Here is a 57,671-nt window from a genome sequence, read left to right on the forward strand (position 1 = left end):
ACCGGATTCCCTCCATTTACAGAAAAGGGAATAGTATTCTTCGTTGCTTACGTTTTTCATCCTGCAACATTATACAGTCAGGAGGCCTTTAGCAATATGGGGTTGATCGGATGGATACAGTCTAACGAGTAAGTCAGATTATCAAGATTATCACTTTAAAGCAGAATTCAAGTGGGGGAAAAAGAAATGGGAACCACGATTGGGTATGCAAAGGGACAATGGTTTGCTTATTCATTGTACTGGTAGACAAGGAGCCTTTTGGAACGTCTGGATGCGAAGTTTAGAGTGCCAAATTCAGGAAAATGACTTTGGCGACTTTTTCGCATTAGCTGGGACAATAGCTAATTTACCAGTTCGAAAAGATCAAGATGACGGAAGCTTAATCTACGATCCGAACGGAGTAAAGGTGGCTGTTTCTTTCTTACCAGGATTTACTGCAGAACAAGTGGTTCGTTCTAAGAATTACGAAAAATCCTTTGGAGAATGGAACACCATTGAAATCATGTCGATCGGAGATAAAGCAGTTTTTATAATAAATGGTAATGTAGTATCGGCTTTGACAGAAGCTCGATATAAAGAAGATGGCCTCGAGATTCCATTACGAGGGGGAAAGATTCAAATCCAATCAGAAGGAGCAGAAGCTTACTACAAAAACATCCAGATTAAAGGTATCGATGAATTTCCAAGTGAAATAATGAAAGCAACTAACTGGAATAAATGAGAATAATTATGAAATCTTTCTTCTAACAAAATGAAAATAAGCCTAGTATTGTTTTTTGACTCGTAGTACTTTCCCTATTTTATTCGCTTTACTATTTCAAAGTGAGGTTACAAAGACCCAACAGGTTTTTCAATACAAAGAAGTGGGTAATACTCAACTATTCATGGAGGTTCTTTACCCTAAGCAAACCAATACTTCGATATCGTATCTAGCCCTAGTTTTCTTTTTTGGTAGCGGTTGGGCAAGAGGAACTAGAGCTCATTTTGAGCAGTAAGCACCCTACTTTGCAAAAAGAGGATTCGTATGATTCTTGGTAGATTATCGGACCAAAAATCAGAATGAAACTAGTCCTTTTGAATCTTTAAAAGACGCTAAATCTGCAATTCAATATGTACGGACAAATGCAGGTTAATTTCATGTTGAACTTGATCAGATTATCACAGACGGGGGGTCTGCAGGCGGACATTTAGCAACAGCTACTGCATTGATAGAAAATTTTATTGAAGACACCGATAATCTCAACATTAGCCCTATCCCGAATGCCTTAGTTCTTTTTAATCCGGTAATTGATAATGGACTTGAAGGATATGGGTTTGAACGAATTGAAAGTAGTATAAAGACTTTTCACCTTTGCACAATATCAAAGTTGGAATTCCCGCACCCTATTTTTATTGGGAACAAAGGATAATCTTGTCCCAACTATCACTGCTGAAAATTATCAAATGGCTTCAGAAAAAGTAGGCAGCAGATCCGATTTACTACTCTACGACGAGTCAGACTCATTCTTTTTTAATTATTCTAATTTTGAATATTATAAAAAGACTGTTCAGGCCACAGATAATTTTTTTAACAAACATTGGGCTATTTACAAAAAGAACCTTTGATGGGGATTGAATAAGGTATAAAGGGTTTTTTATTAGTTCGATTCTGTCAATTCAATCTTAAGATTAAATTTTTAATTCTTTTATAGGAAATGCTTTGGAAAATCTTCCCAAAAGGATGCATCAATTTTTTTTAATTGTAATTTATAAATACCTCAGATGAGTAGAGTCTCCACCTATAAATCTGGTCGCGATCTCCTTGTTTGCCTCTTTCTCAGCCAGCTATTTCGAGGAGCGAGAATTCCCAATCCTTCTCTCAAGCCTATCGTTTCAAATGAGATAAAATAGCTAGATTCATATACCTGAAGAATCATATTCCATTTGAATTTTAAGTGGTACAGCTAATCTTTCAATACTTATGACCAAAACCCTACTCCAAAAATAACGATCAACAATTACCACCTGAGGAACATTAGCTATGGGAAATTCCGATTTGGTTGGTTATCTTTTTGGTATCAATATGTAGAAAAATCCCACTTCCTTTTTGATACATTTGAGTGAGTTTTGAGGGGGATTAGCCCTCAGTCATAAGCTTTATTCCTTCCTTTAATTTGAAAACCTCATCCCCCAATATCCTCAGAAACATCACCAAAAGCTTTGTTGGTGTTATTTTCATTTTACTTAGTAATCCCACTTTTTCCCAAAAAAAGATCATAAATACATCACAGCAATGGATTCAGTCTTACAATGAGGCTAAACTCACTTGTCGATGGACAATAATGCTAGATGGGGGTATTCGCTGGAAAGAGGGATTCAGTCAAAAAACTTCCTTTATTGTCCGTGGCGGAATTGGATACTTAATTTCACCTAAGGTCATGGTAGCAGCTGGGTTTGCTCATGTAGGTATTTATAGTGAGGAGCTAGTCATCCTTCAGGAGTTTCGACCCTATCAAGAAATAAGCTATAAAACCAACCTTGGGAAAGTAGGTCTAAGTCAGCGGTTCAGACTGGAAGAACAATTTTTTAAGGATAAATCAAACCTAAGCCTTTTCTCGGATTTAGGATTCAATTATCGATTTCGTTATTCTGTAATGCTGGGCATTCCACTTTTTGGACTTTCAAGCAAAAACCATGATCGAAAACTTATTTTAAACGTGGGAGATGAGATTTTTCTGAAAGCAGGAAAACAGATCTCCAGTCGAGTTTTTGACAAAAACCGATTTATCATCAGCCCCACAGTGCAATGGAACAAAGAATTGAGTTTTGCATTTACTTACAACCTCCAATTTACTACCTCTATTATTCCTGAAGAATTTGTTTTAAGCCAAGTTGCTTGGCTTCAGGTTAAATACAGTCTAGATTTCACCTCCTCTAAAGCAAAACATTAAACTGTTCATCAAAAAAAAGCCTGATTTCTTTCAGAAATCAGGCTTTTTTAACTTTTTAATATAAAATCTATTTATCCTTCGGCTTATCCCGCTGCATTTCTATCATATCCACTGGAGGAGGCGTATTGTCACCTAGCAAGTGCTGCACGAAGTAATCTCCCATTTTCCAGAAGAAATATTCCACCATATCTCCATAGCCATGACGCTGACCTGGCATGATTACAAATTCAAATCGCTTTCCGGCTTTGATTAAAGCATTTGCCATTCGGATGGAATTTGCAGGATGCACATTGTTGTCCACATCACCATGCGAAAGCATCAGGTGACCTTTAAGATTTTTGGCCAAATCAGGGTTCTTTTCGATCTGATAGACAAAAGTAGTATCACCCTTTGGCGAAATCCGCTCTTCTACACCATGATGCTTCTCTGACCACCAGCGATTGTAAATGTTGTTTTCATGGTTACCGGCAGAAGAAACTGCAACCTTGAAGAAATCGGGATATACGAGCATCGCCGCAGTGGACATAAATCCTCCTCCAGAATGCCCATGGATCCCAACTTTAGACTTGTCAATAAAGTCATGGCGATCTGCCAATTGCTCCACAGCAGCTTTTTTATCCGCCAAGCCATAATCTCTAAGATCTCCGTAACCGTAGTTGTGATACCATTTGGAGCGAGCTGGGTGGCCTCCACGGTTGCCCAAAGTCACCACTACAAAACCAAACTGAGCTAAACGATCTGTACGGTCCATACTTCGACCAAATGATTTATTCACTGCTTCAGTCTGTGGGCCTGGGTACACATATTCGATAATTGGATACTTTCTCGTAGAGTCAAAATCAAAAGGCTTATACATCACGCCATACAAATCGGTGATTCCATCATCTGCTTTGAATTTAAAAGGTTCAGGGAATTGATAGCCCGAAGCAAAAAGCTGAGACAAATCCGCTTTCTCCAAATCCATAACTTTGGCACCAGATCGATCTCGAAGCTCTGACACAGGAATAGTGTTTACCCGAGAATAATTCGTTACAAAATAGCTCGCATTGTCATTCATTTCCATGTCAAAGTTGTAATCGCCTGCATTGAGCAAGGATATCGCTCCTCCATCAAGACCCACACTGTAGAGATGTTCATAGTAAGGATCCTCCCCTTTTTCTCTGCCATTGGCTGCAAAAAACAATCTTCGGTTTTTATCATCCACTCTTACAGCACCTGCCACGTGAAATGCGCCTGAAGTCAGTTGACGCTTCAACGAACCGTCTTTTCCATAAAGGTAAAAATGACCCCATCCGTCACGCTCCGACCACCAAATCAGCTCATTTCCTCCATTAACCAATTCGACTTTTTCGAAATCGATATACGTATTACTGCGCTCTTCGATGACTAATTCTCTTTCACCTTTGGCAATATTCCAACGATAGACATCCACTTTTTTCAGATCTCTCGAGGTGATCGCAAAATAAAACTCATTCAAATCCCCCAACCAAGTAGCCGGACGGAAGTCATCATCACGAGTATTTGCTTTTGGAGTAGTAGACCAAAGACTTACAGTCTGGTCCTTGAAAGTACTAATAGGTAGATTGCTAAGAGTTTCAGTTTCGAAAGAATAATGCATCAAATCAGTTCTTGGCTGCTCTTTTTCTCCTGGCATCGCATACTTATAAGTCTCAAGGGTAGGACGAGGATTTCTAGTATTGTGGATTACCCATAAGTCTTTCACGGCTCTAGCATCAGTACGAGTCAGAATAAATTGCTTGGAGTCTGTACTCCACAGTACACCTGCCCGCTTACGGTTATTCTTATTTTTCTCTTCCTCCACATTATCCTCACCTCTTCCGCCATATCCATATTCGTAGTCTTTTTCTCCATCAGTAGTCAACTGATACTCTACAATTGTAGAGTCTTTGTCATCTTTTACCGCTTTCAGGAAGTTGGCTTTATCCATCCAGTACAAGTTATGCTTTTTTGCAAATACTATTCTGGATGAATCTGGCGCAATATCTGCCCATGACATGCGCTTAGGATCTTTTGCAGCATCTTTGATTTCTGTCAAAGTCTGATTTCCAATCGAGTAATTAAACACAAAGGTCTTATTCTCCATGGAATCTTTGGCTGATTTATCCTTTGCCTTAATCTCCTCCCAATCGGATTTTAGCACTTTCTCCGTACCTTCTACTTTAAATCGGATGGCATTTTCATCTTCCAAAAATTTCACATCCTCGATTTTCAGATGTTGACCATCGTAAGGATCTTTTGTTATTTTGGTGATCTCCATTGCCAATTTGTCTCGGTCAAAAAGTGGGGATTTTGTCTTTCTGACAGGATCTACCAGGTACCAGTTTTTCCCGTCACTGGTTTCATATTCATACCAGAAACGATCTGATTTTTTCAACCAATGGGGATTAACACTGGTAGAAAAGATCATTTTTTTAAGCTGTCCAGGGGAGTAGCGTGCAGCAAGCTCATAGTTGCCTTTGTAAGTGGTTTCTTGGGCAAAAACTCCTGCAGAAAACAGGAACATCCCCAAAACGTATAAAATTCTTTTCATCTTTGATTTTTTGATTTGGCTTCGAATCTAAATCTAAAGGCAATAAAATCTTGACCATTGGTATAAAATCCCATTTTGAAGCTTGAAATACTACTCCAGAATCAAAAGAAACTCATCAGAACGCCCTTTTTAATTTTAAATTAATAGCTAGTTCATTTTTACCAAATATCATTTCGAATACATAGCGATTTAGTAACAACCTAAACATATTGGATTAATCTGGATGATATACATTTAGATCAAAACCAATACTGTGAAAACCCACTACAAAACTATCGTCATTTCTGACGTTCACTTGGGCACGAAAGGTTCAAAAGCCAAAGAAGTCGCCCGGTTTCTCAAACAGTTCACCTGCGAAAACCTCATCCTCAACGGGGATATCATTGACGGTTGGCAACTCAAAAAATCAGGATCCTGGAAAAGAAAGCATACGAGATTTTTCAACCGAATTCTGAAAATGATCGAACAAACGAATACCAAAGTTTACTATTTGCGAGGCAATCACGACGATTTTCTAGATCAGATTTTACCCCTCCAAATCGGAAATCTCTCCATTCAGACAGACATGATTTATGAGAGCAATGGTAAAAAATACTTTGTAACCCATGGCGATCTGTTTGACAGTATCACTACCAACTTACGATGGATCGCCTACCTCGGTGACATGGGTTACACCTTTCTGCTATGGTTAAATAGAGTGGTAAATCATTACCGCTACAAACGCGGATTGCCTTATTTTTCACTTTCGAAATATGTCAAAAACAAAGTGAAATCCGCAGTAGCTTATGTGGATCAATATGAAACTGAGCTCGCAAAAATGGCTCGATCAAAAAACTGCGACGGTATCATCTGTGGACACATCCACAAAGCAGAAAACCGAATTATCGAAGGAATCGAGTATTTAAACTCAGGTGATTGGGTCGAGACACTAAGTGCACTTTCGGAAGATCATGCCGGTAATTGGCAATTGATCTATTACAATGAGGTAGATTTCAAGCAAGTCAGTGCTCCGAAAATTGAAAGCTATTTTAAAGGCACTGAATCACCTGAAAGCTTTCCACTTCGAGAAGTTTCCTTCAATCGAAGTCATGAGGATATGAGTCCACCATCAATCCGATAATCAATGAAATTCCTATTTATTGTTCAGGGAGAAGGTCGCGGACATATGACCCAGGCAATTGCGTTTTCGAGCTTATTGGAAAAATCTGGTCATGAATTAGTAGCTGTTATCCTGGGGAAAAGTAAACGAAGAGCAGTTCCTGAGTTTTTTGAGAGGGAAATTAAAGCACCAATCCATTTGGTAGAGAGTCCAAACTTTGAAACGGATGGCAATCAAAAGAAGGTCTCGATCCTAAAAACGATCTTGAAAAATAGCGTCAAGCTAAAGACGTTTCATCAAAGCCTGACCAGCATTCAACAAATCGTGAAAGCTGAAAATCCAGACGTAATCTTAAATTTCTATGACCTCCTAGGTGGACTTTACAATTTCATTTTTCGTCCAAAAACGCTATTTTGGGTGATTGGGCATCAGTATTTGATAGAGCATCCATGCTTCAAATTTGTACCAAACCGACCGCTTGAAAAGTTTCTCTTCCAGTTTAATACTGCTTTAACCAGTCTTGGTGCAGACGAACGATTTGCATTGAGTTTTTTGCCTCAAATCCACTACGCCAACCAAAAAGTACGCGTTGTTCCGCCACTTCTTCGATCTGAAGTAAAAGTTTTTGAGCCAAAAACAGGGGATTTTTATTTGGCCTACATGGTCAATCCTGGCTATGCCGAGGAAGTCTTTAACTTTGCCAAAGCAAACCCACAACTGAAAGTGAAAGCTTATTGGGATCAAAAAGAAGCCGCTGAAACAGAGCTTCCACTTCCAAATCTGAGCTTCCACCGTGTGCATGATCGCAAGTTTTTGCAGGACATGGCCGATTGCAAAGGCTTGGTTTGTACGGCGGGATTTGAATCTGTGTGTGAGGCAAAATACCTCGGAAAGCCTGTTATGATGATTCCTGTAGCAGGCCAATACGAGCAAGCTTGTAATGCTTTGGATGCGGAGGTTTCAGGTGTGGGAATTGCCTCAGATAACTTTGATTTTGCAAAGCTGGAAAGTTTACAAAAAAAGGATTCCATGGAATCCTTTCAATACAAAAATTGGGTTGATTCTTGGCCGGTCATATTCAGAGCATTGACTTCGGAAGCTTTAATGCAAAAGCAGAAAAACCAAAGGACTATCCCTCAGGGATCTTTGCCTTCTTTAAGCTGAGGTCTACCTAGCATCCTAATGAATTCCGCTCTTCCGGAGTCAAGAATTCAAACTTTTTATACCTAATCTGACCATTCTTTTCAATTTTGGCGTAGGGAAAACTCACTCGCTGAACTTTTCTCCTTTCCTCCATAGGCAGATTAAAGTAGATTGACTCCAACGCCAGGAATTGCGTGCGGAGCGCTTCAATTTCCTGATTTGAAGGTTGGGTGAAAATGCCGGCATTAGTGATTTGAAGTTGAAATGCTATGGCTTGCTTATTGAAGGTACTACTGTTGGGTATATATGATTCAGATACCTGAGATATGGAGCTTACTGACATATTGTTTTCCGTACTCATACTTCCAAGAGTAATTGTGCCACCCAAAGGTTTCTTTCCGAAATCCGAATATTTGCCATACGTATTTTCAAAACCTGATAAGCTATAAATATTCACTTGATATTTCTGAGGAAAATGCTCCGAACGAGCATTAGAATGAACGAAACTCGAGGTGTAATGAGCAATTTCAGAGACCTCTAATTCTTCTAAAATTGAATTCGGAACTACCTTTCCATCAATCCAAAGCGCAAATTCATCGCCATTTTTCCAGCTTTCAAAAAGGTCTGCGCTTGGCTTATTTTTTTTGATTTCGCCCGGGGGATTTGGCAAATCATTTTTATAGTTATCTGATAATTCACCGTAGCTGAATTCTTCGATTGTTCCGTTTGATTGTTTAATCTGGAACTTTGTTTCGCTATAATATTGAGCTTTGGTGAGCATTTGGAACGGCAAACCAAAGGCGATAGTGTAGACATTATCACCTAGTTCTTCGACCTTATTATCTCCGTCTGGATCCATCCAGACCAATTTTTTAATTCCATGATCTCGAAAAACTGACTTAGCTTTTTCTACATCACCAAAGGTATTTCCTTCATGAATTACCACTTTGATATTGGGATTAGTCGGAGCATTTTGTTCTATTATTTCAAATAATTCATCCATTTCATAAATATTGGTGCTCCGTACATCATTAAGTATGAACCTACCATCCGACACCAAATAAACTGTCAGATCATAGACTTTTTCTGACTGCTCTGAATCCAAGGGATAAATATGAACCTCACTCATTTTTTTATCATCAGATTTTGGAGAAATCACTTTTTCGCTAAAAAAATATACCAAAGCTCCTAAAACCGGAAGCACCATTAGGATCTTGATCCAACTTTTGGAATTCATTGACTTACGCTTCATCATTTCAAATCGTTTTTTAGTTAAGGAAAAATTCAAACTACTGACTAGGTCATACCTCTGCTCAGAAATCATCATAGCAAGCAATTGGCTCTCGTATTTTTCCAAAGGAGTGCTTCGCAAAGCCACTTCATCAGCAATAAATTCATGATTGAGTTTGATCGCTAGCTTTGCCCAATGCAATCCCGGATGAAACCAAAAAATCACTAGCAAAGCCTCAATAAATAGATTATCCCAACTGTGCCTTTCAACCACATGGGTCCGCTCATGTTCAAATACAGCATCCGTGAATTTTCCGTTTTCTAGATCTGATTCTGACAAAAAAATATATTTGAGAAAGGAAAATGGAAGTGAATCCTCTTTGAGTAAAACCAACGTTTGACCACGATAATTGATCTTAACATTTCGCTGAATCTTATTGACTAGAATCGTGATATTCCTTACAAATCGATATAAAAACAGGAGGGAAATCAATGTATAAATTCCAAGAAGAAGGTATTCCCAATTAAACTGGGATTCTGGTATTGCAGCAGAAACCTGTTCTTGATTGAAGTCCTGACTTGTAGCTTCAAAATAAGTAGGCTCAGAAACTACTTCATCCGGTACCGCTGCTCTTTCTTGAGCTACTTCGATGGTATAAAGCGGAATAAGAAAGGATGCCACAACTGAAAACAACAGGAAAAACCGATTAAATCTATGCATGGTCTCTCGCTGAAGCAGCAGTCGATGCGCAAGTAACAAAACAAGCAAACAGACTATGGATTTGAATAAGTAAACCATCACTTTTTCTGATTTAACTGGTCTTCAATTATACTTTTTAAATCTAGCAACTCCTCTTCGGAGAGTTCGGTCTTCCTAGTGAAAAAAGAGGCGAATTGTCCGGGAGAATCATTAAAGAAGTTTTTGATCAGTCCGTTTATATGCTTACTGAAATAATTTTCCTTACTAACTAAAGGAAAATACTGTCTCATATTTCCCACCAAATCGTAGCCCACAAAATCTTTGTCCTGCATCCGCTTTAACAAAGTGGAAATGGTCGTTGCGGCTGGTTTTGGCTCAGGATAAACTTCTAACAAGTCTTTCATGAAAGCTTTTTTAAGCTCCCATAAATGATTCATTAGCTCCTCTTCAGTTTTCGATAATTTCATAGACTTCAAAAGTATTTCTACAAATGTAGAAGACTATTATTATTCTACAAGTGTAGAAGTAAAAAATATTAGATACTTGATTTATCTTTTTTAATTGCCATTGGGTGTAAAACTTTGAATTATCTCCTGATTCTGCTGGATTTGACAGATTTTCAATAAAAAATTCTTCAATAATGGTCAAATTCATAAATCATCTGAAAATTTTGCTTTCAACTTTTTAAGCTCATTTTTAAACTCACGGCACATAGTTGGGAGTTAAGGACAGGAAGTTTTAATTTCGGGCCTTGCTCAAGACCTAGAATACTACATGTCAGCTGAAAATATACGATTACAAGAAGACCGCCATTTCAAGAAACATTGGAAAAAATGGGGACCATACCTCACTGAAAGACAATGGGGTACTGTTCGAGAAGATTATAGTGCAGATGGCTCCGCTTGGGAGAATGTAACGCATGATGATGCTAGAAGTAAAGCCTACCGCTGGGGAGAAGAGGGGATAGCGGGTATCTCTGATCACAAGCAAAAGCTCTGCTTGGCATGGGCATTTTGGAATGGTAAAGACCCATTTATCAAAGAGCGACTTTTTGGTCTGACTGGTAATCAGGGCAATCATGGTGAGGACGTCAAAGAGATCTACTACTACCTTGACTCTACCCCTACCCACAGCTATATGAAGATGCTTTATAAGTATCCTCAGGCAGAGTTCCCTTACCAGTCTCTCCTCCAAGAAAACCTTCGTAGAGATAAAACCAAACCGGAATACGAGTTGATCGATACCGGGATTTTTGACGAGGATCGCTACTTCGACATATTTATTGAATATGCAAAGAAAGATATCGAAGATATTGTAGCAGTCGCCACCATACACAACAGAGGTCCTGAAGAGGCTACGATTTGGGTAATGCCTACGCTTTGGTTTCGCAAAACCTGGTACACAGGGCATGAGCCGTTCATGCCAAAACTCAGTAAGCGAACTGATAATTCAATTAAGGCTTTCAACCCCAAGTCAGGAAATTACAGCATCTCCTTTGATGGAAATCCAGAGCTGAAATTTTGCAATAACGAGACGAATCGGGAGCGGTTATATGGAATAGCCAATGAACGTAACTATCTAAAAGACGGGATCAATGATTATGTGATATCAGGAGATGATTCTCACGTTAATCCGGATGACTTTGGAACCAAGGCAGCAGCTATTTATAAAATAACCATTCCTGCTGGGGAAAGTCATCAAATAAAATTACGCTTGCAGCACCAATTTGAGGATGAGCCACTTGAGATTTGTAATGAATGCCTAGCCAACAGAATTATTGAAGCGGATGAATTTTACAACGAGCTTCAGGAAAGAGTTACTGATCCAGATCTTAAAAGGATTCAAAGACAGGCTTGGGCAGGAATGCTATGGTCCAAGCAGTTTTACTATTACGATGTCGAGCGCTGGCTGGAAGGAGATCCCGGAAGATACGTACCCCCTATAGCTAGAAAGAAGGGAAGGAATGCAAATTGGAAGCACCTCCAGAATTACGATATTATCTCAATGCCTGATAAATGGGAATACCCCTGGTATGCAGCTTGGGATTTAGCTTTTCATACCATTCCTTTGGCAAGGCTGGATCCTGAGTTCGCGAAGAATCAGCTCTTAATCCTGCTCAATGAATGGTATATGCATCCAAATGGGCAAATTCCTGCATACGAATGGAACTTCTCGGATGTCAATCCTCCAGTTCATGCGTATGCAGTACAACGAGTCTATCAGATCGATAAGAAAGCGAATAATGGTGTCGGAGATCAGGAATTCCTAGAGCGTGCACTACACAAACTCATGCTCAATTTCACTTGGTGGGTCAATCAAAAGGATTCAGATGGTCAAAATATTTTCGAAGGTGGGTTCTTGGGACTTGATAATATTTCGCTTTTCGATCGAAGTCATGCCAAATATTACAAAGGTAAGTTAGAGCAAGCCGACGGTACTTCTTGGATGGCGATGTTTTCCTTAAACATGCTTCGTATTTCCTTAGACCTTTGCGAGTTCAATACCGTCTACCAATTTACAGCCACAAAATTTCTAGAGCACTTTCTCTACATAGCGGGAGCAATGAATAATATCTCGAAAGAGGGAATTTCACTTTGGGACGATGAGGACAATTTCTTTTACGATGTATTTCATCTCGAAGGAAAAGAGCCCAATAAACTGAAAGTACGATCAATCGTGGGACTTATTCCTCTTTTTGCAGTTGAACCTATTCGAGAAGAACTTTTTGACAAGCTTCCTGAATTCAAAAAGCGATTAGATTTTTTTCTTAGAGAAAAACCAAAACTCGCTGCTTTAGTGTCCAGTTGGATTCAGCCCGGCTACCACAAAAGACGCTTATTCTCACTATTGAGAGGACATCGCATGAAGTCGGTTTTGCATAAAATGCTAGATTCTGAAGAATTCCTGAGTGAGTATGGAATCAGGTCTTTATCGAAATACCACGAAAAAAATCCGTATGCGATGAAAATCAACGGAGACAATCTTTCGATCAAATACACTCCAGGAGAATCAGACACAAGAATGTTTGGTGGAAACTCCAACTGGCGGGGACCAATCTGGTTTCCTATCAATTATCTAATCATTGAGTCTCTGAAAAAATTTGACTTCTATTACGGAGGTGACTTTTCAATCGAATACCCAACAGGCTCAGGGAATTTTCTGACAATGGATATCATTGCAAAAGAGCTTTCTATGCGCTGCATGAAAATCTTTATGCGAGATGAAAATGGAAATCGACCTGTCTTTGGCGCCAATGAAAAATTTCAAACTGACCCTCATTTCAAGGATTATATTCTCTTCTATGAGTATTTCCATGGTGACTCCGGCAAAGGCTTAGGGGCTTCCCATCAAACTGGCTGGACTGGCTTGGTGTCTGAGATGATCCATAAATATTACAAAGAAAGCGAACATTTACCCAATGCCTCTACTACCCTATTTAGAAGCTAATCGACTCGAAGCTGGTTGTGATGAAGTTGGCCGTGGCTGTCTTGCCGGGCCAGTAGTAGCAGCTGCAGTAATCCTGCCTTCTGACTATTCGAATCATTGGATCAATGACTCTAAAAAGCTTGGAAAAAAACAACGGGAAGACCTGATTTCAGAAATAAAGGAAATGGCTGTCGCTTGGGAAATCGCCGAAGCATCGGTTGCTGAGATTGACAAAATCAATATTTTAAATGCCTCATTTTTAGCAATGACCCGCGCGATTCAAAATCTCGGAAAAAAACCCGAACACTTGCTCATTGACGGAAACAGATTTAGGTCTCAATTGACTATTCCATACACCTGCGTAATCAAAGGAGATGGGAAATATGCAAGCATAGCGGCAGCTTCTATTTTGGCTAAAGTTTATAGAGACAATATGATGGAAAAGCTCGCTGAAGAATTCCCTTATTACGGTTGGGAAAGAAATGCAGGCTACCCGACTAAAGCACATCGAGAAGGAATCAAAAATCATGGAGATTGCATCTGGCACCGTAAGAGCTTTAAACTTTTGAGTGATGCACTTGAACTGAAATTCTAGCTCAAGTCTTGAAAGAGTTTATTTCCATCTTCGGAAGTGAATAAAAACGATGCATTTGAAAAATAAGTCACTAAGAAAAAATTTCTAAAAATATTCATAAAAAAAAGACCGCAAGCATCATTTGTTTGCGGTCTTTTTTTAAGAGATAGAACTTACTCTTTCTCTTTTTCAATAACTCTTTCAAAAATTAATTTGCCCCCACCATTTGGATTTGAGGAAACAGGTTCTAGCACCATTCTATCCGCATCAAGTTCCAAAATCTTGGCTTCACGCATTTCTTTGCCATCGAAGATCGTCAACACGTTATCTTTTTTCAGTTCTATTTTAGCCTTTTTCATCACGATTATACTGTTTTCATAATCGGTATAAAGCAGACTATCGCCCGGAATAAAATCATACACGGTATTTTCCAATCTCGACTTGATCTTGTATTCAATATTGGCTCGCATGGCCGAATCGGAGGATTGGTATTGAGGAGATTTTTTAACTCTTTCAATTCCATCAAAGTAAACAAGTTGCCATTTTCCAAGAAGTTGTTGCAATTGGATCTCAGCAGTACCAAGAGTTACTGCGAAAAGAAGCGAGAAGATAAAAGATAGATTCATATTTCTAATAAAGACAATTACTCTGCCAAAAAAACATAATTATTTGATATTCAAACAAAATCGAAATACGTAACAAATTCAAATAGATGAAATACAAAAAATTAATTACTGAACTACCTTACTATCTAAAAACGGTAGCCATTCCTCAGCTTGACGTTCTGCATATTCTGCTAAAAAATAGGACAAGGTAGGCTTAAATGGGACCGTTTTGAGATGAAGCCCAACCTGTTCGGGAGACTTATCTCCTTTAATCACATTACATCGGTGGCAAGCTGTGACTAAATTGACCCAATTGGATTTACCACCTTTTGACCTTGGGATAACATGGTCTAGCGTGAGTTGTTTTTTACTTCCACAATACTGGCATTCCCCTTTATCTCTTCGGAAAAGATTGTTTCTATTTAAAAGGACTCCACGAAAAGGGATGTTTTTATAATGATTCAAGCAAATTACCGCAGGATAATCGTAGCTTCTTGTCACTGTTCGAATCTTCAATAATTCGTAAACTGAAAGACAGCTCGCTTTCTCCAAAAGTAAAAGCACTATAGCTTTTTGTGGCGTGATGACAGCCACTGGGGAGTGATCTAGATTAAGTACCAATACCCGCTTTTCCATGCTAATCCAATATACTTCGAGATTCCAAAACGAGCTGTTTACCGGGAATGTTTTTCGCAAAAGATAGCCATTCATCAAAATCCGAAACCCGCATTCGATTGTCCATCCAAAGGACTTCCTCAGCTCCAAGGTAGATTGCAAAGCGTTGTTTTTCGATATTCGACTCAGTCAAAATCATAATATCACCCGGTAATACTTCCTCTGCAGCCACCATTTTACCCGGCAATTTCCCGGCTTTCCAAGCATAACCTGCTATCATAAAAATAAGCGGAAAAGCTTGCTCTTCGTCCAACCCAAAAATACTTCTTCCACCGGGTTGAAAAGGGGAGTTGATGTATTTTGTGGCAATTTCTATTAGCTGATCTCTGTCAGCACGAAAAGCATGACTACGAACTGAGCCTGTAAAGCCGATATGATCTCGCCAATTGAAAAGTTCTAGATCTGAAAAATGAAGACGGCTTCCGGGAAGTAAATAAAGGTTAGTACCTAGATATTCAATTGCAGCTATGGGGCTGGTAACAATCTGAAAATCATTCGTTAAATAGATCTGATAATCGTTGGCAGGAATTTCCTTGAGCAACTTAGAAGGAATATACCCGCTAAACCCTGTATCCTCATAGAGAATCTTGAACCATTGCTGATCATTACTCACAGTGATGACTCTGTAGCATTCCCCAAACAATAGCTGGGTCACCAATGCAGAATCAAATGTCGGTTGGCGGTAAATTGGAAGGATCGTTTGTCGGCAGATCCCAAAAACATCAGTTAAGGGCCATTCGCTGAATTTCTCTTTTTGCATCTTTTTCCTTCAAATCCTGTCGCTTGTCATGAGTTTTCTTTCCTCGACCCAGCGCAATTTCCATTTTTGCTAAGCCTCGGTCGTTGATAAATATACGAACTGGAATGATTGTAAGCCCTTTTTCCTGAGACTTAGTTTGGAGTTTTTCAAGTTCTCGCTTGCTCAGAAGTAGCTTTCGATCTCGAATCGCAACGTGATTGTAACTAGCAGCCATTGAATAGGGTGCGATATGCATCTGTCTCACGTAAAGTTCATCGTCAAGAAAAATGCAGAACGATTCTGTAAGCGAGACTTTCCCTTCCCGGATTGATTTGATTTCGGTACCCTTCAAGACCATTCCGGCCACATAGGTATCCACAAACTCAAACTGAAAGCTAGCTTTCTTATTCTTGATGTTAACGATTTTATCAAATTTGGAATCCTTGGCCATGGATCAGAGTTTCATTTTAGCAAGTGGAGTCACATCCAGTGATGAAAAGTCTCCCTTGAGATATTTGTAATGAGCGGCTATGGCTATCATCGCCGCATTGTCTGTACAGTATTCGAATTTTGGAATGAATAAGTTCCATCCCTTTTTTTGCGCTAGATCTGAAAGTGTATCTCTCAGGCCTGAATTCGCAGAAACTCCTCCCGCTATAGCAATTTCTTTTACTCCATACTCCTTTACCGCCGCCATCAATTTGATAAGCAACATTTCAATCAGAGAATACTGAATGCTTGCGCAAAGATCAGATAGATTTTCATCTATGAAGTTTGGATTCACTTTCAATTGATCACGTAGAAAATATAAAACTGCCGTTTTGATACCACTGAAAGAGTAATTCAATCCAGGCATTCTAGTGATCGGAAATGCAAATGCTTTTGGGTTTCCTTCCTTAGCATAGCGGTCGATCAAAGGACCTCCAGGATATGGCAAACCGAGTAATTTTGCGGTTTTATCAAATGCCTCTCCTACCGCATCATCCTGAGTTTCTCCGATTACAGTCATATCAAGATGATCTTTCACAAGTACTAATTGCGTATGCCCACCACTTACTGTCAAACAGATGAATGGGAATTGGGGTTTTGGTTCATCTATAAAATGAGCCAAAATATGCGCTTGCATGTGATTTACTTCTATCAAAGGAATCCCTCGGGCGTAAGCCAAGGCTTTCGCGAAACTAACTCCAACCAACAGCGAGCCCATCAAACCAGGCCCACGAGTAAAAGCGATCGCACTGAGTTCATCTTTACTAATTCCGGAGGAAAAAATCGCCTCCTGAACCACTGGGACAAGATTTTCCTGATGAGCACGTGATGCCAACTCGGGAACTACCCCTCCGTATTTTTCATGTACTGATTGTGTCGCGACAATATTATTAAGTACTTTGCCGTCTTTAATAATTGAGGCTGAAGTCTCATCACAAGAAGACTCGATTGCTAAAATAACGATATTGTTGGTACCCATTGGAAAAGAACTCGAAAGTTACGGATTTTTTGCATAAAGCATTTCGGGTGATCGCTTGGACGATCTTTTCTCTTGTTATGCTTTTGATTACTGTAGCCCTCTGCTTACAGATCACATCAGTGCAGAATTGGGCTATTGACCGAGTAACAAATTTCCTAAATAATAATTCTGAATTCCATACGGAGATTGGAAGAATCAAACTGAATTGGTGGGATTCTATTGAACTCAAGGCGGTGGAAATCACAGACCATCGTGATAGTACCATGATCTCAGCAGATGCGATTATTGCTGATTTTCAGATTTCATCTTTGCTTCCGCCTGGGTTCCCTGCATTAGATTTTGTAAGGATAGAAACTGCCAAAATACACCTATTGACTCATTCCGGAGATTCTTCGTTGAACATCAACAGATGGATTGATGAGCTCAATAATCGATTTGGGGGAGGTACGTCAGGAGGAGCTACGAGATTCGAAATAGGAGGAGTCGAATTAAGAAAATCTGAATTTTTCTTGGTCGATTACAATACTGAACCAATCACCGACGGTCTAGACTACAACAGACTTAGATTTAAAGAAATCACCGCTAATGCTCAAAATTTCAGGATAAACGGAGATGAAATTGGAGTCGATATCAAAATCCTGACAGGGATTGAAAGCAGTTCTGATTTTCAGATTCAAGAGCTCAAAACAAATTTTATTTTTGCTTCAGAGTATATGGAGTTTGATCAACTCAGCCTAAAAACTAAGAATAGTTACCTCAAAGATTATCTAAGATTTCAATACGCTTCTCCTGCTTCTTTATCTAACTTTATTGATGAAGTAGTCATTATAGCCAATCTGGAAGAATCAAAACTTGATTTGAGGGATCTCAAGCTATTTGCGCCAAGCCTTCCGGATATAAATGATGAGATTTTCCTTTCAGGAAAAATCACTGGACCGATTTCTGACATCAAATCCAACGAATTTTTAATTCGTTTCGGTGCAAAAACAGCAATATTTGGAACTTTTGAACTTGATGGTCTTCCTGATATTGAAAACACTTACATCAATCTTTCCTTAAAAAACTCGACAATTCTTGCGCGTGATCTTGCTCCCTACATACCGGAAAATATTGAGAAAGAGATCAACAAATTCAATAACATAAGAATCACTGCGGACTTTATTGGCTTTCTAAACAGGTTCACCACAAATGGAGAATTCAAAACCAGTATAGGGGATATTTCAGGAAGAATAAATTATGACCTGATAAATATGTTGCCCAGTATCGTATCAAAGATTTCTGTAGACAATCTGGACCTTGGGATCATATCTGAAGACCGCGAACTACTTCAAAAAATAAGTCTAAGCGGAAATGTAAATGCAAATGGAAACACTATAGAAAATCTCCTGCTCGATATCGATGCACAGATTTCGCAAATCGGGATCAAAAATTACAATTATACCAATATCAATACGGATGCGACCTATGGCCTGGACCTCTTCAAAGGCAACTTGAGTATTGCCGACCCCAATTTGAAGCTAACGGCCACCGGCGAGGCAAATTTGAAAGGAGCAAATGACTCTATCAGACTAAATCTCAATATTGATACAGCCTTAGTCAGTAATCTCAATCTTTCTTCAAAATTAAACTTCATCAGTGGAAACCTGAATATCGATAGTAGGGGAATTAAAATTGATGACATTCAAGGAATCGCCAAAGTCCAAGACCTAAAAATCGGGTATGAGGACCGTTTTCTAGATATAGGAGATTTTTTCTTTCAATCCCTTTTTGCGGGTGGTACTCGAACACTCTCGCTTAACTCTGATTACATCGTCGCAGCTGCATCAGGTCAGTTTAATCTGGAGCAAATGGGAAGTGATCTCCAGATCTTATTTGACCAATATGCCTCAATTATTCTTAATGAGGAACAGCCTATTGCTGACCTGGAGAAAAATTTCTCAGAATCATATAATCTGGATCTGAATCTAAAACTGATCGATATGAACCCGATCATCCAGTTATTTCAGCCGGATTGGAGTCTATCCAAAAACACGATTCTGGAAGGTGCTTTCTATCAAACTCCTGAAAACACAATTTTCAACCTATTCACTAGTATTGACACCTTGAGCTATCATGGCAAAACAGCTTTTGCTACAAATATTGATTTCAATACCTCCAAACTGATTAACAGTGAGGACATCCTTGCTTCTTTCTATGTTTTTTCAAAAAAACAACAAATGAGCAAAACGCTGGAATTCACCGATCTCGGTTTTGAGGGGATATGGAATGAGAATCAAATGGAATTAGACTTTTCTTTAGATCAGGATTCTACCCAAAGTGCTGCGAGAATCAACGCTACTGCACAGTTTTCAACTGAAAATACCAAATTGACATTTGCTCCTTCTTCGCTAAAAGTATTAAATCAAGTATGGCAGTTTGATTCTGAAAACCTAATCACGGTGATCCCAGGACAATTAACCTTTGAGAATGTCAAAGTATTAAGCGAAGATCAATTCATAGCCTTGGAAGGTAAAATTGGAGAATCTCCTGATGATCAATTGAATCTAAGCATCCATAATGTAAATATTGATTTGCTCAACACACTTTTACCCCAAGAGTTTGAAGGTCAAGCAAATGGAATCGTCTCGTTTGAACAATTGTACGCCGATCCACTTATTTCTGGAAATTTGACTTTAGATGACCTTTCCATCAATCAATTTCCAATCGGAAATTTAGAAGCAGATCTAAATATGGGGCCAGAGCGAATTTTATTGTCTCTAACAAATACATTGGATGGAGCCAAATCAATCGACATAGATGGCTCAATAGGGTTGGCAGAACAAGATTTGGACATGAATGCTCAATTGACAGAAGCTAATCTGATCATTTTTGAACCCTTCCTGTCCAATTATATTTCAGAACTGGGAGGCACCGTCACTGGCAATATTAAAATTGGAGGAACCACCGCCATTCCCGAACTTGAAGGACGCGGTCGCATTAGTGATGGATTGGTCAAAGTAAACTATCTGAATACTTCCTATACCTTAAACGGAAACATACTATTCAAACCAACTCAAATCAGCTTACAAGAAGTAAGCTTACGCGATGAATTCGATAATATCGCAACTCTACAAGGAGGATTGAACCATAAAGGCTTCCGTAATATCGTACTTGATATAAGTTCCAGACTTACAGATTTTCACATTCTCAATACTACTGAGAAAAACTCTGACACATTCTATGGGTCAGCATTTGTGACAGGTACCGTGGATGTAAAAGGTACTACCTCCAATCTTGATATTAATGCAAATGCTGTAAGCAAGCCAAATACCCGTATTTATATTCCTTTGGGAAGTAGTTCTTCTCAAAGCCAGGAGGACTTTATTAACCTCATTAATATTCAAGACACAGTCCGAATTCAAAAAATCGCAGAAGATATCAATCGCTTAGACATTGATAATATTCGAATGAACTTTGTCTTGGATATTAATCCAGATGCTTATGCTGAGATCATAATTGATCCGAAAACAGGCGAAGGCATAAGCGGTAGAGGATCTGGAGTACTGACTATGAATATCGATACTCAGGGCAATTTCAGCCTAGTAGGCACTTATGAGATTTCAGAGGGAGAGTATAATTTCTCACTTTACAATGTGGTGAAGAAGAAATTCACAATCAGGCCTGGCGGTAGAATTACTTGGTATGGCGATCCTTATCAAGGCATTATGAATCTGACAGCAGAATATACTGAAAATGTCTCTATACAGCCACTGCTCGCCTCCTCATCTGCCACAGATAACGAAACCACCTCGAGTAGACGATATCCCGTCGATGTAATCATGAATTTGAATGGAGAATTACTTTCTCCTGATATCACCTTCGGGTTTGATTTCTCTGAGTTCCCTCCGAGCGGAGATGTGCAAACAACCATCTCTGCATTCCAAAATCGAATCGCTAATGATGAACAAGAAATGAATCGGCAGGTATTCTCAGTTATTATGACTCGTGGATTTTCTCCAGAGGGTCAGTTTAGCGGCACATCTACGATCACTTCCAGCTTGGGTCAATTGCTTTCTTCCCAACTGAATAACTTTCTTGGACAGGTGGACAAAAACTTGGAGGTGAATTTTGATCTTGCCTCTTTGGATCAAAGTACGCTAGAGACCTTCCAACTCAGTGTGGCTTACACATTTCTTGATGGGAGGCTACGCGTTTCTAGAGACGGTGGATTCACTGACAATAGGGGAAACGCTCAAGCAGCATCAATTATAGGCGACTGGCAAGCAGAATATCTTCTCACAGAAGATGGTGTTTACCGTATCAGGATTTTCAACCGGAACAATTTCAATACCTTCACCTCACTGTCACTTTCTAAAAATGTTGCCACATATGGGGTTTCTTTGTCTCAGAATATTTCTTTCAACTCTTTTTCAGAGCTGTTCAAAAAAATCACCCAAGGAAAACAAGAGCGACTACGAATCAATGACACGGATGATTTCTTGAGATATAATTATGAAAATGGGGAAAAATGGAATCCAATCGATTTGGAACCGGTAGAAAATAGAATAGATTCGCTTAATAGGATTCCTCCACCCCCTATTGCGGAACCTGACACTTTACCGAGAAAGAAGAATTTAAAACAATTCTGAAGTTTTTATCTTTTTTTATAAAAAAATCAATGGAAAAAATCACACTGTTCTGGTTTAGACGTGACTTGAGACTGGAAGACAATACTGGCCTTTTTTACGCCCTTCAGCAGGAAAAAAATGTTCTGCCACTTTTTATTTTCGACAAAAATATCCTGGACAAACTGGAGGACAAAGCAGATGCAAGGGTAGAGTTTATCCATGATCAAATCAAAAATCTTAGTGAGAAGCTGAAATCGAAAGGCAGTTCCATTCTGGTGAAGTATGGTGATCCGGAAGAGGTTTATAAATCTTTGAGCAAAGAATACGAGCTTCAAGCTGTCTACACAAATAGAGATTATGAACCCTATGCCAAAGAACGAGACCAAGCAGTAGATAAACTATTGGGTGAGAGAGGAATCCCATTCCTCACTTTCAAAGATCAAATGATCTATGAGCCAGGAGAGATCTTCAACGGTTCTGGAGAATTTTACAAAGTTTTCACTCCATTTAGCAGGGTTTGGCTCAGCAAATTCAAAGAGGATAAAATCGAGCCACTCCCTTCGCATAATTGGAAGAATCTGTACGAATGTGACCCGATGCCTATTATTTCTCTTGAAGAAATGGCTTTTGAAACTACAGATATTAAAATCCCATCAAATAGCGCAGATGAAGAGCTAATCAGACACTACGATCAAAATCGGAATTTCCCGGCAATAAACGGCACCTCTCGGCTTGGGATTCACCTGAGATTTGGAACTATTTCGATCCGAAAACTTGCACTAAAAGCTGCCCAACTCAATGATACTTATTTAAACGAATTGATCTGGCGCGAATTCTACATGATGATTCTGGCATTCAATCCACAGGTCGTAGATCAAGCTTTTAAGCCAGCTTATGATCAGATTCCATGGAGAAATAATGAAGAAGAATTTGAGGCTTGGTGTAAAGGTGAAACTGGTTACCCGATTGTCGACGCCGGGATGCGGGAATTAAATACCACTGGATTTATGCACAATCGGGTAAGAATGATCGTGGCTTCTTTTCTTACCAAGCATTTATTAATCGATTGGAGATGGGGAGAGGCCTACTTTGCAAAAAAATTATTGGATTACGAATTGGCCTCCAATAATGGAGGTTGGCAATGGGCTGCAGGTACTGGTACAGATGCTCAGCCCTATTTTCGAGTCTTCAACCCAGAGTCACAAACTGAGAAATTTGACAAAGAACTACGATATATCAAGCGATGGATTCCTGAATTGGGAAGCAATAAGTATCCAAAACCGATTGTAGATCATAAATTTGCCAGACAGCGCGCAATCGACACCTATAAATCAGCACTTAACTCATGAACATCGGCGACCGAGTACGACTTCTTCACGGAAATGAGGAAGGAGTCATCCGAAGAATTTCCTCCAGCGGAAGAATCGAAGTAGAGATAGAGGATGGATTTATTATCCCTGTTTTAAAATACGAGTTGGTTTTGGTCCATGAGACTGAAAAAAAGCACTTTGGATCAAAGCCATTGGAAGATCTGCCTGTGGAAACACCTGTTCCGATTTCGGCCCCGAAGGATCAAGGGCTATACCTCGCTTTTCTCCCAATAAACGACCAAAGTCTGAGTCTTTATCTTATCAATGATAGCCATCAAGCTTATCTCGCGCACGTATCGGAAGTATTTGGAAGCAATCACAGAACGCTTTTTGCAGACAAACTCCAAGCTGGCGATGCCAAAAAATTCGATGACCGACTCTTGAAAGAAATGGATGAATGGCCCGCATTTCTCCTTAGGTTTATTCCGATTCAATCCAAATTAGAAAAAGCTATACCAGCATTTGAGCGGCAAATGCGAATGAAACCGACACAGTTTTTCAAGCATCTCAGCAAAGCTCCACGCTTGGACAAAAACACTTACCTATTTGCACTGGAGCAGACTACAAAGGAATTAGACATTCGCGCATTGAATGCTGATTTAAAAGAAATTGGAACAAAACCTACTCCATTAGAAACCAAAAGACCTCCGAAAACTATAGACTTGCATATCGAACAATTGGTCCCAGATGCATCCAAAATGAGTAATTCTGAAATACTGAGAATACAGCTTGGCGTCTTTGAGAAAAACCTAGATCAGGCAATTGCCTCCGGAATGGACCAAATCACTTTTATTCACGGTGTCGGAAACGGAGTGCTTCGAAAAGAAATCCACAGCCGCCTAAGTCAAGTCCAAAATATTAAGTACTTTCAGGATACACAAAAAGATAATTGGGGCTACGGTGCCACTCTTGTACGAATCTCTTAATCCATGCGAGGAACTCTTTCTCCAGTTTTCCAGGTATTTGAGCAGCAGTTTTTTGAGGCGAAAGATCTATTTCTAATATTGAGTAAACAGATCAAATCAAAAAAAGCAATTGCTCTTTCCGGGAAAATGATTTTTTTGGAAATCTTTGCCGAGCTTCTAGCCAAGGTACATTATCAAAAGGAAGGGTTGGAGTTCGATATCTATTCTGACTTCAAAAAACTGAAAAAAAATCTTCAAAAAATTCACCATTTCAAACTGGTGGAAAAAAGGCTGAACGAACAAGAGCTCCGGTCTGGACTTACCTATGCCGGCTATCGGGAATTTCTTGATCAGCAAAAAAAACAGCTCTACATCCAAACATTTGATATGGTGGTGAGCAGTACGTTGAAATCTTGGGAAGATTTTTACCTGAAATCAGAAAAGGCTAGCCGAGGCATCAAGCCACTGATGATTAATACTGCTATCAATCAAATTATTCAAGAAGAACTGGAATATTTCACGATCGATGCTAAAGGAAAAATGGACAGCATGGTATTAAGGGATATTTTTGAAGGTCTGCGCAAGATTATCATTTTTGAAAATCTGCTAATTCACTTGGGTTTTAATCCCATTTTTATCTCCTCTATCCATTTTGAAATCGAGGAATTGAAAGACAACCTCAAACCTTGGTACTCTAATCACCTTACGTTGCAATCCTTGTCTGGCTTTTTGGCCGAAAAACAGGATGTCTCCAAAAAGTATCTCAAATGGGCCAAGGATCTAAGAGAGGAAAAGAAAATGCTATCAATACAAGCTGAGAACCAAGCTAAGTCTCTTTTCAGAAAAATCTTAAGCTGACGCAACAGTCGCATAGCCAATAAAAAACCGTTCGCAAATCACGAACGGTTTCCGTTTGATTTCAGGAAATTAGTTAGATTTTTCCCAAGGCGTTAGCCAAATCCCTTTTCAAATCTTCGGCATCTTCCACGCCTACACTCAGTCGGATTAAAGAGTCAACCAAACCTATTTTTTCTCGCTCTTCTCTCGGAATACTCGCATGAGTCATAGTAGCAGGATGTCCACAGAGTGATTCAACTCCCCCAAGTGATTCCGCCAATGCGAAGAGTTCAAAACTCTCCATTACCTTCTTGGCATCTTCCAGACGATTCCCTACCAAAGTAAAAGAAATCATTCCTCCAAAATCACGCATTTGCTTCTTTGCGATCTCGTGATTTGGATGATCTTCGAATCCAGGCCAGTAGACTTTAGCTACTTTAGGATGATTTTTCAGATAAGCCGCGATAGTTTTTCCATTTTGGGAGTGACGTTCCATTCTTAAGTGAAGGGTTTTGATCCCTCGAAGAACTAAGAAACAATCCTGAGGGCCCGGTACAGCACCACAAGCATTTTGAAGAAATACCAAACGGGAAGCAAGCTCATCATCATTCACAACCAATGCGCCCATTACCACATCTGAGTGACCTCCAAGATATTTTGTCACCGAATGCATCACAATATCAGCCCCAAGATCCAAAGGGTTTTGAAGATAAGGTGAAGCAAAAGTATTGTCCACTGCCAAAAGTAAGTTATGCGCTTTGCTGATTTTTGCCATTCCATTGAGGTCAATGATATTCATCATTGGATTGGTAGGCGTTTCCACCCAAATCATCTTCGTGTTAACATTGATATAAGGCTCTATTCCAGAAGGATCACTCATTGACACAAAGTGAAATTTAATTCCATACCGTTCAAAAACCTTTGTGAATAGCCGATAAGTCCCTCCGTAAAGGTCATTGGTAGAGATTATCTCGTCTCCGGGATTAAATAGTTTGACAACTGCATCAATTGCACCTAGGCCTGAAGAAAAGCAAATCCCATGTTTACCATTTTCAATTGCCGCCAGGCTATTTTGAAGAGCGGTTCGAGTAGGGTTATGAGTTCTTGAATATTCATATCCTAAGTTATTCCCCGGAGATTTCTGGACATACGTGGAAGTTTGAAAGATCGGAGTCATGATCGCACCAGTAGAGGCATCTGGCTCGACACCAGCATGAATGGCTTTAGTACCAAATTTCATTAAAATTGATTTTTAAGGTTATTTAAAGCTAGAGTTTTTGCTTTGGAGTATTAAGCGGGTGTTCAAAAGCAAGTTTACTCACCTATTAAGATCATAAGGATAAAAATCCTTTATGCTTCAAAGATGACAAAAAAGGGAAGGATATTCAAAGATTTTACAATGTTGGAAGTTAGCCATTCCAAAACATCTCTCAGAACAGTTGAGCGGATTAAAAAAAGTTGAATTCAAAATCCTCACACGCTTATCCTCACTGTTTTAAAGGTCCTTAAATCTTTCTTTCCTTACCTGAGCAAATACATCTTCCCGTATCCCTTCTTGAAAGCCTTATCACCAGCAGTCGGTCTATGCTCCATAAATTGACCATTTTTCCGAATAAGTACTCGATAGATATAAACACCATTTGCAAGTTGGTCTCCATATTCATCTCTTCCATCCCAAGCATATTCGGTGATATTATTTCCGATTCGGATTGGTCCAAGTTCGTTTTGAAGAATTTCTCGGACCACTTTTCCTGTCACCGTCATAATCTGAATCTTAATTTCGTCAGGCACTTCCATCCCAGTCACCGTAAATACAAATCTCACACTTGTACTGAATGGATTTGGATAGGGGTAGAAATTAGTGATTTGAGACTCATTGACAACTTCAAACTGGATCTCATAAGGCTGCTGAGAATCCTCATTTGTGATTCTTAAAGTATAAATTCCGTCTTCCAATGGTCCTGGAATCAGTGAAACTTTAAAATCAGAATCCTCTGATGCAGGAGTCCAAGTGAGATTAGGATTAGAAAAATTGATTTTGGAGAAGTTGCAACTTTCACAGTTTTGCTTCAGAAAAATCTCCATTCCAAGAGTATCCTTTTTATAAATTAGAGTTTGATCATTTTTTAACAATGCTGTGATCAGCACATTTGGAGAGACAATGTCTCCATCCATAATATAAATACCATCAAAATTCACATCCAAAAGTGAAGTCGAATTATCTCCCTCGACTAGGAAATATGCCCCCATATCCACCTGATTATTCCGGAAAGTCTGCTCCATCTGAATTCTAGGATTCGCAAAAATCTCCAATAGATTTTCACCAACCTTACCGATGGAATTGAACTCGATCGTAAAATCAAATGACTCTCCCGCTTTCAGAGCTGGGAATTTCTTTGAAAAGCTTTCTACCTTTCGGCTAGTCACATTTGTCAATTCCCAATCCACCTGAATTGAATCGAGGAAATTATATCTGGAGACATTTTTGAACTGCAATTCTACTCTTCCATTTTGCCCCTCTTTCAACGCTACTTGCTCCCGAGCAGACTTCAAGATCAAAGCACCTTCCGGAACTCCGTCAAAATTTACTTGCCATTTGTCTAATTGCGAAGGGGAAGTAGAATTGGGATCATCCATCGAATAGCGCAATCGCAAATACGGATACATATTAGGAGCGATAAAAGAAAGATCAACTTCTGAATCCAAAACTTGTGGAATCAAAACATCTTCTTCTCCATTCTCCTTGACACCAATAATATCAAACCGAGTGTTTTCTTCCTCATTGATCCAAGTTCTTGCGTTGACATTTTGGAAAAAACGTTCCCAGTTGGATGCAGGCCCCACTCTTGGTGTCAAAATAGTACCTGAAGTAAGATAACCAGTCAGATCGGTATTAAAGGAAAGTGTCTGCTGACGAGGCGGTGCTTCCAAATTTAAATTTCCCACGATCTCAATCGCCTCACCTGGTCGCATTCCTTTTCGACCATAAAGAATATACGGATCACCATTTTTCAGAGCTCTTAATGTAGTTTCTGTCGCACCAAATTCTTTTAACTTCTCAATTGCTAGGTCTGGCCAAGATTCGAAAGTGACGTTGCCCACAGAAAAAATTACCACATAATCTCCCTGTTTCACATTATTTACATAATCAATCAAAATTGTCTGACCCGGAGTGGTAATCCAGGAATTTTGAATGCTTTGAATCATCTGTGGAACACGACCGCAGGCTCTAGAATCAAGAATATCAAAACCTGGAACCGGAATCGCCAAGTATGGCAACAGGCTTTTCTGCTCAATCGCGACCAATCCTAAAGAACCATTTGGACAAAGTCTACTATTGGCATTGTTTACGTTATCCAAAATTTGAGGAATCTGATTTAGATAGAATTGAGTGTTTCTAAAAGAAAGAGAATCTACTCCAGCACCCACTGTAAAAACCTCAACTCCAATTTTTTCTTCCAAATATTCCCAAGATTTCTTTGCAGAATTGTATTCCAAATTTGTCAGCTGGCTTTTCTCCAATTGAGATACTGTCCGTTGAGTCCAACCATTTGGACCGTTTGGAATTAAAGAAAACGAAGAGTTTGTCCAGGCATCTGTTTCACCCGGATTTGCTTCTTGAAATCTGGATCTCCAGTAGATCGTCAAACTATCACTTGTGCCTGGGAGTGACACTAGCCATTCTGCAAGGCCTCTTGTTGTAATTCTAATCTCTTTTCGGAAAGCAGTATTAAAGGAAGCTGCACTATCCAACTGGAGAATAACCGTCCGATCTTCTATCGTTTTACCCGGAACTTGAGCCACTAAAGTCACCTCAGGTTGACTCACGATTCCGAAATCTGACGGAGCTAAATTTAGAGTACCGCTTAGAGGAATAAACTTTGTAAAGCTAACTGCATTGTTTGCAAATGTCATTTCATCCACTTCCTTTTCAGGATTGACTTCTAGAAAAAAGATGTTTTCTCCTGCCGAATTCAAACCATTGTTTGGAATGGTAAATTGAAGCGTATCTGCGCGGGAAACATATGGGATTTTAACATCAGCATATGAAATCGAGGTTCCGTCAGGAAGCTGGCGCCTGATTTTGTAGGATATGGAATCCAAATCCACTCGACCGATATTTCGAAGTATAAATGATAATTTCAAACTATCCGAAAGCACAGACAACGGATCATCATCAAAACTATCTACAAAAACTTCTGCAGAATTCAGGCTATAATCTGCTTTATCTGCCGGGAAAATCCGTAATCCTGGATCTCCAAACGTAATCATTTGCTCCATATGGGAGACATTCAATGCTCCAGTACCAAAACGATCGATAAATTCCTTCTCAGTTTCCTTCTTTACCTCTCCAAGAGTACGATAGATCAAGGTGCTATCTGCAAAAGCAGTCTGATAAAAAGTTTCAGAGTATCTTCTCAAATAAACATCTACCCCGATTGAAGAATTAGCAATAACTGCTGCCGCTCCCTTTTGTGGAGTGATCACCCAATCTTCACCTTGGGAATAAGCTGATCCAAAAGCACTTCCGTAGTCACAGCCGTTGAAAAGCATTACAGGATATTTACTTCGGTTTTGGTAATTCAGTGTTGGGTCTGAGGCAAAGCCAATCTCAATATCAATAATAGTCGGAGAGCCATGCCCAAAAAAAGTTACCATCGATCTACCTTCATTCAGATCACCGGTAATGTCAATCACCTCAATAGAAGAGTTAGACCGCTTTCGATAGGTTGTCACATTTGCACCAAAAAACGGGGCTTCTGCAATACTTTTAAACCCATTCAGCCAGTTGAAATATCGCTCTAGTTCAAACTCAGATACCCCTCCTCCTAAGTGAATCATTTCCTTTTGCCAAGGTTCAGAAACTCCTACAGCATCCTTTTCGATCGCTTTTTCCAAATAATCTGCAAGCTGTTGGGCATTTTTAGCAGGGATTCTCCCCACACCCATTGCAGGTGAATCCGGATAAGCAGGATCCAAACCGAGTGTATAAATATTATCAGAAAAAGGATATCCTCCAGGGGGAATCAGATCTTGAAAGCTAAAAGCCGAAGGATTATTTCGGTAAAAATAAGTTACCCCTCCTACTCTGCTAGTAGAATAAATAGCTAAAGATCGACCTGGTAAAAGCAAGTGTGTTGGCTTATGAATAGGATAATAAGATCTTAAAAATTCAAAAATCGCAACAGGTGAATTCTCTCCATAGGCAAATTGATTTACCAGATCCTCCATTCGCACAACCAAGGTGTCAAAACCTCCACCATCGGGAGACGCACGGTGAGCGGCATAGGAAAGAATTGGATTTGGATATTGAGTGCTCGGTTTTTCCAATTCGCGGTGACTGATAATAATATAATTGGAAGGCTGAGCAAGTACATTTCTAAACTGTACAGGTTCTACAGCTTCAACAGTCACAATTGATTCCTGATTTTGAACCCAGATTTTACTCGAATCATTTTGCACTGCTGCCCGAAAAGCCAGATTCTGTCCTGAAGCAGTGAATCCTACTCGCATTGGATTTTCGGGATCCGAAATCTCTAACCCAAAATAACTACCAGTCAAGCTATTCAATTGAATACGTTGATTCCCTGGAGGGAGAATAAATAATTCATTCGTGAAATTACCTGAGCGGATATTTTTTGGAAAAGTGATTTTGGCATATGCCACCGATACATTGTCCACATTTTCCTCACCTGAAGACTGAATCCCTATGACAATACTGCCATTTGGATTAAAATCTGAAATCGCAAGGTCTATACTTAATACAGGATAGCTATATCCTGAATAGGTAACCGAGGAAACCTGTCTTTGACTTATAGCAGTTCTCCCCGCAAGAATCCGAGTAGTATGAACATTAGCCGATCTACCAACCAGACCTATTTCCAGTTTCGCTGTCCCTGAGTTTGGAAAAGCTCCTAATCCCGAAAAAGTAACCTGTCTAGTCGATCCTTTGGTAATAATACTGCTTACCCAACCTTGTCCTTGGTCATATTTAGATAGCCTAAAATCAAAAGCATAACCTATTCCTAGAGAATATTGCTCCGAAAAAACTTGGAGCTTTTCAGTTCTATATTGATTTAAGAGCGGCAAGTTATTTTCTGGCGAAGCACGTTCTGCCATTCTTTTTCCATCCTGATCTGGAGTTACAGTTAGGAAAAAAGCTGTAGTGTCAGTATGTGTATTGAAATAGGGATTTGGTAAAGAATCAAAACTGGTGTAAAGCAACTTATCGAGGGTACCATCATTGCGGAGTCCATAAAAATCAATGTAATCTGCTGCATCAAATCTTCCGTCATTGCCTCCTTCGATATGGATCGCTACTTCTTTTCCCCTGTGGAAAAGCCGAAGTGAGTTTGGGTCTAACGTATTCAAATTCAACCCAGAGCTGGTCAACACCGAAGCAGGTATTCGATGTATCCCGTTTGTGGCAGTCGGAATCTTGTAGTAGGTTTGATCATAGCTATACCATGGGGTTTGCTGTGCAACTGAAACACCTATCAGGAAACTGAAAAACGACAGAAAGGAAAGTAGTTTTTTGCTCATTGATTTTCCCAACTTTTAAATTTCCGAAAGTCAGAAGCCAATCTCTCCAAACTTACTTTTACACTAAATACATGTGAATAGGGTGTTTCTGACACATTCCCAATATCAGATAAGGCATAATCAATCTGGAATCGCTCACTCAAGAAAACTCCAATTCCCATACTGGGCTGAAAATTCAAACTTTTTGTCCCATCAAAATCTTTGATGTATTGAAAATTTCCCACTCCAGCGCGGAGAAATGCGATATTCTGAAAACCAGCTTCTAATCCGAATTTGGGATCGATACTAACAAACTCAGAACTAATCAATGTATTACGATTACCGTCAAAAGTCATATCCAAGTCCAGGGCTGTAAGCAAGCTAAAATCTGAGCCCAACCTCCAATTATAAGAAACGCTTGAAATTCCTCTCGGCAAGGTGAGCTCCACCGAATTTACTGGAATCTCATTATTCGTCTGAGCATAGATATCTCGGACTAGCTCGGCATTATGAGACCAAGCATTGAATGTCGTCGTGATATCTCGTACCATTAAGCCAACTGTCAATTTCTTATGAACATATAATCCACCTAGATCGAGTCCAAACCCCCATGCTTGAGCAAATTTCCCAACATTTCGGTGAATCACTTTTACATTGGCCCCAACCTTGAAATGATCTGAAAGATCTCTTGCATAGCTCAATAGCAAAGCATAATCTGCAGCATTGAAAAATTGAATATTATTATAATTCAAAGCACCATTGGCGTCGTAAAGGAATCGCGTATCCGGAATATCATCTACTCCAAAACGAATCAGGGAGACAGCAACTTGACTTTCTCCTTTGATAGGGGTAGAAAATCCCAGGTAATCATATTGTGCAACTCCTGCAAAATACTCTGAGTGCATCAAACTGAATTCATACTTGTTTTGAATCCCCATAAGAGCGGCAGGATTCCAATAAGCAGCTGTTACATCTCTTACTGCTGAGACTTGCGCTCCACCCATTCCCAATGCCCTTGCTCCTACTCCTATCGCCAGAAATTCATTGGAATATTTTGGAGACAAATCTTGACCGAAAGCCGGATTCGCTCCATTCCAAAATACTGGAATGAGCAATATAAAAATAAGGAAACCAAGACTTCTGCTTTTCACAGTTCCAAAATAAACCAAAATCACTCAGCTAATTAAATGATGAATGAAAATCTTCTTAATTAATCAGATATCTGTACGCTACCGTACATAAAAATGTACGCATTTTAACAAGCAATTAATCTCAGGAGCTTTTAAAAAAATATTTCCAATTTATTTTTCAATAAATATCAAAATCAAAAAAGTGCCCTTAAGTCAAATAAACAAGGATTTTTTGCAACAAGGAATTCCAAAACCACTCTATATCGCAAGGAATTAGGTTATACAAGGTAGCTACAGAAAGATTGGTATCATTTTTCTTAAAGTTGGTGCATGGGAATACGAGATTCCTATCTATCAATAAATAATCACCTCACCATGAATGTTGCCAACACACAGATCCAAATGCGCAAAGGGCTACTTGAATTTTGCGTTTTGCATATTATCTCCCGAGGCGAGGTTTACACTTCAGATCTAATCGATGAATTGACACTTGCTCAAATGATCGTCGTCGAAGGAACACTGTATCCCTTACTCAACAGATTGAAGTCCGCTTCGCTAGTTGAATACCGATGGGTGGAATCTGAATCCGGTCCACCTCGAAAGTACTATTCTATCACGGAGGAAGGAAAAGATTTTCTCAGTACGCTTTCGGAGACCTGGAATTCGCTAGTCAATTCTACCCTAGCCATTACTGCAAAGAATTGAAATAAGAGATTCGATGATAGGGAATGAAAGAATAGCATACCAAACAGCTTAGTCAATCCACCCGAAGAAAAAAAAATGAAACTCACATGAAATCGAGCATGACTCACAAGTCACACATCGTAATGATTAACAACCATGCGAGATTCCATCTGACCATCAAAAAGCAAATTATAAACAGATGAAAAAGACGATAAGCATAAACATCAGTGGAATTCTCTTCCACATCGAAGAAGATGGATACGATCAGCTCCGAAAATATCTCGACGCGATCAACAACCATTTCTCTTCCTATTCTGATAATCAGGAGATTATTTCCGACATCGAAAATCGAATCGCCGAAATCTTCTTGAGTAATCTGAAAAACAACAAGCAAGTCATCTCTGCAGAAAATGTCGAAAAACTCATTGAGAAAATGGGAACAGTCGCGGATTTTGCAGCTATAGAAGATGAAAAGTCGGATGAGAAGATCAATCTTGATTCTGAAGAGAAAGACGAAGATTATTACAAATACGTCACTCCTCCAAATGCTGAAAAAGGCGGATACAAAAAACTAGTCCGACTTGAAAACAAAAAAATCCTTGGAGGTGTCTGTGCAGGTTTTGCGCATTATTTTGCAATAGACCCACTTTGGACTAGGCTTATTGCGATCCTTTTACTCTTTAGCGGTAATCTAAAGTTTAATTTTGGGCCACTCGATATTCTTCCTTTTGATGATTTTAGACTTAATCTAAGCTTTGGCGTATTTGCGGCAATCGCATACATCGTGCTTTGGATCATACTTCCAGTTTCTTACGAGATCAGTGAGGATAAAAACATCAAAAAACTCTATCGAAACCCAGATGATAAAGTACTGGGAGGAGTAGCCAGTGGACTTTCAGCCTATTTTAATTTTGAAGTAATCTACATCCGTTTGGCGTTTGTTCTTCTTATAGCAGCTGGAGGATCTGGGTTTCTGATCTATTTGATTTTATGGATTATTACTCCGGTTGCAAGCTCTATTACAGAGCGAATTAGGATGAAAGGTGGAGAAATCACTTTGGATAATATCGACTCAACCTTAAAAGAAAACCTGAATCCAGGCCCAATCATGCCCGAATCGAAGACCAAAACGGTGCTCTTGACACCTTTCCGAATAATCGGTCAAGTCATTGAAGCAATTGGTAGTGCTTTAGGTCCCCTAGGTAGATTTTTCTTGAATGTGGTTCGGGTGATCTTTGGACTCATTGTCTTCTTTGTAGGATTATCTGTGACGGTCGCTCCAATTATTGCTCTCATGGTCTACTTTGGATTGTTTACCAATGACAACTTTGTGGTCCTGATGGCTGAGTTTCCATTCGAGCTCTTCAACAATCTCATTCCGGTCTGGCTTGTAATCGGTGCATCATTTCTTTTGATTATCCCGGGCATCATTATCATCATGCTAGGTTTGAGTGTGCTTTCACAAAAAAACCTGATCGGAGGAAGATTTGGTTTAGTAGCTCTTGGGCTTTGGTTGCTTTGCGTAGGAATCTGTGCATTTCAAATCCCCGGAATAGTGGTTCAGTTTAAAGAAGAAAACTGGTATAAAACCGAAGAGATAATCCCCATAAAAGGTGAAACGATGATTCTACAGCTAAATCCTATTGGTGATGAAGCAAATTTCAATCAAATCAACCTTAGAATTGAAGGTTCTGCCGATAGTTCTGTTGTACTTCGAGAAGAGTTTTTCTCTAGAGGAAAAACCAAAGCTGAAGCAATGGAAAATGCAAAGTCTCTAACGTATCAATATACAGTTCTTGATTCATTGGTCACTTTTGATGAAGGTTTTGATCTAAATTCTATGACTACATTCCGTGATCAGCGAGTCAATCTAATCTTAGAGATTCCTTATGAAAAGCCATTTATCATGGAGCGCTCGCTATTAGAAATCCTTCGTAACACCATCTATAGAAATGGATACAGATCTTCCGATCTTTCAGAAACCACGATTTGGAAATTCAACGAAAAAGGATTGGTATGCCTGAATTGTGAAAGGGAAATTGAAGAAATAGAAGCAGAAAGTAAAAACATTGATTCTACAGCTTATTACAAAAAAAAGCTGGACAGCCTCAGTAAAGTCCCCTTTAAGGATTCAACTAACACAAATCAATAATTAAAAAGCGCTCAGAAGAGCGCTTTTTTTTTGTAACTTCTTGCCGAACTCAAAAAAATATATGGACGTATCTGTAAAGTTTTTAGGCGGGGCAAGTACTGTTACTGGATCTCGCTATTTAATTGACATTGGTAAGTTTGAATTTCTAGTAGACTGTGGTCTTTTCCAAGGTAGAAGGGAACTTCGGGAACGGAACTGGGACAAATTCCCCATGCCTCTCGGTGAAATGGAAGCTATAGTACTGACTCATGCACACTTAGATCATATTGGCAGCCTTCCAAGGATTGTGAAGCAAGGATTCAAAGGACCTATCTATTGCACAGAGGCTACTGCCGAGCTTGCTAAAATCCTTTTAATGGATTCGGGTAAACTACAGGAAGAAGAAGCTGAATATGCGAGAAAGAAAGGCTATTCCAGACATGATGATCCTCAGCCACTCTATACTCAGGAGGACGCCGAAGCGGTATTCCCGATGTTGGTTCCGAAGCCTTTCGAAAAACCTTTTTCAATTCATGATTCCATATTGGTTACCTTCTATCATGCAGGTCATATTCTTGGTGCCGCTTCAGTCAAAATAAAAATTAAGGGGGATTCTCAAACCAAAACTTTGGTGTTTTCAGGAGATCTGGGAAGATACCATGACCCGATTCTTTTCCCGCCCACTTTGATTCCAAAAGCTGATATCATTTGGATAGAGTCTACTTATGGGGATCGGAAACAACCTCCAGTAAAGCCTTCCGAGGAGCTAGCTGCTGCCATTTTAGACACATTTGACCGAGGTGGTCTAGTGATTATACCTGCATTTTCCGTGGGCAGGACCCAATTAGTACTGTATTATTTGTTTCACCTTATGCAGAAAGGAAGAATCCCGAAAGTTCCGATTTTTCTGGATTCTCCAATGGCGATTAATGCCACAAAGCTTTACCAGGATTTTCATCAAGACCATAAATTGAATGCCGTTTTGGAAGAAGAGGATCAACACCCTTTTAAGCATCCACAGCTTCATTATTACCAAAAGCAGGAGCAATCCAAATCTCTGAATGGATTCAGGGGAAATGCAATTATACTCTCCGCCAGTGGGATGGCAACAGGGGGAAGAGTTGTCCATCACTTATATAATCGGTTGCCCTATGAGCAAAATGGTGTGATTTTCGTGGGTTTTCAAGCAGAAGGAACTAGAGGAAGAAGATTAGTGGATGGAGAACCTCAAATTCAAATTTATGGGAATTCAGTTCAGGTGAAAGCCAAAATTTACAGTATCGATGGGCTCTCTGCCCATGCGGATCAAGACGAACTGATGGAATGGGCCGAAGGATTTGTAGAGAAGCCGAAAGTTGCCTTTGTAGTTCACGGAGAAGAGGAAGCTTCAGCCGTTTTAGCCAAAAAACTTCATGAAGAATTAGGTTGGAATACGGTCATTCCAAATTATCTGGAATCAGTTATTTTATTTAGTGGCATATGAAATCGAGCATACCGTAATCGACATACAGAGTGATGTCCCGATGGTTATCGGACAGAAATGCGAGATTCTCCCGATCCTGATATATATCGGGACGGGGCAGGCTATATGACCTATAAAAATCAAATTATAAACAGATGAAATCGAGCATGACCCAAAGCGACACACAGAGTTATGGTTATAATGCTTGCGAAGATTCCATGTGGCCATTAAAAATCAAATTATAAACAGATGAAAAATATAATAAACTCGATTTTCTCCTCTGGTATTTTTGTTATACTGATTGGCATAACCTTCAGCCAGTGTAAATCCCAAAAAAGCGAAAATCAGGGTATAATGGGAAAAGTCACTTGGTTGGAAGGGAATCAAATGCCTACCATAAAATCTGAAAAAGATTCTAGCATTACTTCTGTCAATCCGAAAGGAACTCCGGTAAAACGTACTTTAAAAATATATCCCCTTACCAATTTAATGGACGTCAAAGAACAAAATGGACTGTTTACTTCTATTGCCGGAGAAGCTATTGTAAGTATTGAGAGTGATGAAACAGGAAATTATTCGATCGAATTAAGTCCAGGAAAGTACTCCATTTTCACAGTCGAAGAGGGAGGCCTTTTTGCAAATAGTTTTGATGGTCAAGGCAATATTCAGCCAATTCAAATCAAAAAAGGAGAGTGGCTAAAGAAAGATATCGTAATCACCTACAAGGCGTATTTTTAAAAAAAGACCGAAAACGAAAAATAACAACTATTGCAACACAATAAAGAAAAGATATTTAAAAATCTATTTATCAATAGATTATATACACACCTTGAATTTAAAATCGTTTTTCCGGATTTTTTTTAACTTTTTTTCACGGTTCATGCAACCATTTAATCAAACCTGACATCTACCTCATTGAAAGCATAAACCAATGTTCAGCAGAACCAATTTTTCAACAGAGTCAGGATTAATTCAAGGTTGCCTAAAAGGCGATCGAAATGCCCAGCGGCATTTGTATGATACCTACTCAGGAAAATTTTTGGCGATCTGCATCCGATATCTAAAAGATCGGGAGCATGCGGAGGATGTGATGATCGAAGGCTTTATGAAAATCTTTGACAAACTCCCCCAATATCAAGGGACCGGAAGTTTTGAAGGTTGGATGAAGCGAATCATCGTCACCCAAGCATTGATGACACTGAGAAGTCATCGTCATCTGATGATGGAGGTCAACATGGAAAATGAAACTGATTATAAGGATCATTCCTACGAACTCAATCATCTCGAAGTGGCAGATTTGAGAGATATGGTCGGAAGTCTACCGGTAGGTTACCGGACTGTTTTCAACCTTTTTGCCATCGAGGGATATTCGCACCAAGAAATTGGAGATCTCCTCGGAATCACAGAAAGTACCTCCAAATCCCAACTCAATAGGGCTAGGAATACTTTGAAAGAAAAGATTGCCAGTCAAACTATTAATAAAAAGACAATCAATGGCTAGAGATAATACAAATCTGGATGAGTTTTTCAAGGAAAAGCTAATCCAGGACAGCATCAAACCAAGTAAACTAGCTTGGGATAGACTGGAAAGTCAGCTTCCTAAGCAAGAGAAAACCAAGACTCCTTTCATGTGGTGGGCAGTTGCTGCTGCGGTAGCAATCATGTTTTCAGTGAGTTATTTGACTTTGCGAGATGAGGTTACAGAGCAAAACCCGATTTTATTGGCGGAGGAGAACCAAGAATCCCAAGAGATTCCGGAGCAAAATTCCACAGAATCAATTCTTGAAAGCACTTTCGAAAACCAAAATGAGGAAGTCCCAACATCAGAAGAAAACGCAATTTCTGAACCATTAAAAGTTGAAAAGAAGAAAACAGTAGAAAAATCTAATTCTAATCCTCCTCAAAAGCTAATGGCACAAGCCGAAGTAATCTCAGAACCAAGTTCCAAAGTCGAATTGGACGGAAAAGAATTGATAGTAGAGCCGGTAGAAGTTCCTGCCTTGAAATTACCAGACCTTCAGGTGAATAAGACTGTCGCAGTAGTGGAGGAGACACCAATGGAAAAAGAGCCTACCTATCGAGTTAAGATCTATTCAGATGGACTTGAAGAAGAAAAAGACAAGAATTTAATCGCCGGAATCGGTAAAAAAGTAGAACAAGTCGAAGGATTATTCGGGAAAGTTGATCAGGGTTTTGCAGACCTGCAGGATGCAAAAAACAATCTCTTTACCTCATTACTAACCAAAAAAGAAAAAATCGCTGAAAAGCTTTAAAAAAACCAACGCACTTAATTTGATTTTATCATGAAAAAATACCTGCTATTATTTTGCCTGATGGCAATCGTAAAGATTGGATTTGCATCTAACGAAATGCCCACACTAGATCATAAAATTAACTCTGATTCTGTAATCGTAGAATTCGGAAAATCCGGGAAAGTAGTCATTATTGTCAATAACAAAGAGGATTTTGAGAAGCTGAAATCCATGAACATCAATGAAATCATCCGTGAGCTTGACTTGAAACAAAATGAAGAAAATGGTGAGTTGACCATCGTGCAGATTCAGAAAAAAGACGGAACCTCTAAGGATATAGTCAGAGTAAATGAAGATGGAATGGAAACTGAAGTTTACATCGGAGGAATTCGAGTATTTGTAGACGAAACTGGTGATAACACCAAAGTCAAAATTGAATCCGGTCTTAAGAAAAAATCAGACCCTCCATTTAGAACCTATTTCAATATAGACCTCGGGGTAAATAACTACTTAGATTCTAATGGCGATTTCCCTTCCTCAGACAACCCCTATGCGGTCAAAGGCTGGGGAAGCTGGAACGTGGGATTAAACTGGATGGCAGCACAACGGATCTCTAAAGGCTTCTACTGGGACTTCGGTATTGGATTCCAATTCTATAATTTCAAATTCGAGAATCGCGATTTCCAAGCTATAAGAGGTGATAATCAGATCGATTTCTTACAGCGAAACGATGTAGATGGATTTAAAAGCAAAATCTCCGCCTCTTATCTTACTGCGATGACGATGCTTGAACTGGATTTTGGAAAAATGAATGACAATGGCGGAAAAGGTCTTCGGATAGCAGTTGGTCCTTATGCAGGATATCGATTAGGTGGACAATCAAAGTATGTGTATCGAGAGCTTGAGGGATCTGGCCGTAAAAAGGACAAGCAAAATACGGGACTCTATCTTCAAAATTTCAGATATGGACTTAGAGGCGAAGTAGGTGTCGGCAGAGTGACTTTCTTCACGACTTACGATATGAATGAATTGTTCCAGGCTGGAAAAGGCTCAGAACTGAATCCAATCACTTTTGGAATTGTATTCTAAAAAACAGTTGAGGTGAGGCATACCCTCACCTCATTTTAAACTAAACCAAAAACATAATGAATCGACTATTACTCATCACTGCGGTATTTTTTATGAGCATTGGCTCATTGACCGCTCAGTCTGCTGATAGCAGCAATGTGAAAAAAAAGAAAGTTTACACCGTCTTTGGCAATACCTGGTATTATGAAAAATATAATAACGGAACGAGCTCTTGGCAATTCGAGACAGAAGATTACAATAACTACTTGTCAAACAACAAGCCTGGGAAATTTAGCTCAGACCTCGAAGTAGACTTGGGTCTGAATCTTTGGTCACCAACCGACAATGCTCCTCAAGTAAAGCCTTGGGGTTCTTGGAATGTCAACTTGAATATGGTGGGCACTTATAAAGCCTCTAAAAATTTCCATTTGAAAACAGGAATCGGAGCGAGTTTCTACAATTTCAAATTGGAAGACACGGACTTAATCGCTGTAAAAACTCCTTCTGGAATCTCTTTCGAAGAATTCACCGCAGGAACAGGAACCAAGTCTAAAATCTCTGCTTCTTACGCCAATATATCTCTAGTCCCTACGATTTTAACCAATGATGGAAAGCTTCGCTTCGGAATCGGAGGATATGCAGGAGTCAGGCTCGGTGGCAGAGGTAAATTCGTCTATGATGATGCCAGCGGAGAGCAACAAAAGATTTTTGAAAAATCAAATATGTATGCCTCAAATTTCAGATATGGAGGTCGAGCTGAAATAGGTGTAGGCGATTTCGACTTGTTTTTTAACTACGACTTCAATGAAGTATTCGAATCAGGAAAAGGACCTAAACTCAACGCGATCAGCTTTGGCGTGATCATTAATTAAAATCTATTATGAAAAATCTCTTCAAAATTTTTACCCTTAGTATCTCTCTACTTTTGGTAGCGGGAATTAGCTACGCTCAAAATGTACTTGTCGATGCCAATAAGTCTTACTCCAATATCAAGTCCATCGAAGTAAATGGGGGATGGCTGGATGTGACTTATGAAGGTGGATCTGGATCCGAAGTAAATGTAGAAGCCTATTTAGAATCCAATGAAACCAACCAAGATATTGTTTTTGTGACCTTGGGTGATGTGTTGAAAATCTCCTATGAGCGAAGCAAAAACAACTACTCTTGGAACAGCAAAAACAAAGGCTATATCAAAATCACTGGACCTAAAGAGATAGCTCTTCAACTTCGAAATAGCTCAGGCTCTATGATGGTTAACAATGTTTCGAATGACGAAACACTTTTGAAAGTTACTTCTGGAAAAATCAGTGCCTCAACTATAGCCGGAAATTTAGATATCCAAGCTACTTCAGGTTCATTAAAAATCGATGGGGTTAAAGGAGATGTAATTGCAGGACTCACCAGCGGAAATGCAGATATTTATAATGTAAGCGGTAATGTACAATACAAATCAACCAGCGGATCATTGGATGCGGAAAACATCAATGGAGAGATAAACATCTCTTTAACTTCAGGAAATGCCCGATTAAATAATATTGGATCTTTGGGAACTTTAAAATTCACTTCCGGAAACATTAAGGCAGAGAATGCAGGATTAGGAGATCACACGTCCTTCGAGGGTTCTTCAGGAAATTTCAAAGTACAGACTCCTTCAAATTTGAAGGCATTCAATTTTTCACTCAAAGCCTCATCGGGAAATGTAAAAGTAGGAGGCATCAGCTCAGGAAAGTCTCTGGAAATGGATAACGGTTCAGATGCATGGGTAAAAGGAAGCATTACTTCAGGAAATATTACTATAGAAAACTAAACCAACCAGCACTAAAAAGCAAAATGCCAATCTGATTCAGATTGGCATTTTTTTTAGTCAGGTCTTGAGGCAAGACGAATCAGCTCTTTTTGTTCTTTATCAAGTTTGAGCAACTTTCCTATTCGGTCTGGAGTAGGTTTTCCTACAGAAAAAAAGATCAAAGTCACTGCAAAAATCACGATGAAAATTGCATTTTCAAAAAAGAGTAATCCAACAGAACTGATCAATGAAATCAAAAACAAAAGGAAATATCGCTCCCTAGTTGCATTCATATAAGCTTTAAGTTTTAGGATCAATTCTTCTGTTAAAAAGCTAGAATTGATTCTTTTTCTAAATAAAAGAAACTGTACCAGCAACAGCCCAATCCCGAAACCCATTAAAATCTGTTCCACAATTGCTGGAATTACTGGTAGATCCCAATTGAGGTTCCCAGAATTATGGTAGAGATAAATCATCCCGAAAACAGGAAGCACTACTGCCATCAAAATCAGAATCAATTGCTCTGTTCCTTTATAAATTCTACGTAATTCTTTTCCTTCCAATTTTTTAATTACTAAAATGAAATCAACTCGTTAAACTCAGCTCGCAGTCTCCATACCTTTCTACCTACTAATTGTTAGCGAAACCTTCGAGTTAAAATAACCTCAAAGGTTACACACTTCACATTGCGAACTGCTTCCTGAAATCTACTCAATTCTCACTTTTACATCCGAAGTTATCGGTCGAGACACACAGCAAAGAATGTAACCAGCCGCTATTTCTTTTTCACTCAAGCCGGCATCTTCATCCATTTTCACCTCTCCTGTGATCAATTTACCCCGGCAAGCAGTACAAAGACCACTTTGACAGCTGTAAGGCATATTCAAATCCTGAGCAAGTCCTGATTCTAAAATAGTTTTATCGGGAGAAACTGTGATCAAATGCTCCTCTCCTTCCAATTCAACTGTCACTTCGCGAGTGAGACCTCCGAGACTTCCACTTACGGCAGCTTCATGAGCCTTTTCAGCAGCAGCTGAATAGAAACTTTCTCTATGAATTTGATCTTTCGAAACTCCGAATTGATCTAGAACTTCAAGAGTGGTATCCATGATACCATCAGGTCCACAAATGAAATATTCTTTGGAAAAATCAGATTCACTCTCTGCTTTTTGAACCAAGACCTGCACCCTGTCTTTAGTCAATCTTCCACGAAGACCAGTCCATGAATCAGTAGGTTGGCTCAAATTATGGATCACTTGAAGCCTTTCTGGATTTGCTGATTCTAGCTTTTCTAATTCTTTCTTGAAAATGATTTGCGCTTCATTACGGCTACAGTATAGCAATGTGACTTTTGATTTTGGTTCATTCACCAAAACAGATTTCAGAATCCCCATGATTGGAGTGATTCCACTTCCACCAGCTACCAGGAAAAAATGACGTTGATTTTTGGAATGAAAATCAGCTGTAAAATGCCCCATTGGAGGAAGCATATTGATGGTCTTTCCAGGAAAGATTTTTTCATTCAGAAAATTGGAAAATAAACCTCCATCAACTCTTTTTACAGAAATCCCAGGATAGGGATCTACAAAAGGAGAAGTGCAAAGACTGTAAGATCTGCGCTGCTCTTTCCCTTCAAAATCAAGAATCACAGTCAAAAACTGACCTGGCTTATACTCTAAAAACGGCTCTGGCTGTTCAAAATACAGTGTGACAGTATCTGCTGTTTCCTTGACTACCTCCCTCACTTTCAATGGTAAATACGAGTTCGTTTTTACCTCCTCTTTCTTTTTCTTGAATAAATTAAACATTCGGAATCTAAGCTTTATCTTTTTTTGGATCGGTTGCAAAATTAACCCCACGCTTGGAATAATAGGCTATAGAGTTAATTATTTGATAAGGATAACTTCTAGAAGACTAAGGTGGTTCGGATTATTTCCTTTTAAAATCGGGATTTAGTGAATTTTCATCCAAGTTTTGCCTCCAAAAAATTAACTTTGAAATCCTGAAACCAATAGAACGAATCAAATGGAATTAAATGCACTGACAGCAGTCACTTCAGTAGATGGTAGATACGCTGGCAAAACTACCCCACTTCGAGCTTATTTTTCTGAGTTTGCCCTGATCAAATATCGGGTACATGTAGAAGTGGAATACTTCATTGCGCTATGTGAACTTCCTCTGCCTCAACTGAAAGCTTTTGATCATAGTTTATTTCCGACACTCCGATCTTGGGTTACTGACTTTTCATTGGAAGATGCCCAGAAAATCAAGGACACCGAGAAAGTCACTAATCACGATGTGAAAGCGGTGGAATATTTTCTGAAAGAGAAATTTGATTCCCTTGGCTTAGATGCATTTAAGGAGTTTATCCATTTTGGACTGACCTCTCAAGACATCAATAATACCGCTACTCCACTTATGCTGAAAACAGGGCTCCATGAGGAGATTTTCCCTGTCATCGAAGAAGTGATGGAAATCCTACATGATCTTGCTGAGGACTGGAAAGAGATTCCAATGTTAGCCAAAACCCATGGGCAGCCCGCCTCTCCTACTCGTCTTGGTAAAGAAATCAACGTATTCGTAGCTCGCTTAAAAGGTCAAATGGAATTATTGGAACAAGTGCCGTTTTCCGCGAAATTTGGCGGAGCTACTGGGAATATGAACGCACATCATGTGGCTTATCCAAACATTGATTGGAATGGATTCGCTTTCAATTTTGTGGACAAGTACCTTGGTTTGGAGCGAAGCTACCCAACTACCCAGATCGAGCACTATGATAATCTGGCTGCAATTTTTGATGGATTAAAACGAATCAACACCATCTTTCTGGACTTGTCCAAAGACGTTTGGCAGTACGTAGCAATGAATTATTTCAAGCAAAAAATCAAGGAAGGGGAAATTGGATCTTCAGCGATGCCACATAAAGTCAACCCAATTGACTTCGAAAATGCAGAGGGAAATCTTGGAATTGCCAATGCCTTATTGGAGCATTTGGCAGCCAAACTTCCGATCTCAAGACTTCAACGGGATCTGACAGATAGCACCGTACTTCGAATCATTGGTGTACCGCTTGGTCATATGCTGATTTCATTGGAGTCCTTGAAAAAAGGGCTGGGAAAATTAGAACTGAATGAAGCTGCAATCCATGCAGATTTGGAGGATAACTGGGCAGTAGTTGCGGAAGCAATCCAAACGATATTACGAAGAGAGGCTTTTCCAAAACCGTATGAAGCCTTAAAAGACCTCACTCGAACTAACACCAAAATTACTGCAGAATCCATTTCTACTTTCATTTCAGGATTAGCGGTATCGGATGCGATCAAAGAGGAGCTCCGTAAAATTACACCTTGGAATTATACCGGGATTTGATTTAAAAAAACTTATTTCTTTTGTAGGGGCGAAAATCATTCGCCCTTTTTTTATTCTCCTTTCGGCAAGAAAATCTCAGCCATCATACATCTGGCGGAGCCTCCACCCAACTTCTCAATTGTAGGAATACTTGGACTGATGATCGTGGTATATTTTTCAATTAATTGAATCTGCCCAATATTCAGCGAATCTAAAGCTGTCTGAGACATTACGGTAAACTTTTCTCCACCATCATTACTGACTTCGAGCATATTCCCGGCAAAGTTGAATTTCTGCTTAGCCAAAATGGGTACAATTTTCTTCCCCGATTCAGCTAATTTCTTTTGGACTTTCAATTTCTCAGAAGCCTTTGGAATACTATCCAGACAAATCACTGCTAAATCTGTCCCGACATGCATCATTACATTGGTGTGGTAGATTGGAGTCACCTGACCATCGATTTCCTGAACTGCATTAAATCCGACTACCTCGTAGCCTAAAAGTTTACTTACATAATCCAAAGGAAGTTTATGGGTTCGCTCGGAGTACCCTGCATATATCAACTTCGCTTTATGATCCAGGACCATACTTCCGGTTCCTTCGAGAAACTGCCCATCTTTTTCAAAAAAGCTCAAATCAACAATCTCTCCTACTTTGAAATTGAGCCGCATCAATTCCTCAATCAAATCCATTCTACGCTCCAACCTTCGATTTGGAGAATACATAGGATACAAGATCAATTTCCCATCTGCATGCGTGCTAAACCAATTATTAGGAAATACTGCATCTGTCTTTACAGGAGAATTTGTATCCTCAATCACAATCACATTCACGCCCTGATCTCTCAAAAGCGCCACAAAATCATCAAACTCCTTTCGCGCCAATTCCCGAATCTCCGCAGCATTCCGCTCATCTTTTTGCTGATAGAAGTTATTCTCGGCTGTTTCGGGATTAAAACCAAAATTAGCCGGTCTAACCATCAAAATATGCTGGCTAGTCTGTTGATTAGTTTCTGGCTTCATAGCGATAAAGTGTAGGGTTGATATCAAATCGCTTCTCGCTTATGGTATAGTAAGCCTTTCCGTCAGGCTGGAAACCAATCGCCTCGCCTTGCGGTTCGGGATTATAGATCAGCATTAGAGGTTCTCTAGAAAGCGCTTGTTCGATGGACTCCCCTGGTTTCCGAGTCCAATAGTAAATATTCAAATAGCTTTTGATCAGAATTTGATTCCCATCAGCAGAGATATCCCCTGCTACCGAACTGGTAAAATTCAGCTCACCTACTTTTTCCAATTCAAATTCCTCGTCACTGAATCGATCAGCCGGAAGACAATAAATGTTATTTTTTTTATCACGCTTGGATATGATGTAAATATCCCCTGAAATCGGATCCACCATCAGCGTTTCCGCATCCCGAGCGCCTCCGGGGTAAGTCAATTTGATTCTTTCAGGCTTTTCCTCAGATTCTGGTTTCAACTTAGTTGGCTCAGGAATTCTATAAATAAACACCTCATCGTGAACTGCGGCATTATCCCCAATTTCTCCGATGTAGATATAGGATTTACCTCCAGGCCCTGGACCTACCGCGATATCTTCCCAATCCCTGTTTTCCACTTTGTCTAGTTTGATCTCACCTAATTCCTCACCATCGGAATTAAACATGTAAACCGAGGATTTCCCTCCACTATCTGTATGGCCATAGAAAATACCGGTATGAACTCGGCTAAAAGCAATGCCGCTTAACTCTTCAAACTTATCTGCCTTGATTTCTTTGATCGCTTTTGGGCCTAAAAAGGTAGAGTCAAAGTCTTGAGCTACTAATGAATTGGAAAAAAGAAAAAGAAATAAGATTGTTATAACTCGCATTTATGGGACTTTAAGATTTGAAATTACGGAAAAAGCAGGAAATGAATCGATAAATAACCTATTCGGCTTATTTTTAAAGACTAACTCCAACAAAACGGATCCCCTATTAAAGAAAATGACTTGGAAAGTAGGCTTGAATATTCAGGTCTGAAATTCACCTGAAAAGTTGGATGCTACTCTTCAATCCTGGATAAAAAGTGGCCTTATTGATTGTAGTAAAAACCCGGGTTTTCTATTGGGGTTTGTTAAAAGCAGTGAGGAACTCAATGAGATTTTAAAACAGATGTTAGCCTTTCTTTCTGATGATCAGCAACTCTGGATTGCTTATCCCAAAAAGACAAGCAAGAAGTACAAAGCTACCATCAATCGGGATTCAGGTTGGGGAGAATTGGAGGCCCATGATTTCGAAGGAGTAAGACAAATCGCTATTGACGAGGACTGGTCAGCACTTCGTTTTCGGAAAATAAAATACATCAAAACAATGAATCGGAAATTCAGCACAAAAGATCAGTAGGCTTTTCTAGGACTTGAAGTCTGCCTACTGATCACTATTTCTATCTAGATCTTGAAGGGTAATTCATAAATCCGATTTCCTGTTAATTTATAAACTGCATTAGCCAAAGCTGGAATATAGGGAGGTACAGGGGGCTCTCCTACACCCGTCGGTTTGATCATGCTCGGAACAATATGCACGTGAATCTTTCTTGGAGCTTGAGACATCCGTGTAATTTGATATGTATCAAAATTATGCTGTTGGACTTTTCCATCTTCAAAGGTGATGGCGGAAGTCGTGGCCAAAGAAGTGGCAAATTGTGCTCCTCCTTCAAATTGTGATCTGATTCGATCCGTATTTACTCCGATCCCACAATCCACCGCATAATGAACCTCCGGAATACTTAAATTCCCATTTGCATCTTTTTCTACCAAAACGACGCAGGCCACATAGGTCAAGAAACTCTTATGAGCTGCAAATCCAATGGCCTTTCCTGAATCTCGATGAGCCTTCCAGTTGGATTTTTGAGCTACTTCTTCGATGACTTTTTTCATTCTTCCGGTATTCCATGGAAAGTCCTCCAGCTTTTCCCCATAGTTCTCAAAATCACCTTCCATTTCACCTTCAAAAGTCAAATCCTTGTCTTCACCCAAAAGTTGTAAGGCATTTTCAATCGGATCCATCCCTCTGGCATCAGCGATTTCATCCATCATGGCATGGATCGCAAAAGCATGGTGAATATTGCTTACCGAGCGAAGCCAGCCAATTCGAGTATGTGCGGTTGATTCATGTGATTCGATTCGAATATTTGGCACATCATAGGGAAAATCCCGACATCCCAATTCCATTTCTCCATTCGAAGGGTGTAGTTCAGCAGCGTTAGCCGTGGCTCCAATTGCCGGGAAAACGGTATGATGATTCCATCCGGTCAATTGATTTGAGCTATCTAAAGTCGCTACGATCCGCTGTGCACTGTGGGAATGGTAATAATCGTGATGAATATCATCTTCTCGAGTCCACTGAACACGAATCGGAGTTTTTGCTGCCTTGGAAAGCAAAGCTGCTTCCACCACAAAATCAGGCTTGGATTTTCTTCCAAATCCTCCACCCAGCAAGGTGACATTCATTTTAACATTAGGCAATTCGATTCCTAATGCTCCTGCAACTGCTCCCCTAGCCCACTGCGGATGCTGTGTCGGCGCCCAAATCTCTACACTACCATCTGTCTTGTAGTCCGCGATCGCCGCCATAGGCTCCATAGTAGCATGCGCGTAATAGGGCGCCAGATAGGTTCGATCCAATACTTTTGTGGCAGAAGATTTTGCTGAATTAAAATCACCTCGAGCTCTTCGTGATTTCCCATTTTTTAGGGTGGACTGAGCCATGTCTTTCAATTGTGCCGCTGAACTATAAGTCTGATTTGGACCTAAATCCCACTCAATTACTAGCGCATCCCGACCTTTTTTAGCTGCCCAAGTATTTGAAGCAACTACTGCCAAGCCTTCCAATGGTTTGTCTAGTCCGGGAGGGATCCCAGCCCCTTCTATTTTGACGACTTGGCTCACACCAGGAACAGCCATAGCAGATTTATCGTCATAAGACACAATCTTAGCCCCAACCACAGGACTTCTAGCAATGACAGCTATTTGCATATTTGGCAGATCTATATCTGCACCAAATTTTGCCTGACCAGTTACGATCGCGCGAGCATCATAGATGGCCACATCAGTTCCAATGAGCTTATATTCAGAAAAATCCTTGAGTTTGATACTTTCGGGATCTGGCAATTCCATGGTTTGAAGTGCTTCGATCAGCTCTCCAAAATCGACTTTCTTCCCACTTTCTTTCAAAAGCACTTGAGAATTTTCAGTAATACATTCGGAAGGATCAACTCCCCACTTTGTAGCAGCGGCATTAATCAACATATGTCTGGCGGTAGCTCCTGCTTTTCGCATCGGTTCGTAAAACATCCGAACTGAAAAAGAGCCATCGGTATTTTGATTGCCGTACTTATCTTCATCTCCTTCTGCTTGCACGATTTTGATTTTGCTCCAATCAGCACCCAACTCATCCGCCATAATCATTGGCAGGGAAGTTCGGATTCCTGTTCCCATTTCAGATCGATGGGCAATCAGAGTTACTTCATTATCAGAGGTAAGCGAGATATAGACACTGGGTGCAAAAGTGATGGTTTCGCCTTTAGGTCCTGCGCATTGGAAATTGACTCCCAAAAGGAATCCACCGGCTGTTAAAGAGCTGAATTTTAGAAAATCTCTTCGGGAAGGAACAAAAATCTTTGACTGATCTTCCTTGTTTCTATTTTTTAAAAATGGAATAAAATTTTTCATAGCTGATAGGGATTACAGGGATTTGGAGGCAGTAAGGATGGCTTCTTTGATTCGGTTGTAAGTTCCGCACCTGCAAAGATTCCCTTGCATAGCGGTTTCTATTTCCGAATCAGATGGACTAGAGTTTACTGCCAACAAGGCGGCAGCAGTCATGATCTGCCCCCCTTGGCAATAGCCGCATTGAGGCACAACATGTTTTACCCAAGCATCCTGAAGTGGATGATCTCCTTTTTCCGACAGTCCCTCAATCGTGGTTATTTTCCCATCACCTACTTGAGAAATCGGCAAACTACAGGATCTGACGGCCTGACCATCCAGATGAACCGTGCAAGCCCCGCAAAGTGCCTGACCGCATCCAAACTTGGTTCCTTTCATTGAGAGTAGATCTCGTAAGACCCAAAGTAGGGGCATATCAGCTTCAGCTTGAACCGAAACTTTCTTTCCATTTATTGTAATCGCGTATTCCTCCATGTGTATTTCCTGATTAGTGGCAATAAAAGTTAAAAAAAATAGTCTAAATATCTAAGGAGATAAATCTGTTTTTATCTGCCAGATGAATCCATGTAGACGATTCGGTAAAAGAAAATTTATTAAGTTAAAAAAATAAGTGCCTGAAAGCGAAACAGAAGTGAGCTTGAACTTAAGGAATCTAATTTTTTTTCAAAAAGGGATTTGGATTAAATAACTTAGCCTCCTACATTTGCATCACCAATTCGGAAGAAGCTCCGAATGAAACACAAAATTCCTCCTTAGCTCAGTTGGTTAGAGCATCTGACTGTTAATCAGAGGGTCCAAGGTTCAAGTCCTTGAGGAGGAGCAAGACTGAATAGGCTGACATTTTTGTCAGCCTTTTTCATGTTATAGGATTGTAATTCACTGGAAATCAGAAATATTCGAGCAATAAAATCCTTATAGGGAATGGTTCGAACTTCATTATCAGAAAATTCAATTTTCCCAGAAAAGATTGAACCAACCAACTTTTGTTTGGTCAACCCATCAGCCTCTCTGTAGTACCTTACCAAATCTGGCAAAATCCTTAAACTATCATCAAATAGACTTTTAAAGGGAATGAACACAGATTTACAGTTTTCCTCTTCCAATTTTAAAACTTGAATTTCACTTTCTATTTCAATTTTAAGAGCAAGAAAATTTTGAGAATCTATTTCTTGATCAAAATATTGGTCTTTGAGGAATAAAAGTCTTGAAGACAACTTTTCCATTTTTATCTTTAATTCCTTCTTATCGAAAGCACCAGATTCTCTCCTTTTTTCGAGAGCATCTTCAAGTACCTCACTATAAAGACATACTATCTCATTTGGGAATTGTAGCTGTGAAAGGAATCCAATAAAAATTTCATCAATTTTTTTAATCGAAAAACGATGTTTGCAATTGCTGATATTGCAGTGATAATAGTGGTATATTTTTTTTGATCTACTAGTTGATCCACTACCTGTGAATGATCTATTATGATCAATACAATGAATGAAAGATTTAAGTGGATACATCTCAACATTTTGCAATACAGACCTCGGCTTTATTTTCTTACCCTCAAGAATATCTTGGACCCGATTGAAAGTTTCAACAGTAATTATAGGAGGATGAACACCCCTAACAATTCTTTTAGGCTCATTTTCAGTTGCATGAACCTCAATTTGTCCTGTAAAAACAATCCTCTTGAGGAGATAATGAAAGTTAGTTTTACTCATTCTATTCAATTCTAGGAAATACATCTTTCTTAATTCCCCAGCACTATATAAGCCTGAAGCCATTTTTTTAAAAATCTCTTGAACTACCAAAGATTGTTTGGGATGTGGGGACAGGATAGATTTCCCTGAATCATTTTTTATTTTCATGTAACCGAAAGGAGCATTATACATCCAGTATCCTTCAATCATCCCTCTTCTCATACCCTCTTTAGTTCGTTGAGAAATCTTTTTACTTTCCATCTGAGCCATATGCATATGGATAGAATTAAGAAAATCACCTTCAATACTCTTGGGGTCTGCGTAAGATTCTGTCATGAAAATCTCAATACCCTTCTTTTTAAATTCTCTTAATTTACTTGATGCTTCAGGTTCATTTCTGGAAAACCTATCCCATCGAAGACAAAGAATACCTTGAATTTTGCCTTTATTGTTTTTTACAAATTTTTCAATTTTTAACCATTGAGGACGGTTGAAGTCTTTAAACCCTGTAAAATCCTCTTTATATACATCAATCAGATTATAACCGTTTTGATCGCAATATCTTTTCAATGCTTCTTCTTGGTACCCTAAGGAAAACCCCTTTTCTGCTTGCTCGTCAGTTGATACCCTACAATAAGCTATTATATTCATTCCTTTATGCTGCATATTTTTGTTTATTAATATTTATACTTTTTGATTCAGTTAATTGATTTTCAAGTATTTCAATCTCTATGAAAACCAATTCTTCGATCCAACTCTTTAATTGAATCACTTGCTCTCTGGAATACTTTCCTGGGCACCCAGTATTTAATACGTTGTTATATTTTTCTAATGTTATCATTATTTGAATTTCTTTAAGAAATTTTAGACAAAGCCTACCCAGCATGCATTTCGAGAAGAAATGCAGGTATTTATAAACCAGATATTTATGATTATTTGTTGAGCTTAGTGCTCGTGCTGGTAAAGACCTCTTTTATGCTGAAATAGGCCTCATCTAAAAGTCATTATGCTACTTGATCGAAATCCGAATTGCGTACAATAAATTTCCCTTCCTCCAAAATGAAATCGTGTCCTCTTAGCCAATTCAGGAAGTAATCCTCAAATCCACAATAGTTAAATATTGGAAATGAATTTTCGTAATATGCGTCTGTTTCGAGTATATGACCATCGTTTCGAAAATGCCTTTGGAGTTCAGAAATTTGAATGCGTAAAAAGCCTTTTTTTGCTTTTAATCTTTGAATCCAAGACTCTTCCAGAGAAAATTGTCTTCTATAAGGATTTTCAGGGTAAGCCAAAAGATATTCATCTTGATCATCAAATTGATAAATCCCTGCACCCATTGCGAATATTTCATCAGGAAGAAATCCGTCATTAAAGACCAATCCCAAAATTTCCTCAATATTATTCTCAATGAGCAAGCAAGGATAAAACCCCTCGATTAGCTTATCTTTTTCCATCAAGGACTTGATATGGGCACATAGCAGTAGAGAGAATGTCACCTCTACTCCATCCAGTAGGATGGTTTTTACTTTCCCTTCATAAATCGAATCATCTAGCTGAAGCATTTTCTTCGGTGATAATTCATCAACATTGTTGATTCTCAGTACTTTTTCTGATTTTTTCATTTTTCTTATTGTTTAAATTATTTAATTATTAGTTTGTTTTAATTATGATACTATTCGGTATACTGGGAGTATTGAAGATTTATCATTGTTCTTACTATCCATCGATTTGTACTTTGCAGGGTACCATTTGAACATGGTGGCGTGGTAATACATGACTTCTGAATGTTCTAATTCAGGCGTAAAGGTCATTTCAATACCAGATTTCCATTTTCCATCATTAAAATTACCCTGCCATTTAATCGTACATTTTATTCCCATAGCTCCAAGGGTTTCTAATACTTTCTGGATAACTAAATCCCGTTGACTGAAAGGGAAGAATAATGCATCATGAATAGGACTACTGATTACATCATTCATAATTTCTTCGTAGCATCTCATCATCACCCTAGATTCTTCCCTTTGCAAAAGGTGACTCATTACTCTATGATCTTTCTTTTTGATTTCATCAACCACTTCCATTATTTGAGGTATTTTTTCAAAAACCTTTGAATAAATAGCGTATGTATGAGATTTAGAAGATTTGTCCATCAGAAGACTCCAGAATGCAGATTTAAATGCTTCTCTCGTTTGACTAAACTTGAAATTTTCCTTTCCATTCAGAAATTCAAATGCCTTACCCAATTCAGCCCATGTTTTAAACTCACTTGTGGTTTCAGTAAGTACTTTATTCTTTGCTATTAGTCTATCAATTACTATTTTACATAAGAAAATTGCTTGAGCATTCGCAATATCCAAGTCTCCTAAGTACTCACCATTAATCAAAACATCCTTTCTAATTGTCTTAGGTAAATTTGTGAAACTGTTGTAAATTCTTCCTGTACCAGCAAGAACCTGAAATTTAGACTCTTCAAAGAGAAGTAGATATTCAAAATGATTTCTGGATAACTTAAAGGTTTTCACTCTTGAAAAATCTAAACTTTGCATCCAAATAGTCATTTTTTCAGCAATATCAGAATCAAGGTGAAACTTAGTTTTTTGATAATCTTCAAGTTTTTCTAAGAATATTTGGTCATGTTGATTTAAATCCAAATCTTCTAAATCAAATAATTCGAATTGATGACCTGGAATTTCTAAGACCTTATACTCATAACTCAAATTCTTTTTTCTTGAGAATCTCTTTGACCTTTCAAGAAGACCTGCTTCTTCTAGTACCCTTGTAACCATCCTAGCCATGGTCATCTTAGATTTATCTTTAAGCTCATATGACCTATGATTAGTAATTTGAAACAAGGACTTATAATCTAAGTAATGGAAACCAGTCAATGATTTATTCCAATACCTATTAGCTCTTAGGATTCGATCAATTACATAGATGTACTTGATGAAATGATATCTCAAATGAGATTCAATTTTCACATCATCATCAAAATAGTTAGACAAGACAGATTTAATCTTTTGTCTAATCAACTCATAGGGACCATTCAAATAGAATTTCTTCTTTTTGAAGGTCAAAGAAGGAAAATTAAGCTTTTTTACCATGAGATTGATAGTTTTGATTGAATAGCAAAAGAGGGAAAATAATAAAATGCATAGGTACTCGCACCTATCATTGAAAAATCCCTTTTTTGAGCCTTTTGATATGTTTTTTTCAAGCTGAAATCACCTCTAAAACCATTGCTATACTCGCAAGCGTTTTTAGGTTTTTTACTAGCCACCATTAGAAATCGAAAGTCTATTTGCCTTTCTCTTTCTAGGGAATATTTCCCTTTTACTGCGGAGCCTAAACCATCTCGGCTTAGGGTCTCCAATCCCATTTTTTGTTTCATATATCAGTTATACATAAAAAGGGATAATTTGGTTTCACTCGGAAAAACAGAATATTATAATTCAATTAATATAAAAATATCATATTAATATGGTAAATATTTTCTTTTCCACTTATTCAAGAAAGTGCCATATTTAGCTAGAAACAGACTTTTAAAAAATTAGCTAATCACCTATTATTAAATTAATATCATTTTCTACCCTCTAAAAAAAATTAAAAAAACTTCAAATTATTTTACTCCTAAGACATTAATTGAGCTTGAAGGCACGGAATTCAACTCCAAAACTCTCTACAAAAAAATCTAGGTACCCCCAATCCTCAAGCTCAATAAAATTGGATTCATTTCTTTTTTTGGAATGAAGTGCAAGAAAGAAATCGTTATCATTTCCGTACCACCAAATCTCTTTATCCACCATGTCGATCATTGTAATTAATTCAGCACTTCTTCTAACCAATTGATCACATTGGAAATTCTTTCCTTCAACAAGGAAAAATTCTTCTCTTGATTCAAGTTCAATTTTGAAAGCTGATTTTTCCATATCTTTAAAATTTCTATGGTTCAACGGATAGGTGAAGAAAATTGCTAAAATTTAATTTTTAAATCAAAAAAATATTTTGATCTAATCCATTGATATTCAATTAAAAAAGTTAAAAATGGTAATAGTGAAAATTTTCTAGAAAAATTTTTTTCAAAAAACCAATTCATGCATGCCTGCGTGGGTCTAGAAGACCTCCCCGAATCCCCCCCTAGGCAACGGGAAGATACGTACTGGGTAGGGAGTAGATATATTATACAATGTTTTTTAGTTCACAACCGATGCTTGACTACCCTCAATGTGCATACTACTTTTTGAAACCTCACCAAAATTTAGTCCTCTATTGGAATGTAAAATCTAAAAGTTTTACGGTGTACTGAGGTAAGGAAGGACTAAATATTAAATGATTCAACAAGGTCAAATCAATAGACATTCTTATGTATTCAATCCAAGCTTTTTAACTTTCGTGACAGTGTTAATGTGCACTCCAGCAAGTTTAGCCGCCTCTTTTGCTTTGTATCCCTTTTTCAAATAATCCAGAACCTGTTTGCTTTGTGGTTTGGACAAAAAGTCAAGAATTGTTTCTTTTGCACCCAGTTTACGACCTCTATATTTGCCTTTTAGCTTTGCAATCGCAATCCCAGCTTGTTGATTTTCCTTGGATTGCAATCTACCCATCTCTCCAACGGTACCCAAGATTGATATCATAAGCTTAGTTATACTGTTCTCCTTTCCATCAGCATCAATAGTTCGAATACCCTGATTGATGAAAAATATTGGTATTCGCTTCTCAGTGAAAAAGTGGATGGTATTTAGGATGTCTCTAAGATTTCGTCCAAGCCTATCAATTTCCCACACGTGCAATTCTTTAAGAACTCCATGATTTATATATTTTAGAATTTCACCTCCACCATTTCTGTCAAAAAATGGAATGGCTCCACTACATTTATCCTCCAGGACAAGGTCAAAGTTTGTATCTGTTTTCTGCCTGTCAAGATTTTGGTCAATGGACGAAACACGGGTGTAAAGGATTTTCATATTATCACAATTTTAAATTACATATACATATACTCTATTTTTGTGATAAATGTTTCATTTTTAGACAATTACCTCCCTGAAAAAGGGCTAAAAAAAATCACATCCAAGGGTATACTCTATTTTTAGAATAACTTTAAAAAATTGATTTTCGCCACCGAGAATTCTTTAGAAGGATTAACAACCCTTTCTTCACCACTAAACTCCTAGATTTCTTGGAGAAAAAACCTTTTGAAACTCATTTCCTATTTGATAGTAAAAAACCGTACCTCTATATTAAAATTAGTAAACCAATTTAATTCTAATAAATGACCAGAAACTACGACTCCTTTTCAATGGGACTCATTTTATGTTTTGAAGATGCTTTTCCAAATGAAAAAATGCTAGCAGCAGAAGAATACCTAGCTGAAATAAGCACAGAATTTTTGATCAAAGCATCTTCATTTTTATTGACTTACAATGTAAATCGGGAAAAATTAGAAGACCCAAAATCATTCCTTGATATTTTCTTTTCAGAAGAGAATAATGCATTCAAAGAAAATATTCTACAGCATATGATTGAAATGAGAAAAAGGGCTAGAAAACCTGTAGGTGTTTTTCATGAATACTCTGGACTAAGGGTAATAGAAATTGCATTAGGCGCTGTGAGAATTGAAGGTGCTTATGATAACGGCAAATTAGAGAGGGATTTATTTAAATCCTTATTAGTCCTGAATACAGAGTTTTCAAATAGACAGATGAAAGCAATTGAAACTACCAATGACATTGATCAGAAGATTAGAATTCAGATATTAACATTCACAGCACATTATGCGGTTTTTGATAAATCAAATTATAAACTTGAAAAAATCTGGATGGCTCAAGTTATAAAGGCTTTTCTATTTTTTGAATTTCTAGAGTCATACGAGAACACAAAACCATTACTGAATGAATTTTGCAAATACTATGAGGTAAAGGATTGGAGAGAATACCTAGAGAGCCTGTTACCGATAACTCAAAATGTAATAAATAGGGCAGTGGAAGGGAACACAGACCTAATTGTTTCTAAAGATGATTCCTATGACAAAAATGTAAAG

Annotated in this window: 44 protein-coding genes, 1 tRNA gene and 1 pseudogene (1 of these 46 running past the window's edge); 23 read left to right on the forward strand and 23 right to left on the reverse strand. The window is 38.8% G+C overall.

The features are described from left to right. Positions 1–127: 127 nt before the first annotated feature. Together P8O16_RS03295 and P8O16_RS03300 are read left to right on the forward strand one after the other, a co-directional pair. A pseudogene (locus P8O16_RS03295) lies at positions 128–721 on the forward strand (DUF1080 domain-containing protein); the annotation flags it as partial. A 1,432-nt stretch (positions 722–2,153) separates the two neighbouring features. Further along, positions 2,154–2,930 (forward strand): DUF2490 domain-containing protein, encoded by a 777-nt coding sequence (locus P8O16_RS03300; protein WP_300310833.1) that lies wholly within the window; start codon positions 2,154–2,156, stop codon positions 2,928–2,930. A 67-nt stretch (positions 2,931–2,997) separates the two neighbouring features. Here P8O16_RS03300 and P8O16_RS03305 read toward each other — a convergent pair whose 3' ends face one another. Next, positions 2,998–5,481, reverse strand: a complete 2,484-nt coding sequence (locus P8O16_RS03305) for a DPP IV N-terminal domain-containing protein (protein ID WP_300310835.1) — start codon at positions 5,479–5,481, stop codon at positions 2,998–3,000. Positions 5,482–5,734: 253 nt separating this feature from the next. On the opposite strand from P8O16_RS03305, the gene P8O16_RS03310 reads away from it, so the two are divergent. After that, positions 5,735–6,601 (forward strand): UDP-2,3-diacylglucosamine diphosphatase, encoded by an 867-nt coding sequence (locus P8O16_RS03310; protein WP_300310837.1) that lies wholly within the window; start codon positions 5,735–5,737, stop codon positions 6,599–6,601. 3 nt (positions 6,602–6,604) lie between these two features. Then, positions 6,605–7,744, forward strand: a complete 1,140-nt coding sequence (locus P8O16_RS03315; protein ID WP_300310840.1) for a glycosyltransferase family protein — start codon at positions 6,605–6,607, stop codon at positions 7,742–7,744. A 7-nt stretch (positions 7,745–7,751) separates the two neighbouring features. Here P8O16_RS03315 and P8O16_RS03320 read toward each other — a convergent pair whose 3' ends face one another. Further along, on the reverse strand, positions 7,752–9,752 hold the full coding sequence (locus P8O16_RS03320; RefSeq protein WP_300310843.1) for a M56 family metallopeptidase: 2,001 nt from the start codon (positions 9,750–9,752) through the stop codon (positions 7,752–7,754). Further along, the gene (locus P8O16_RS03325) at positions 9,752–10,120 is read right to left on the reverse strand and encodes a BlaI/MecI/CopY family transcriptional regulator (protein WP_300310846.1); all 369 of its coding nucleotides are present in this window, start codon (positions 10,118–10,120) and stop codon (positions 9,752–9,754) included. The genes P8O16_RS03320 and P8O16_RS03325 overlap by 1 nt, the downstream gene beginning before the upstream one ends. Positions 10,121–10,427: 307 nt before the next feature. On the opposite strand from P8O16_RS03325, the gene P8O16_RS03330 reads away from it, so the two are divergent. Both P8O16_RS03330 and P8O16_RS03335 read left to right on the forward strand, forming a co-directional pair. After that, a complete protein-coding gene (locus tag P8O16_RS03330) occupies positions 10,428–13,100 on the forward strand; it encodes a glucosidase (RefSeq protein ID WP_300310850.1) in 2,673 nt (890 codons plus the stop codon). Further along, positions 13,072–13,674 (forward strand): ribonuclease HII, encoded by a 603-nt coding sequence (locus tag P8O16_RS03335; RefSeq protein WP_300310852.1) that lies wholly within the window; start codon positions 13,072–13,074, stop codon positions 13,672–13,674. Before P8O16_RS03330 ends, P8O16_RS03335 begins: the two co-directional genes overlap by 29 nt. A 152-nt stretch (positions 13,675–13,826) precedes the next feature. Here the strand turns inward: P8O16_RS03335 and P8O16_RS03340 are convergent, their stop codons facing one another. From P8O16_RS03340 to tsaD, 5 genes are all read right to left on the reverse strand, one after another. Continuing rightward, entirely contained in the window at positions 13,827–14,279 is a 453-nt protein-coding gene (locus P8O16_RS03340) for a hypothetical protein (protein ID WP_300310855.1), read from the reverse strand. Positions 14,280–14,384: 105 nt separating this feature from the next. Next, positions 14,385–14,894 carry an HNH endonuclease gene (locus P8O16_RS03345; RefSeq protein ID WP_300310858.1) on the reverse strand — a complete coding sequence of 170 codons (510 nt, stop codon included), beginning with the start codon at positions 14,892–14,894 and terminating at the stop codon, positions 14,385–14,387. 1 nt (position 14,895) lies between these two features. Continuing rightward, positions 14,896–15,693: a hypothetical protein gene (locus P8O16_RS03350; RefSeq protein ID WP_300310860.1), complete on the reverse strand. Its 798-nt coding sequence runs from the start codon at positions 15,691–15,693 to the stop codon at positions 14,896–14,898. Further along, positions 15,656–16,123, reverse strand: coding sequence for an SsrA-binding protein SmpB (gene smpB, locus P8O16_RS03355; RefSeq protein WP_075352472.1), 468 nt, complete (start codon positions 16,121–16,123; stop codon positions 15,656–15,658). The genes P8O16_RS03350 and smpB overlap by 38 nt, the downstream gene beginning before the upstream one ends. Before the next feature lie 3 nt (positions 16,124–16,126). Then, positions 16,127–17,140 (reverse strand): tRNA (adenosine(37)-N6)-threonylcarbamoyltransferase complex transferase subunit TsaD, encoded by a 1,014-nt coding sequence (tsaD, locus tag P8O16_RS03360; protein WP_300310865.1) that lies wholly within the window; start codon positions 17,138–17,140, stop codon positions 16,127–16,129. A gap of 29 nt (positions 17,141–17,169) precedes the next feature. Between tsaD and P8O16_RS03365 the strand changes: the two genes are divergently transcribed. From P8O16_RS03365 to P8O16_RS03380, 4 genes are read left to right on the forward strand one after another with little or no spacing between them, the layout of a single operon-like run. Further along, positions 17,170–21,768, forward strand: a complete 4,599-nt coding sequence (locus P8O16_RS03365; RefSeq protein ID WP_300310867.1) for a translocation/assembly module TamB domain-containing protein — start codon at positions 17,170–17,172, stop codon at positions 21,766–21,768. A 29-nt stretch (positions 21,769–21,797) separates the two neighbouring features. Then, positions 21,798–23,096, forward strand: a complete 1,299-nt coding sequence (locus tag P8O16_RS03370; protein ID WP_300310869.1) for a deoxyribodipyrimidine photo-lyase — start codon at positions 21,798–21,800, stop codon at positions 23,094–23,096. Next, positions 23,093–24,043, forward strand: coding sequence for a Smr/MutS family protein (locus P8O16_RS03375; RefSeq protein WP_300310871.1), 951 nt, complete (start codon positions 23,093–23,095; stop codon positions 24,041–24,043). The genes P8O16_RS03370 and P8O16_RS03375 overlap by 4 nt, the downstream gene beginning before the upstream one ends. A 3-nt stretch (positions 24,044–24,046) precedes the next feature. Next, the gene (locus tag P8O16_RS03380; RefSeq protein WP_300310873.1) at positions 24,047–24,880 is read left to right on the forward strand and encodes a hypothetical protein; all 834 of its coding nucleotides are present in this window, start codon (positions 24,047–24,049) and stop codon (positions 24,878–24,880) included. 73 nt (positions 24,881–24,953) lie between these two features. On the opposite strand, the gene P8O16_RS03385 is transcribed toward P8O16_RS03380, so the two are convergent. The 3 genes from P8O16_RS03385 to P8O16_RS03395 form a co-directional block, all read right to left on the reverse strand. Then, entirely contained in the window at positions 24,954–26,099 is a 1,146-nt protein-coding gene (locus tag P8O16_RS03385) for a cystathionine gamma-synthase (RefSeq protein ID WP_300310875.1), read from the reverse strand. A gap of 281 nt (positions 26,100–26,380) precedes the next feature. Next, positions 26,381–31,402: a C25 family cysteine peptidase gene (locus tag P8O16_RS03390; RefSeq protein WP_300310877.1), complete on the reverse strand. Its 5,022-nt coding sequence runs from the start codon at positions 31,400–31,402 to the stop codon at positions 26,381–26,383. Then, positions 31,399–32,499, reverse strand: coding sequence for a PorV/PorQ family protein (locus P8O16_RS03395; protein ID WP_300310923.1), 1,101 nt, complete (start codon positions 32,497–32,499; stop codon positions 31,399–31,401). The genes P8O16_RS03390 and P8O16_RS03395 overlap by 4 nt, the downstream gene beginning before the upstream one ends. Before the next feature lie 387 nt (positions 32,500–32,886). Between P8O16_RS03395 and P8O16_RS03400 the strand changes: the two genes are divergently transcribed. The 9 genes from P8O16_RS03400 (at position 32,887) to P8O16_RS03440 (ending at position 41,915) form a co-directional block, all read left to right on the forward strand. Next, on the forward strand, positions 32,887–33,216 hold the full coding sequence (locus P8O16_RS03400; RefSeq protein ID WP_300310879.1) for a PadR family transcriptional regulator: 330 nt from the start codon (positions 32,887–32,889) through the stop codon (positions 33,214–33,216). A gap of 178 nt (positions 33,217–33,394) precedes the next feature. Further along, a complete protein-coding gene (locus P8O16_RS03405) occupies positions 33,395–35,347 on the forward strand; it encodes a PspC domain-containing protein (protein WP_300310881.1) in 1,953 nt (650 codons plus the stop codon). 61 nt (positions 35,348–35,408) lie between these two features. Then, positions 35,409–36,809, forward strand: a complete 1,401-nt coding sequence (locus P8O16_RS03410) for an MBL fold metallo-hydrolase (RefSeq protein WP_300310882.1) — start codon at positions 35,409–35,411, stop codon at positions 36,807–36,809. 228 nt (positions 36,810–37,037) lie between these two features. After that, positions 37,038–37,526 (forward strand): carboxypeptidase regulatory-like domain-containing protein, encoded by a 489-nt coding sequence (locus tag P8O16_RS03415; protein ID WP_300310884.1) that lies wholly within the window; start codon positions 37,038–37,040, stop codon positions 37,524–37,526. Between the two features lie 193 nt (positions 37,527–37,719). After that, on the forward strand, positions 37,720–38,289 hold the full coding sequence (locus P8O16_RS03420; protein WP_300310886.1) for a sigma-70 family RNA polymerase sigma factor: 570 nt from the start codon (positions 37,720–37,722) through the stop codon (positions 38,287–38,289). Further along, positions 38,282–39,061 carry a hypothetical protein gene (locus tag P8O16_RS03425; RefSeq protein ID WP_300310888.1) on the forward strand — a complete coding sequence of 260 codons (780 nt, stop codon included), beginning with the start codon at positions 38,282–38,284 and terminating at the stop codon, positions 39,059–39,061. The genes P8O16_RS03420 and P8O16_RS03425 overlap by 8 nt, the downstream gene beginning before the upstream one ends. 30 nt (positions 39,062–39,091) lie before the next feature. Then, entirely contained in the window at positions 39,092–40,129 is a 1,038-nt protein-coding gene (locus tag P8O16_RS03430; protein ID WP_300310890.1) for an outer membrane beta-barrel protein, read from the forward strand. Positions 40,130–40,185: 56 nt separating this feature from the next. Continuing rightward, a complete protein-coding gene (locus tag P8O16_RS03435; protein ID WP_300310891.1) occupies positions 40,186–40,980 on the forward strand; it encodes a hypothetical protein in 795 nt (264 codons plus the stop codon). A gap of 8 nt (positions 40,981–40,988) precedes the next feature. After that, positions 40,989–41,915, forward strand: coding sequence for a DUF4097 family beta strand repeat-containing protein (locus tag P8O16_RS03440; RefSeq protein WP_300310892.1), 927 nt, complete (start codon positions 40,989–40,991; stop codon positions 41,913–41,915). A gap of 53 nt (positions 41,916–41,968) precedes the next feature. Here P8O16_RS03440 and P8O16_RS03445 read toward each other — a convergent pair whose 3' ends face one another. Then, the gene (locus tag P8O16_RS03445) at positions 41,969–42,457 is read right to left on the reverse strand and encodes a hypothetical protein (protein ID WP_300310894.1); all 489 of its coding nucleotides are present in this window, start codon (positions 42,455–42,457) and stop codon (positions 41,969–41,971) included. Between the two features lie 144 nt (positions 42,458–42,601). Beyond that, entirely contained in the window at positions 42,602–43,702 is a 1,101-nt protein-coding gene (locus P8O16_RS03450; protein ID WP_300310896.1) for a ferredoxin--NADP reductase, read from the reverse strand. Between the two features lie 217 nt (positions 43,703–43,919). On the opposite strand from P8O16_RS03450, the gene purB reads away from it, so the two are divergent. Further along, positions 43,920–45,263 carry an adenylosuccinate lyase gene (purB, locus tag P8O16_RS03455; protein WP_300310898.1) on the forward strand — a complete coding sequence of 448 codons (1,344 nt, stop codon included), beginning with the start codon at positions 43,920–43,922 and terminating at the stop codon, positions 45,261–45,263. Positions 45,264–45,313: 50 nt separating this feature from the next. Here the strand turns inward: purB and ctlX are convergent, their stop codons facing one another. Further along, the gene (gene ctlX, locus P8O16_RS03460) at positions 45,314–46,264 is read right to left on the reverse strand and encodes a citrulline utilization hydrolase CtlX (RefSeq protein ID WP_300310900.1); all 951 of its coding nucleotides are present in this window, start codon (positions 46,262–46,264) and stop codon (positions 45,314–45,316) included. Further along, entirely contained in the window at positions 46,248–47,108 is an 861-nt protein-coding gene (locus tag P8O16_RS03465) for a hypothetical protein (protein WP_300310901.1), read from the reverse strand. Before P8O16_RS03465 ends, ctlX begins: the two co-directional genes overlap by 17 nt. Positions 47,109–47,391: 283 nt before the next feature. Between P8O16_RS03465 and P8O16_RS03470 the strand changes: the two genes are divergently transcribed. Next, positions 47,392–47,622, forward strand: coding sequence for a hypothetical protein (locus P8O16_RS03470; protein WP_300310903.1), 231 nt, complete (start codon positions 47,392–47,394; stop codon positions 47,620–47,622). Positions 47,623–47,666: 44 nt separating this feature from the next. Here P8O16_RS03470 and P8O16_RS03475 read toward each other — a convergent pair whose 3' ends face one another. Continuing rightward, positions 47,667–49,949, reverse strand: coding sequence for a molybdopterin cofactor-binding domain-containing protein (locus P8O16_RS03475; RefSeq protein WP_300310905.1), 2,283 nt, complete (start codon positions 49,947–49,949; stop codon positions 47,667–47,669). 12 nt (positions 49,950–49,961) lie between these two features. Further along, positions 49,962–50,420, reverse strand: a complete 459-nt coding sequence (locus P8O16_RS03480) for a (2Fe-2S)-binding protein (protein WP_300310907.1) — start codon at positions 50,418–50,420, stop codon at positions 49,962–49,964. Between the two features lie 272 nt (positions 50,421–50,692). Between P8O16_RS03480 and P8O16_RS03485 the strand changes: the two genes are divergently transcribed. Then, a tRNA-Asn gene (locus P8O16_RS03485) sits at positions 50,693–50,766 on the forward strand. Here P8O16_RS03485 and P8O16_RS03490 read toward each other — a convergent pair. The 6 genes from P8O16_RS03490 to P8O16_RS03515 all read right to left on the reverse strand — a co-directional run bounded on the left by P8O16_RS03490 (position 50,732) and on the right by P8O16_RS03515 (position 56,598). Beyond that, positions 50,732–52,300, reverse strand: coding sequence for a recombinase family protein (locus P8O16_RS03490; protein ID WP_300310909.1), 1,569 nt, complete (start codon positions 52,298–52,300; stop codon positions 50,732–50,734). The genes P8O16_RS03485 and P8O16_RS03490 overlap by 35 nt on opposite strands. After that, complete coding sequence (locus P8O16_RS03495) at positions 52,290–52,475, reverse strand: hypothetical protein (RefSeq protein ID WP_300310911.1); 186 nt, start codon at positions 52,473–52,475, stop codon at positions 52,290–52,292. Before P8O16_RS03495 ends, P8O16_RS03490 begins: the two co-directional genes overlap by 11 nt. A 163-nt stretch (positions 52,476–52,638) precedes the next feature. Further along, positions 52,639–53,259: a hypothetical protein gene (locus P8O16_RS03500; protein ID WP_300310913.1), complete on the reverse strand. Its 621-nt coding sequence runs from the start codon at positions 53,257–53,259 to the stop codon at positions 52,639–52,641. A 42-nt stretch (positions 53,260–53,301) separates the two neighbouring features. Then, positions 53,302–54,738: a hypothetical protein gene (locus tag P8O16_RS03505; RefSeq protein ID WP_300310915.1), complete on the reverse strand. Its 1,437-nt coding sequence runs from the start codon at positions 54,736–54,738 to the stop codon at positions 53,302–53,304. 534 nt (positions 54,739–55,272) lie between these two features. Then, positions 55,273–55,563 (reverse strand): hypothetical protein, encoded by a 291-nt coding sequence (locus P8O16_RS03510; protein ID WP_300310917.1) that lies wholly within the window; start codon positions 55,561–55,563, stop codon positions 55,273–55,275. 432 nt (positions 55,564–55,995) lie between these two features. Beyond that, positions 55,996–56,598 (reverse strand): recombinase family protein, encoded by a 603-nt coding sequence (locus P8O16_RS03515; protein ID WP_300310919.1) that lies wholly within the window; start codon positions 56,596–56,598, stop codon positions 55,996–55,998. A 305-nt stretch (positions 56,599–56,903) separates the two neighbouring features. Between P8O16_RS03515 and P8O16_RS03520 the strand changes: the two genes are divergently transcribed. Then, positions 56,904–57,671: the beginning of a hypothetical protein gene (locus tag P8O16_RS03520; protein ID WP_300310921.1), read on the forward strand. 966 nt of this gene lie beyond the right edge of the window; 768 of the gene's 1,734 nt are visible here — the first part of the coding sequence; it begins with the start codon at positions 56,904–56,906; its stop codon lies off the right edge, out of view.

The sequence above is a fragment of the Algoriphagus sp. genome (assembly GCF_029254265.1).
In the GTDB taxonomy this organism is placed as follows: Bacteria; Bacteroidota; Bacteroidia; order Cytophagales; family Cyclobacteriaceae; genus Algoriphagus.

Excerpts from the sequence above, each read along its gene's own strand:
- P8O16_RS03305 (WP_300310835.1), bottom strand. The coding sequence starts at position 5,481 with ATGAAAAGAATTTTATACGTTTTGGGGATGTTCCTGTTTTCTGCAGGA.
- smpB (WP_075352472.1), bottom strand. The coding sequence starts at position 16,123 with ATGGCCAAGGATTCCAAATTTGATAAAATCGTTAACATCAAGAATAAG.
- P8O16_RS03415 (WP_300310884.1), top strand. The coding sequence starts at position 37,038 with ATGAAAAATATAATAAACTCGATTTTCTCCTCTGGTATTTTTGTTATA.
- P8O16_RS03430 (WP_300310890.1), top strand. The coding sequence starts at position 39,092 with ATGAAAAAATACCTGCTATTATTTTGCCTGATGGCAATCGTAAAGATT.
- ctlX (WP_300310900.1), bottom strand. The coding sequence starts at position 46,264 with ATGAAGCCAGAAACTAATCAACAGACTAGCCAGCATATTTTGATGGTT.
- P8O16_RS03370 (WP_300310869.1), top strand. The coding sequence starts at position 21,798 with ATGGAAAAAATCACACTGTTCTGGTTTAGACGTGACTTGAGACTGGAA.
- P8O16_RS03410 (WP_300310882.1), top strand. The coding sequence starts at position 35,409 with ATGGACGTATCTGTAAAGTTTTTAGGCGGGGCAAGTACTGTTACTGGA.
- P8O16_RS03335 (WP_300310852.1), top strand. The coding sequence starts at position 13,072 with ATGCCTCTACTACCCTATTTAGAAGCTAATCGACTCGAAGCTGGTTGT.
- P8O16_RS03490 (WP_300310909.1), bottom strand. The coding sequence starts at position 52,300 with ATGCAGCATAAAGGAATGAATATAATAGCTTATTGTAGGGTATCAACT.
- P8O16_RS03420 (WP_300310886.1), top strand. The coding sequence starts at position 37,720 with ATGTTCAGCAGAACCAATTTTTCAACAGAGTCAGGATTAATTCAAGGT.
- P8O16_RS03465 (WP_300310901.1), bottom strand. The coding sequence starts at position 47,108 with ATGCGAGTTATAACAATCTTATTTCTTTTTCTTTTTTCCAATTCATTA.
- P8O16_RS03400 (WP_300310879.1), top strand. The coding sequence starts at position 32,887 with ATGAATGTTGCCAACACACAGATCCAAATGCGCAAAGGGCTACTTGAA.
- P8O16_RS03350 (WP_300310860.1), bottom strand. The coding sequence starts at position 15,693 with ATGCAAAAAGAGAAATTCAGCGAATGGCCCTTAACTGATGTTTTTGGG.
- P8O16_RS03340 (WP_300310855.1), bottom strand. The coding sequence starts at position 14,279 with ATGAATCTATCTTTTATCTTCTCGCTTCTTTTCGCAGTAACTCTTGGT.
- P8O16_RS03375 (WP_300310871.1), top strand. The coding sequence starts at position 23,093 with ATGAACATCGGCGACCGAGTACGACTTCTTCACGGAAATGAGGAAGGA.
- P8O16_RS03435 (WP_300310891.1), top strand. The coding sequence starts at position 40,186 with ATGAATCGACTATTACTCATCACTGCGGTATTTTTTATGAGCATTGGC.
- P8O16_RS03320 (WP_300310843.1), bottom strand. The coding sequence starts at position 9,752 with ATGGTTTACTTATTCAAATCCATAGTCTGTTTGCTTGTTTTGTTACTT.
- P8O16_RS03315 (WP_300310840.1), top strand. The coding sequence starts at position 6,605 with ATGAAATTCCTATTTATTGTTCAGGGAGAAGGTCGCGGACATATGACC.
- P8O16_RS03440 (WP_300310892.1), top strand. The coding sequence starts at position 40,989 with ATGAAAAATCTCTTCAAAATTTTTACCCTTAGTATCTCTCTACTTTTG.
- tsaD (WP_300310865.1), bottom strand. The coding sequence starts at position 17,140 with ATGGGTACCAACAATATCGTTATTTTAGCAATCGAGTCTTCTTGTGAT.
- P8O16_RS03330 (WP_300310850.1), top strand. The coding sequence starts at position 10,428 with ATGTCAGCTGAAAATATACGATTACAAGAAGACCGCCATTTCAAGAAA.
- P8O16_RS03380 (WP_300310873.1), top strand. The coding sequence starts at position 24,047 with ATGCGAGGAACTCTTTCTCCAGTTTTCCAGGTATTTGAGCAGCAGTTT.
- P8O16_RS03450 (WP_300310896.1), bottom strand. The coding sequence starts at position 43,702 with ATGTTTAATTTATTCAAGAAAAAGAAAGAGGAGGTAAAAACGAACTCG.
- P8O16_RS03470 (WP_300310903.1), top strand. The coding sequence starts at position 47,392 with ATGTTAGCCTTTCTTTCTGATGATCAGCAACTCTGGATTGCTTATCCC.
- P8O16_RS03385 (WP_300310875.1), bottom strand. The coding sequence starts at position 26,099 with ATGAAATTTGGTACTAAAGCCATTCATGCTGGTGTCGAGCCAGATGCC.
- P8O16_RS03345 (WP_300310858.1), bottom strand. The coding sequence starts at position 14,894 with ATGGAAAAGCGGGTATTGGTACTTAATCTAGATCACTCCCCAGTGGCT.
- purB (WP_300310898.1), top strand. The coding sequence starts at position 43,920 with ATGGAATTAAATGCACTGACAGCAGTCACTTCAGTAGATGGTAGATAC.
- P8O16_RS03325 (WP_300310846.1), bottom strand. The coding sequence starts at position 10,120 with ATGAAATTATCGAAAACTGAAGAGGAGCTAATGAATCATTTATGGGAG.
- P8O16_RS03515 (WP_300310919.1), bottom strand. The coding sequence starts at position 56,598 with ATGAAAATCCTTTACACCCGTGTTTCGTCCATTGACCAAAATCTTGAC.
- P8O16_RS03500 (WP_300310913.1), bottom strand. The coding sequence starts at position 53,259 with ATGAAAAAATCAGAAAAAGTACTGAGAATCAACAATGTTGATGAATTA.
- P8O16_RS03405 (WP_300310881.1), top strand. The coding sequence starts at position 33,395 with ATGAAAAAGACGATAAGCATAAACATCAGTGGAATTCTCTTCCACATC.
- P8O16_RS03480 (WP_300310907.1), bottom strand. The coding sequence starts at position 50,420 with ATGGAGGAATACGCGATTACAATAAATGGAAAGAAAGTTTCGGTTCAA.
- P8O16_RS03425 (WP_300310888.1), top strand. The coding sequence starts at position 38,282 with ATGGCTAGAGATAATACAAATCTGGATGAGTTTTTCAAGGAAAAGCTA.
- P8O16_RS03505 (WP_300310915.1), bottom strand. The coding sequence starts at position 54,738 with ATGGTAAAAAAGCTTAATTTTCCTTCTTTGACCTTCAAAAAGAAGAAA.
- P8O16_RS03390 (WP_300310877.1), bottom strand. The coding sequence starts at position 31,402 with ATGAGCAAAAAACTACTTTCCTTTCTGTCGTTTTTCAGTTTCCTGATA.
- P8O16_RS03475 (WP_300310905.1), bottom strand. The coding sequence starts at position 49,949 with ATGAAAAATTTTATTCCATTTTTAAAAAATAGAAACAAGGAAGATCAG.
- P8O16_RS03495 (WP_300310911.1), bottom strand. The coding sequence starts at position 52,475 with ATGATAACATTAGAAAAATATAACAACGTATTAAATACTGGGTGCCCA.
- P8O16_RS03510 (WP_300310917.1), bottom strand. The coding sequence starts at position 55,563 with ATGGAAAAATCAGCTTTCAAAATTGAACTTGAATCAAGAGAAGAATTT.